Here is a 47,613-nt window from a genome sequence, read left to right as displayed (position 1 = left end):
GTTTTCCAGCGCAGCAGGGAACAGCCACAGTTCTTTATCACGCTGCCACAACGAATGATGACCATCCCACTCAATCCCCACCTTCGCTGCCGCCTGTTGCACTTCGGCGATCAGCTTGCGGCTGGCAGGCGAGAAGGGCAGTTTCCCTACTTTATAGGTCGGTGCAGGTAGCGCCGGGATGCTGGCCGTCTTGCGCAGACGCGCAACAAAGAAGCCTTCGCTGTCGAAAATCTGTGGGAAGACATGCAGGAAGCCTTCCGGCGTCAATGCACGCTCGGCACCGTCAAACAGGTCGCACAACGGCACGATTTCAACCGCATCGGGATAGCGCTGCTGCAACCAGGCGATCACCTGCTGATTTTCAATCTGGTTCAGTGTACAGGTGGAATAAATTAACGTGCCGCCTGGCTGTAAGGCATGAAACGCACTGTCGATCAGGTCACGCTGGGTTGCGGCAATCTCTTCAGTGCTGGCCAGTGTCCAGTTACGCAGGGCGTCGGCATCTTTACGCACCACACCTTCGCCGGAGCAGGGCGCATCCAGCAGGATGGCATCAAACTGCTCAGGTAGGGCGGCACCAAACACACGACCATCAAAGTGCGTCAGCGCCACATTGCTGACGCCACAGCGGCTGATATTGGCATGCAACACTTTTACGCGGCTGGCTGAATATTCATTGGCGAGAATCGCGCCTTCGTTGCGCATCAACGCGGCCATTTGCGTGGTTTTGGAACCGGGTGCAGCGGCCACATCCATCACCTTGCGTGCTTCTGGCGCGGCATCAAACAACGCGGTGACCGGCAGCATTGAGCTGGCTTCCTGAATGTAGAACAAACCGCTCAGGTGCTCGGCCACACTGCCCAGCGGCAATGTCTCATCTTCCCGCTCGATCCAGAATCCTTCGGCGCACCAGGGAACCGGCGTTAAGCGCCAGCCATAATGCGCGGTGCGTGCTAAAAACGCCTCCACACTGATTTTCAACGTATTGACGCGCAGGCTGCGGCGCAGCGGCTGCTGGCTAATCGCCAGGAAACGCTGCAGTTCATTTTCGTCAGCCAGGCTGGTGCGCATCAGCGCAAGGAAATCTTCAGGAAAGCGATCGGACACGGACATTTACCGGGGTATCAAATTTAGCGCGAAGTGTAACACGTGCAAATAAAACGGGCAGCCCGCAGGCTGCCCGATTGCTTAATTGGGATCCGGAATCGCCGTTCCCCAACTGCGCCACTCTTTCGGCGCTTCATCCTGCAACAGGAAGTGTTTATCAGCACCGGCCTGAGGCGCCAGCGGCACCGTCGGCGGTGTGGCAAATTGAATACCGCCACGAATGAACTGCTGGAAGGTACCGGTTTTCACTACCCCACCAATCAGACCGAAGTCGAGGTTATAGCCAGACGCCAGCCAGAACACGGAGTTATTACGCACCAGATGCTGATACTTCTTGCTGATGCGCAGCGCGATCTGTACGCGATCCGCCATGTTACCCAGCGAAGTGCCGGTCACCGTGCCCACTTCTACACCACGGAACAGCACCGGCGTACCCAGCGACAGTGAACCCGCTTCGGTGGCATCGACATAAATGTTGAGTCCGTTGAGGTAACGCGAATCGGTGATGGTACTCTCCTGCAACTCAAAGGTACGTGCCTGAGCCCCTTTGCCGGGATCGACATTGAGGTAAGGCTGCAGCAAGGTCTCCAGATGATTAACACCCGCTGGCGAAATTTCCGGTGAGACCACCGAGAAGCGACTGCCGATACGCGCAAAGTCCTGCACATACTCGGGATAAAGCACCGCTTTCGCCACCACCTGATTATTGTCTTTACTCAATGCCAGTGATTCGACCTGGCCGACATTAATGCCGAGGTAACGAATCGGCATGCCCGCAGCCAGCTTGCTGGCATCAAAGGTATGCAAGGTGATCTGGCTGCCGACTGCACGCGCAGCCGTTTCAGAGGCATAGAGTACGCGTTTCACGCCTTTCGCCGCTTGCGCGCCAGTGAGGTTATCGAAACTGATCGCCCCTTTCAGCGCACGGTTGAGCGGCGAAGCCTGCACCGTTAAACCGCTGCCGTTAAGTTGCACTTTCGCACCACCTTCGGCCCAGAATACGCTCTCGCTGGTCAGCAATTTGCGGTATTGCGGCTCAATGTGGATGGAAATCTCAAAGGCATCGGCGCGCGGCACCACGTACACCACTTCACCCACCTGGAATTTCCGATACAGCACCACTGAACCGGCCTGCACATCTGGCAAGCTGTTGGCGGTCAGTTTCAGTGTGGTTGGCGGCTGGTCACCGATAATCCCTTCCTGCGCACGCTCAGCATCGGCATATAAAGGATAACGGGCGGAAGGATTGCCTTTCGCACCCGGCACCAGACGTATGCCGCCGTCTACCCATTCACGGGCACTGGCACCCAGCACCTGCATTCCATCGAGACCAAACTTCACGTCGAGACGACTATTCACAATGAATTTGCTGTCCGCGTGCACCAGATGGCGATATTCCGGATTGATGGCCACCGCGAAGCTAATGCCATTCTCATCCAGTTGACGCGAAATGACCTGCCCAATCTTCATGCCGTACAGCATCACCGGCTGACCGCCATCAATACCGTAGGTTTCCGGCGCGCTGAGTTTTACCGTCAGAACATCCGGTTTTTGCAGCAGGGTTTCGCTGGCAGGCAGCACGGTAAAGTGATCCTGCGCGGGACCTTCGCCCGGTACCAGTTCGAAGGTGTTACCGGTCAGCAAGCTGCTGAGATTGGTGTCGGTCAGGCTCAGTTTGGGCGCCCGCATTTCAATGCGGGTACCGCTGCGCATCAGGCTCGTCACCGAAGGATCCACGGTGAGTTCGCCGGTGACTTTGCCGCCCGGCAACAGATTGAGCTTGGTCAAGGTACCGACTTCCAGACCCTGGTACATCAGTGGCGTGCTATTCGCTTTGAGGTTATCGCCGCTCGGTAAATCCAGACTGATCTGCACGCCACGCTGGCTGCGTGCCAGATCGGGGTAGAGCTGATAGTTTTCATCGCTGTTGGCCTGCTGACCTTCTTCTGGAGAATCAAAGGCAATCGCTCCATTCACCAGCGCGGCCAGGCTCTCGAGCTTCACTTTGGCACCGCTCAGACTGACGTCAGCGTCTACGCCGGACACGTTCCAGAAGCGGCTCTGCTTTTTCACCAGATTGACGAAACGACGCTCAATCAGTACGTCGACCGTGACGCCATCAGTATTACCGTTGATGCTGTAGTCATACACGCGTCCCACCGGGATTTTGCGGTAGTAGACCAGCGACCCGGTGTTCAGCGAACCCAAATCGGGAGAGTGCAGATGGATCAGCAATTCGCCGGTGTTGACGCGATACTTGGGTTGGGTGTCCAGCGCGGTAAAGTGCTCACGCGGATTGCCGCCGCCGGGCATCATGCCAATATAGTTACCGCCCACCAGCGCATCCAGGCCTGAAACACCTGCCAGCGAGGCTTTCGGCGTCACCAGCCAGAACTGTGTATTGTCCTTCAGCGCATCGCGCATATCGCTCTTGATACTGGCTTTGATCTGGATGCTGTGATAGTCATCGCTCAGCACAATACCTTGCACGGTACCCACTTCCACGCCCTGATAGCGAATCGGCGTACGGCCCGGCACGATGCCATCCGCGGTCTGGAAGTTGATGGTGATAGTGGTACCGCGTTCCTGATAGTTTGTCCATAACAGCCAGCCAGCAATCAGCAGGGCAATAATGGGCAATAGCCAGAACGGCGAAACCTTGCGTTTGTTACGCAGGTTGGCGCTAGTCGGTGTAGTCGGCGTTTCCTGTTGCATGTGCATCCCAGATCAGGCGGCTATCAAGCCACTCTACAGCCATAATGGTCAGGATGACTGCCGCGCCAAAGTAGAAGGCGGCAGGTCCCATGGTAAAAGCCAGCAGTTGATCGCGATTCACCAATGACATGGTGACCGCAATCACGAACAGATCCAGCATTGACCAGCGTCCCACCCAGGTGATGGCACGCAGCAGTCGAATGCGGGTTTTTAAGCCCTGTTCACACTTAAAATGGATGCTGACCAGCAAAGTCAGCATCACTAACACTTTGGTAAACGGCACCAGGATACTGGCAATAAATACCACCGCCGCCACCGGGATGTTGCCGGAAGCCAGACCCAGAATACCGGAGAAGATCGTATCTTCACGGCGTGCGCCATTAACGTAAACTACTGAAATCGGCAGCAGATTAGCGGGGATCAGTAGCACAATCGAAGCGATCAGCGCGGCCCAGGATTTCTGCAAACTGTGGCGACGACGGAAATCGAGCGGGGTGTGACAACGTGTACAACGCCCGCGATCGTCCGGCATGCCGGTTTGATGGCAGTTCAGACACACCTGCCACTGTTCAGGGGGGGACGTCGGCAAAGTCTGCGGATAATAGTGTTCCCACAGCTCTTCCACGTTAAGGTGAATCAGCGTCAACAGGCTCAGCACCGTCAGCGCGATGTAGGCCACCAGACCGTAGCCCACCTCCAGCGCGGCATAATCCTGCACCTTAATAGAGGCGACCGCCACACCGACCAGATAGATATCCAGCATCACCCACTCTTTGAGCTTCTCCAGCATCAGCAACACCGGACGCAGGTTCATCCCGATGGCGTTGCCAATCCATAAATAGCAGATGCCCGCGACTAAGGTTACTGGTGCACCAATGGTACAAAACGCCACCATCGAGGCCGTCAGCACGTTGCCCTGCTGCGCCATCTGGATGACGCCTTCCACCAGGCTGGCGTTGATGCGCATGCCGAGCAAGCGAATATCCACCAAAGGGAGGCTGAAGGCGATGGGCATCAACACGATCATGGTCACGGCCATTACGGTGAGTCGCGTCATTGACCAATCGCGGCCACTTTGAATTTTTGCATGACAGCGCGGGCAATGCGCCGACTGATGCGATTTCACATCCGGTAAGGAAAAAAGGGTATCGCATTGCGGACAACGCTGATAACGTGCGTGGGGCAACGTCTGGCTGATAGCGTGAATTTTCATAGGTGACGCAAGTGGCCCATCGTTCGTTACGTTTACCGGCATGCTGTTCAGAGCATTCTGACTGCAATAGGGAGTGGTACAAGAATAGTCTTAACCACCGACTGCTAAGGGTATAGTAACTAACACAATGATTCACCTGATGGGGCTGGATTATTAGTGCTTATTTTAACAACTGAGTGACAACAAGCTCACGACAGTGACGAGTTATGGTTAAACAATGAACAAAAAAGCCTTTTACGAGGATTTAAATCGCGATGTCCGTGCACTGTTAGCGGGCGAAACCTCTTTCCTGGCAGCACTGGGTAATTGCAGTGCGCTGTTGTTTGAACGCCTGGAAGGCGTGAACTGGGCAGGATTCTACTTGCTCACCGAGCCAAATACGCTGGTGCTGGGTCCGTTCCAGGGCAAAATTGCCTGCGTACGCATTCCGGTGGGCAAAGGGGTTTGTGGCACAGCGATTGCAGAGGATAAAGTACAGCTCGTTGAGGATGTGCATGCGTTCCCTGGTCATATCGCGTGTGATGCGGCCAGCAACGCTGAAATCGTGATTCCTCTGAAAGTGAATGGCACCGTTGTCGGTGTGCTAGACATTGATAGTACGGTTTATTCTCGCTTTGATAGTGAGGATGAAGCGGGGCTGGTGGCCCTTACCGACGGGCTTTGTGAAGTGCTGGCGGGCAGTGACATCGAAAAATTTATTCAACTGTCACGCAGCTAATCGACTGGATCACATAGCATTTGGCGATGTTGTCATTATAATGTCGCCTGTTCATGCCTGCTCTGGTCGGCAAACCCGTAGTAATCAGGAAATTTCATGGAAAATCAACCTAAGTTGAATAGCAGTAAAGAAGTGATCGCCTTTTTGGCGGAACGTTTTCCGCAATGTTTTAGCGCCGAAGGTGAAGCGCGTCCGCTTAAAATCGGTATCTTCCAGGATCTGGTTGAGCGCGTTCAGGGTGAAAACAGCCTGAGCAAGACGCAACTGCGTTCAGCCTTGCGCCTTTATACCTCAAGCTGGCGTTACCTGTACGGCATTAAAGCGGGTGCAATCCGTGTTGATCTCGATGGCAACGCCTGTGGCGTGCTGGACGAACAACACGTTGAACATGCGCGCAAGCAGCTGGAAGAAGCCAAAGCGCGCGTTCAGGCGCAGCGCGATCAGCAAAAAGCGAAGAAACGCGAAGCCGGTGAAGAGACCGCAGAGCGTCGTCCTCGTAAACCTGCTCCTCGCAAAGCGGCTGAAGGCGAAGCACCTCGCAAGCCTCGTCCACAGGCACCGCGTGCCGCATCAGCAGAACGTCCTGCTGCACCGCGCCCACCGCGAGCTAAACCTGTCACTGATACCTCAACTTTGCAACCCGGCCAGAACATCAAAGTTAAAGCAGGCAAAAGTGCAATGGACGCCACCATTCTTGAAATCACCAAGGATGGCGTTCGGGTGCAGCTCGCTTCCGGCATGGCAATGATTGTGCGCGCAGAACACTTGCAGTTCTGAAACGGAGGCTGACCTCGGCATGAACAACATTTTAAAGATCGGTATGATCGCGGGCCTGCTGTTAGCAGGCCCCACCTTTGGCGCAGATAACATTACCCGCGCCGACCAGATTCCACAGTTACATGAAGACCCGCAGCATCCTACCGTCAGTGAACGCGTCACTTCGCGTTTCACCCGTTCTCACTATCGCCAGTTCGATCTGAATCAGGATTTCTCTGCGAAAATTTTTGATCGCTACCTGAATCTGCTCGACTACAACCATAACGTGTTGTTGGCTTCAGACATCGCGCAATACGCCGATAAGAAAACCACGTTGGGTGATGAACTGCGCAGCGGTAAGCTGGATGTGTTCTACGATCTCTACAATCTGGCGCAGAAACGCCGCTTCGAGCGCTATCAATATGCGCTAAGCGTGCTGAATCGCCCGATGAATTTCACCGGCAATGACACCATCGACATTGACCGTGCAAAATCACCCTGGCCGAAAAACAGCGATGAGCTGAACGCGCTGTGGGATGCCAAAGTCAAATATGACGAGCTGAGCCTGAAACTGGCCGGTAAAGATGACAAAGAGATTCGTGAAACGCTGACTAAGCGTTACAACTTTGCCATTCGTCGCCTGGCGCAGAGCAACAGTGAAGATGTGTTCCAGCTGGCGATGACCGCCTTTGCGCACGAAATCGACCCGCACACCAACTATCTTTCACCGCGTAACACCGAACAGTTCAACACCGAGATGAGCCTGTCGCTGGAAGGTATCGGTGCCGTGCTGCAGATGGACGATGATTACACGGTCATCAACTCCATGGTGGCTGGCGGACCGGCCGCGAAAAGCAAATCCATCAGCGTGGGCGACCGCATTGTCGGTGTTGCCCAGCCAGGTAAGCCAATGGAAGATGTGATTGGCTGGCGTCTGGATGATGTGGTGTCCAAAATCAAAGGACCGAAAGGCAGCAAAGTGCGCCTGGAAATCCTGCCTGCTGGCAAGGGCACCAAAACCCGCACCGTGACACTGACGCGTGAAAAGATCCGTCTTGAAGATCGCGCGGTGAAAGGCACCGTACATAACGTCGGTAAAGAGAAAGTCGGCGTACTGGATATTCCAGGCTTCTACGTTGGCCTGACTGACGATGTAAAAGTGCAGCTGCAAAAACTGCAGAAGCAGAACGTCGACAGCATCGTGATTGATTTGCGTACCAACGGCGGCGGTGCGCTCACCGAAGCCGTATCACTGTCGGGTCTGTTTATCCCAAGTGGCCCAGTGGTGCAGGTCCGTGACAACAACGGTCGCGTGCGCCAGGACAGCGATAACGACGGTATCGTTTATTACAAAGGTCCGCTGGTGGTGCTGGTCGATCGTTTCAGTGCTTCCGCATCTGAAATCTTTGCCGCAGCGATGCAGGATTACGGCCGTGCGCTGATTGTGGGTGAACCGACCTTTGGTAAAGGCACCGTGCAGCAGTATCGTTCGCTCAACCGCATCTATGATCAGATGCTGCGTCCTGAATGGCCGGCGCTGGGCTCAGTGCAATATACCATCCAGAAGTTCTATCGCATTAACGGTGGCAGTACTCAGCGTAAAGGCGTCACGCCGGACCTGCTGATGCCAACTGGCGTAGAAGCGGCGGAAACCGGTGAGAAGTTCGAGGACAACGCGCTGCCATGGGATAGCGTGAATGCCGCGACTTACACCAAAACCGGTGATATCACCGCGCTGGTACCGCAGCTGACCAAAGAGCACGCCGATCGTATCGCTAAAGATCGCGAGTTCCAGTACATCATGAAAGATATTGCGCGCTTTGACGCGATGAAAGACAAACGCAATATTGTGTCGCTCAATCTTGCTCAACGTGAGAAAGAGAACCACGAAGATGATGCACTGCGTCTGGAACGCATTAACGCGCGCTACCAGGCGGAAGGCAAAGCCCCGCTGAAGAGCATTGAAGATTTGCCGAAAGACTACAAAGAGCCAGACCCGTATCTGGACGAAACCGTGAAAATTGCCAATGACATGGCACAGCTGGAGAAAACCCAGCCTGCTGAAGGCGCGAAATAAATTTTCGCTGAATAAAAGCACCGCTCCGGCGGTGTTTTTTTTGCACCAAAGATATTGTTCATTGTGGCTAATGGGCAGAATTGCGCACATCATTACCAAATGTAAAGTTATGTCTTTTTAGACACTTAAAGATTAAGGTTGCTTGAAAACCTGCGCAATGGACATAGGATGTATATCCGCGCATGAGCGCGAGCACAACTGAGGAAGATTAACGTTTATGATGCGTATTGCGCTTTTCCTGGTCACCAACCTGGCGGTGATGTTGGTATTCGGACTGATTCTGAGTCTGACAGGAATTCAGTCAAGCAGTGTTCAGGGTCTGATGATTATGGCAGGTCTGTTTGGCTTTGGCGGTGCGTTTGTTTCACTGCTGATGTCTAAATGGATGGCGTTGCGCTCCGTCGGCGGTGAAGTGATTCGACAACCCCGTAACGAGACAGAACGCTGGCTGATGGATACCGTCAGTCGCCAGGCTCAACAGTCCGGCATTGCGATGCCGCAAGTGGCGATCTATCACGCGCCAGATATTAACGCCTTTGCTACCGGTGCGCGTCGTGACGCCTCACTGGTTGCGGTCTCGACCGGCTTGCTGCAGAACATGAGCCGTGATGAAGCGGAAGCGGTGCTGGCGCACGAAATCGCCCACATCGCTAACGGTGACATGATCACCATGACGCTGATTCAGGGTGTGGTGAACACCTTCGTGATCTTCATTTCGCGTATTATCGCGCAGGTAGCATCGGGCTTCCTGTCGGGTAACCGTGACGGTGAAGAGAGCAGCAACGGTAACCCGCTGGTCTATTTTGCGGTCGCGACCGTGCTGGAACTGGTGTTCGGCATTCTCGCCAGCATCATCACCATGTGGTTCTCACGTCACCGTGAATTCCACGCGGATGCAGGTTCAGCCAAACTGGTGGGCCGCGAGAAGATGATTGCCGCTCTGCAGCGTTTGAAAACCAGCTACGAGCCGCAGGAGCCAAGCAGCATGATGGCATTCTGCATTAACGGCAAAAGCAAATCGTTGAGCGAATTGTTTATGTCGCATCCGCCGCTCGATAAGCGTATCGAAGCGCTGCGTAACGGTGACTATCTGAAATAATGGTTTGGCTGTTGCAATAAACAAAGGTGCCCAATTGGGCACCTTTGTTGTTTTATGACTTCACCGTCTGACTCGATTGCGTCATCCGAGACATACTGATGACGGCTGCCACCGTAGCGAAGCTACCCGCCAGAACCAGTGACGCATGTGTTCCGCTGTCGTTAAACAGATTGAACATCAATGCAACCAGTGCTGCACCGCTGCTCTGACCGACCAAACGCGCCGTCCCTAACATACCGCTGGCGCCACCGCTGCGATGGCGCGGGGCAGAGGAGATAATTGTGTGATTATTTGGAGACTGGAACAGACCAAAGCCCGCACCGCAAAGCATCATTCTCCAGATAATATCAATATCGGTGGGTTGTGAAGGCAGCAGTGCCAGTAAGAACAGACCCGCCGCAAACATTGCCAGCCCCAGGCCACCCAATAATCCCGCATGGACTTTCTCAATCAACCGGCCAGCAATGGGTGCCAGCACCATGGTGGCCAGCGGCCAGGGTGTGAGCAGCAACCCGGTTGCCACTTCATCCCGTCCCAGCACGTTTTGCAGGAAGAATGGCAGCGAAACCATAGCCAGCATCTGCGCACAGAACGAGCAAATCGAAGTGCACATCGACAACGAAAAAATGGGGATGCGCAGCAAATCCACCGGCAGTAGCGGCACTGGCATCGCCAACTGGCGACGAACAAACACCACGCCCACCAACACCAGTGCGACGACTTCCGCCAGAATGAGCCAGTGATCCTGCCCCTGTGAGAACCCGCTGAGGGCCGATATGAGCAGGCCAAAGAACAGGGCATTCATGATGGCACTGGGAACATCGAACTTCTGCTGTTTAGCTTTCTGCGTGTTATCTGGCAGAAAACGCAGCGCCAGCCACAGTGCCACAATGCCCAGCGGCACGTTGATCAGGAATAACCATTTCCAGCTGGCGATGGAGAGAATCGCGGCTGCCACCGTTGGGCCCGCAGCGCTCGACACCGCGACGATCAGCGAGTTAATCGCCATACCGCGGCCGAGAAAACGCTGCGGATAGATAATACGAATCAGCGCTGTGTTCACACTCATCAGTGCCGCGCCGCCAAAACCCTGCAGGATACGCGCCACGGTAAGCATATTGAGTGAAGAGGAGAGGGCGCAGAACAGTGAAGTGGCGATAAACAACGCCAGCCCTACCTGATAAACACGGCGATAACCCAGCATATCGCCCAGAAAGGAGAGCGACAGTAACGAGATAACAATGGCGATTTGGTAGGCGTTAACAATCCAGATTGATTCCGCCGGACTGGCATTCAGTTCGCGTGCAATGGTGGGTAACGCAACGTTAGCAATGGCACCATCCAGCACTGCCATCATGATGCCTAACGCAATAGTGATAATCGCGCCGTACCGCTGCGGAACAGGTAATCCATCCTGAGAGACTGTAGGGGACATAAATGAAATAAATGAAGGAAGTGAATATCATCATGCTAATCAATTTTGTGACGGAAAGCACCGCATTCATTGACAAAAAATTACGAAGGAATGTGTCGCAGATTGCCAGTCGTTGCCGCCGTTGGGCTGAAACGCATATACTGGCGCTTCTGTTCCGTTTTTTTTGAAACACCGTCAAAAAAGGATACGCGCAATGGCGAGCAGTGATAACGATAAACAGCCAGACTCCGTCTCTTCGGTAATGAAAGTGTTCGGCATTTTGCAGGCGTTAGGCGAAGATCGTGATCATGGTATCACCGAGCTGTCGCAACGCGTGATGATGTCAAAAAGCACGGTTTACCGCTTTCTGCAAACCATGAAATCATTGGGTTACGTAGCGCAGGAAGGGGAAAGTGAAAAATATTCGCTGACGCTCAAGCTGTTTGAATTGGGTGCCAGGGCACTACAAAACGTCGACCTGATTCGTAGTGCCGATGTCGAAATGCGAGAACTGTCGCGTTTGACCAAAGAAACCATCCACCTGGGTGCGCTGGAAGAAGACAGCATTGTCTATATCCATAAAATTGATTCGCTGTATAACCTGCGCATGTACTCGCGCATCGGGCGTCGTAACCCGCTGCATACCACCGCCATCGGTAAAGTGTTACTGGCATGGCGCGATCGCACTGAAGTTCAGGCAATCCTGAGCGAAGTCGAGTTTCGTCGCAGTACCGCCAACACCATCGTCAGTGCTGAAGCGCTGCTTGAGGTATTAGATCAGGTAAAAGTGCAGGGTTTCGGTGAAGATAATGAAGAGCAGGAAGAGGGCTTACGCTGTATCGCTGTGCCGGTTTTCGACCGCTTCGGCGTGGTGATCGCGGGATTGAGCATCTCGTTCCCGACAATCCGATTCTCTGAAGAAGCAAAAAATGAGTACGTGGCGATGCTGCATCGTGCCGCGCGCAATATTTCCGACCAGTTGGGTTACCACGACTACCCATTCTGAATAGCAAAACGGGCTGTCGCCAGCCCGTTTTAATCACTAATTATCTACCACTTCGCCACTTTTCTTCAGCAGTGGACAATCGGTGACACCCACAATACCGCTGTCGGTATGCAGATATTGCGCGGTGATCATGCCGCGTGCAGTGAGATAGCTACACTGTAAGCCCAGTCCAGCGGCGTTTTTGTTGCTTCCGGTCAGTACGCCATAGCCGGTAAACAGCATCCCTAACCAGACCACTGCCACCGCGATTATCGCCCGAATGAATAGTTTCATTTTATCTCCTTGTGATACACAACGCAGCTATCCTGAAGTCGCTGCGATTTCTATAGTAGCAGCATGACGCGTCCTGCTCATGAAATCGATCAGAGATAACTGAAAGCCATCAAGATGCGGGATAATCTGCTTTCCACCGGCAACCATTATCTTTTCCGCACACAACGAGTAGAATCAGCGGCGGTGTAAGTGTTTTATGTTTGACAATAGAGGCAGTTATGAACGAGTTAGCCGCAAATACCAGTCCGCTGTTCAGTTATGGTGTACTGGCCATCATTATTGTTGTGGCCTTGATAGCCTGGTTCTTCGTTAACCGGGCCAGCATGCGCGCCAGTGAACAGATTCGTTTGCTGGAAGCACTGCTGGAAGAGCAGAAAAAACAGAATGCATTGTTGCGCCGCCTGGCGGATGCTCAACCTGCCACAGCAAAACAGCAGGAGGAAGAAGACGCCGTCGAACAGCGCGACTTCATCCGTATGATTCCAGAACGTTAAACACATGATGGAGCAGTAATGGCCTGGCAAAATCCCTGGTACGACGCAACGCTGGCGCATCACACGCCAGAAGGTTTCCGCAATCCGGAACCGGAATTGCGCCAGCCAGGGGATTTGCAGCGCTGGCGGCGGGAGCGCAAAGCGGACCATTTGCCGCTGCCGCCTCAGGCCGGCTATCCGGCATTCATTGCCCGCTGGTATCAGGAAAGCGATCTGGGCGGTGATGACGATCGCGTCTGGTGGTTAGGTCATGCCGCCGTGTTGATGCGGCTCAATCGCCGCTATATTCTCATCGATCCGGCACTCTCTGCGCGTGCTTCACCGCTGCCGTTTGCTGGACCACAGCGTAAAACGCCCGCTCCGCTCCATATTGCACAGTTGCCACATCTCGACGTGGTACTGATTTCGCACAATCACTACGACCATCTCGATCGACCTACGGTAAAGCGCATCGCACGTCATTTCCCGGATGCGCAATTTGTTGTGCCGCTGGGTATGGGAACCTGGTGCCGCAAACGTGGCGTGCGTCATGTCACCGAACGCGACTGGTGGCAATCCATTGATATCGCAGGAGTGACGCTGACTGCCGTACCCGCGCGGCACTGGAGCATGCGAACTTTCTGGGATCGCAATCGCTCACTGTGGTGTGGCTGGGTGGTGCGAAACCAGAGTGTGAATTTTTGGTTTTCAGGTGACAGTGGCTATAGCGAAAACCTGTTAGAAATTGCTGAACGGCTTGGGCCCTTTAATCTTGCCGCGTTGCCCATTGGCGCTTATGCACCAAAATGGTTCATGCGCGGTCAACATATGGACCCCGATCAGGCGGTGCGTTTATGGCAGGCGATAGGGCGTCCGTTAACGCTGCCGATCCACTGGGGTGTGTTTGAACTGGCGGATGATCCTTTAGATGAACCCCCTGCCGCTTTGGCGCAAGCAATGCAATCCGCGGGAGAATGGGACTCACGCTTTATGCCATGGAGAATAGGCACCAGCCGAAGCTTGCAGAATAGCGATTCAGATGTGTCCTAAGCCCGATTTGTTAAATCAAGCGTCGCAGTGCGTTTTTTTAACATTTAATTGTAGAGTCGTTAGTTAAAAATAAGATAACCGCCAAAACGAGCGTGCATATATTTGGGGCAAGAGCGCTTATATTTTCCTGATTTTGGTGCAAAACAATTAATGACTTGTACTTAATAAATCGGGTTGTACAAGTTTTGCTCAGCGCACGAATGTTGCATTCCATGTTAATTTTTTGGCGAAATATTTTATCAATGCCATATTAATGCAATACTTTTTGCGTAGCCTTGACCGCTTTAATTGTGCTGGTTTAGATTACGTCGCTACGCTTGACTAATGTAAGTACTGGCGCTAACTACTCTGACATATAACATTTTTTTGTGCAGTTATTCCGTCATCTGTCAATATGCTAATGGCAGAAGAGTGCAGAGCAACGGCCAATTATGTGCGTCATGTCGATCACCGTTTAAAAATGGCTTGCCATTAATTTGCGGATATGTGATAACGACTCTTGGGTCAAACGAGGTACAGTTCTGTTTATGTATGGCATCTTCAGTAAAGAAGTTACGAGTAAAGACGTTGACGTTGAATTCCGCTTCCTTGCCGAACCTTAAATTAGTGCCTCATTCAGTAACGTCTCTGGTTTATCTGTAAGACTGCCTTCGGGCAATATAAACAATCAAAGGAATTTGCAAAAATGGCAAAGATTAAAGGTCAGGTTAAGTGGTTCAACGAGTCTAAAGGTTTTGGTTTCATTACTCCTGCTGACGGCAGCAAAGACGTGTTCGTACACTTCTCTGCAATCCAGGGTAACGGCTTCAAAACTCTGGCTGAAGGCCAGGCTGTTGAGTTCGAAATTCAGGACGGCCAGAAAGGTCCAGCTGCAGTAAACGTTACTGCTATCTGATTTCGTTCTCAGACTCGGTGCCATGCGCCGCTGACACGAATTGTAAAGCCCTGGTCTCTGACCGGGGCTTTTCTTTTATCCTTTCTGTTGCCAGACGATCAGGGTAAACTGCGCGCGAATCGTGAACCCGGAGTTGTCTATGTCTTTGATTTGCCCCCTTTGCCAGCAACATTTGCACCAGCAAGCCAACAGCTTCCGCTGCGATGCAGGTCACCAATTTGATCAGGCTAAAGAAGGGTACGTTAATTTGTTGCCGGTGCAGCATAAAGGCTCAAAGGAACCGGGTGACAGTGCGGAAATGCTGCTGGCACGTCGCGCATTTCTTGATGCAGGCCACTATCAGCCATTGCGCGATGCAGTGGCGCAACATCTGGCACAGCGCCTGAATGGCCAGGCGGCACAAATATTGGATATTGGCTGTGGCGAGGGTTACTACACCGCAGCAATGGCAGAAGCCCTTCCGCAGGCGCAGTTGTTTGGCCTGGATGTGGCGAAAGCGGCGATTCGCATGGCGGCTAAACGTTATCGCACGGTGAAATTTTGTGTCGCCTCCAGCCAGCGTTTACCCTTTGCTGATGCATCGCTGGAGGGCATTGTGCGCATCTATGCTCCCTGTAATGAAACCGAACTGAACCGGGTGGTGAAAACGGGCGGCTATCTGCTGACGGTGACGCCAGGTCCACATCATCTGCAGCAGTTCAAGGCGCTGATTTATCGTGAAGTGCAGCTGCACGCGGCAGAAGAAAAGGCTTACGAAGGTTTTAGCCAGGTCGGGCAACACAATCTGCGTTATGAAATGACGTTAAATGGGGCCGAAGCGGTGAGCTTGCTGCAGATGACGCCTTTTGCCTGGCGCGCGCGCGAAGAAGTCTGGCAACAGCTGGTGGCAGCCGATAGCTTTAGCTGCGATGCCGACTTCATGCTGACGCTATGGCAGCGCACTTAACGCGCTTCCACCAGCGTATTGTAGATACGTTCCAGGTCGTCGAGCTTTTGCACTGCAATCAGCAGGCGACGCTGTTCCAGCTGCATGACTAAAATGCCATCCTCAGACAAGTTCATACTTTGAATGCGACGATAGTCGATCCACACGCTGCCGAAGAACAGTCCCTCTGTCTTCATCAACAATTTCGGCGTGCGTAGCCAGAATAGCCAGATCGCCATAAAGCATAACACCATCAGCAGCGTGGTGGTGAGCTGCGGGCCATGGTTGCTGACGTTATTCCACAGCAGAATCAGCAGTAACACGATAAAAATACCGCTGTCGATCTTATGGCGACGACGCAGCGCGACACGCAATTTGGTCGGCCCCTTGCGCCGCGGCAGGATAGCGTCATCGTAAATCGCGAACAGGGCGAAAGCGATGATCAGCAGGGCAATCAGAGCGTCAGTCAGTGACATTACATTTTCTTCCTCAACCGAATTTACCTCAACGTTGGCGCTCAGGTAACTTCGCTGAAAACTGCCGGGAGCCGAAGCCCCCGGCGAGATGATTACAGACCGAGCAGGCCGATCCAGTAACCAAAGATACCCAGGGCAAAGAAGCCCACGATAATCCACAGTGCGTTAACTTTACGGCGCAGCAGCCACATACAGCCGAAGGTCAGCAGCAGCGGGATTAAGCCCGGCATCAGCTGATCGAGGATCGATTGAACGGTAGTCACGGTGGTTTTGCCGGTGTGATCGGTAATGCGCGACACCACAAGCGGCACGTTCACGTGTGTCCACTTGTTGACCAGCGCCCCCATGACAAACAGGCCGAGAATCGACGCCCCCTCCGTGAGTTTTTGCAGGAAGCCGCCACCCATATCGCTGACGATATCCACGCCTTTGCGATACCCATACGCCACACCGTAATAACGCGTCAGCATACGCACGGCGTTAAACAGAATGAAGAACAGCAGGGGACCGAGCAGGCTGCCGCTCATCGCGATACCGGCACCGAGTGCAGCAAACACCGGGCGAACGGTACCCCAGAAGATCGGGTCACCCACCCCCGCCAGCGGTCCCATCAGGCCGACTTTAATGCCGTTAATCGCGGCATCATCAATCGCCGCGCCGTTAGCACGTTGTTCTTCCATCGCCATGGTAACGCCGAGCACCGGTGCTGCCACGTATGGATGGGTATTAAAGAACTCCAGATGACGCTTAATCGCCTGTTTACGATCGTCATTGTTCTCAGGATAGAGGCGACGAATCACCGGCACCATTGAGAAGCAGAAGCCCAGCGCCTGCATACGTTCAAAGTTCCATGAACCCTGAAACAGGTTAGAGCGGATGAACACACCACGGACATCGCTCGGGGTGAGTTTCTTTTGCGTGTTAGTTGTATCAACCATGATTTCACCTGTTCCTAGTCGAGTTCGTTGTCGAGGTCATTGTGTGCAGGACCGGCAGCGGCTGCGCCTGCTGTACGGTTATATTTCGGCGCCAGCTGGATATACAGCACCGCCATGACCACACCAATCACGCCCAGAGCAACCAGGTTGAAGTTGGTGAAGGCCGCCGTCACAAAGCCCAGATAGAAGAACGGCATCAGGTAGCCTGCGCGCATCATGTTGATGACCATCGCGTAACCGACCACCACGATCATGCCACCGGCGATGTTCAGACCGTTGGTGACCACTTCTGGAATGGAGCTCAACAGTTCTTGTACCACACTGGTACCCACTGAAATCGCCACAATCAGGGCTGGAATTGCAATACGCATCGCCTGCAATACCAGTGCAGAGACGTGAATCCAGCTGATGGCGCTCAGATTACCTTTCTCGGCGGCCTTATCGGCAGCGTGCTGGAAGGCAACGGTGATGGTACGGACGATGATGGTCAGAACCTGACCGGCTGCTGCCAGAGGAATCGCCAGTGCGATACCCGCACCAACACTTTGGCCACCTGCGATAACCAGAATGGTCGAAATGATGGAGGCCAGTGCCGCATCGGGTGCAACTGCCGCACCGATGTTCATCCAGCCCAGCGCGATCATTTCCAGGGTACCACCGATGATGATACCGGTTTTCATGTCACCCAGAACCGCACCAATCAAGGTACAGGCCACCAGTGGACGGTGGAACTGGAACTCATCAAGAATCGATCCCATCCCGGCAATACAAGCCACAATAAATATCAGGATGATTTGTAGCGTGGTTATTTCCATTGCTTTTCTCCTCAGCAAGGTCTCAAGTATTCGCCCGCCAGCGCAGGCAAAAGCGAACTACTGATTGACCTTGGCAATCAGGTCCATCATTTTCAGTCTTGGGTCGTTTGAAACTTTACGCACTTCCAACTCAATACCGCGTTCATTCAGTTTACGGAAGGCTTCAATGTCCTTCTGATCGACCGAAACTGCGTTGTTGACCTGGGTTTTACCCTGTTTGTATGCCATGCCGCCGATGTTGACCGACTTGATATCCACGCCTTGTTCAACAATCCGTTCCACATCGGTTGGATTGGTGAACAGCAGCATCACGCGGTCACGGCCATATTTCGGGTTGTTCCACACGCGGATCATCTTGGCAATATCCACCACGTGTGCTGTCACGCCAGGAGGGGCCACCTGCGTTAGCAGCGTTTTACGCACATGGTCATTAGCCACTTCATCACTGACGACGATGATGCGAGTCACGTTGGTCTCTTTGGTCCAGCGGGTTGCCACCTGGCCGTGAATTAAACGGTCATCGATGCGCGCCAGGCCGATCTTCATGTGCTCGCCCGGTGCCAAAGGCTTTTGCGGTTGCGCCGGGGCTTGTGCGGCAACGGGTGCTGCAGCTTCCGGGGTAGGGGTTTCGGTCTTGAGGGCTTTAACACCTTCGCGGCCGGCTTCCACGGCAATATGAATCAATTCCTCAAAGGATGGATTATCATCGCGGCCCATCAGGGTTTCCACCAGCATCGGGATGTTCACCCCGGCGATGACGTCATAATCCGGCTTATCCACCACAATGCGGCTCGCCGCGTTGAATGGACTGCCGCCCCAGGTATCCACCAGGAACAGCACGCCTTTCGACGTGTCGAGTTCTGCCAGTCTCGCCTGATACTTTTCGATTAGCGTTTCTGCATTTTCGCCGGGCACGAAATCAATCCATCCGACATTTTCCTGCTCACCCAACAACATTTCTGCTGTTTTAAGCAGCTGTTCTGCCGCCCAGCCATGTGTACCAATTACAATAGCAATGGTCACTTGCTACCTCCGTTCGCATGAGAGATTCTCTGGCATTGCCGGGAATCATTGAGAATTACCGTTGTTGATTCAGGTGGATCGTTTAGGTCTAAGATGAAGAGTCGCATCAATAAATGTTCCGAAACTGTCCGCTGCACAGCAGTAAGGTCGCGATTTATTTTAGTGTGCGAAAAAATAATTTATGTGATGTTTGTCAGCTATTTCGAGCGTAACGCTGCAAAATTGCATTTATGTTCGTTATTCCTGCGTTTGTGCAGTTGTTTGTAAATGTAATAAAATTTTTTGACGTTGTTGATGTAACTGATACATTAGCGTTCTGTTTAATATTCAGGAGTATCGGGCTTCAGCTCACCTATATGGACCGTCACCGACGTCGCTCAACATGTTCTCAGCGCTTTCTGGCGCACACTACAACGCTCTTCAGCGTGACCTCATTTGCTAACGATCTCTCGTCTCGCTTCACCGCGCAGGCTCAATCTCGTTCGCCCCTCTGTGTTGTAAGGAGTCATTGATGGAATTTCTCTTCGACCCCTCAATTTGGGCGGGTTTGCTAACGCTGATCGTGCTGGAGATCGTTCTCGGCATCGACAACCTGGTGTTCATCGCCATCCTGGCGGACAAGCTGCCACCGAAACAGCGTGATAAAGCGCGTCTGATCGGTCTGTCACTCGCTCTCGTGATGCGATTGGGCCTGCTGTCGCTGATTTCCTGGATCGTGACATTGACGCGACCCCTATTCAGCGTAGGCGATTTCAGTTTTTCCGGGCGAGATTTAATTCTGTTGTTCGGTGGTTTGTTCCTGTTATTCAAGGGAACCATGGAACTGCATGAGCGGTTGGAAAACCGCGGCATGGAACATCAGGGCAACAAAGGTTATGCCAGCTTCTGGGCCGTGGTGATCCAGATTGTGGTGCTGGACGCGGTATTCTCGCTTGATGCGGTGATTACCGCAGTGGGGATGGTTAACCATCTGCCGGTGATGATGACCGCCGTGGTGATTGCCATGGGTGTGATGCTGTTGGCTTCGAAGCCGTTGACCAACTTCGTCAATGCCCATCCGACGGTCGTGGTGCTGTGCTTAAGCTTCCTGCTGATGATTGGTTTGTCATTGGTGGCGGAAGGCTTCGGTTTCCACATTCCAAAAGGCTATCTGTACGCCGCAATTGGCTTCTCGATTGTGATTGAGCTGTTCAACCAAATTGCGCGTCGTAACTTTATTCGCCATCAGGAACATCGGCCGATGCGAGAACGCACCGCTGAAGCGATCTTGCGCCTGATGGGCGGTCGCCAGCGTCATCAGCCGGTAACCACTGAAGAAGCTTCGTTGACGCAGGCGATGCCACAGGAAGCATTTAAAGACGAAGAGCGTTATATGATCAACGGCGTGTTGACGCTGTCACAGCGCTCCATTCGTAGCATCATGACGCCACGCGGCAATATCTCATGGGTGGATGCTGAACGTCCGGTGGATGAAATCCGTATTCAGCTCCTCGACACGCCGCACAGTTTGTTCCCGGTGTGCCGAGGTGAGTTAGATGAGATTATCGGCGTGGTGCGCGCCAAAGAACTGCTGGTGGCGCTGGAGCATGGTATGGACGTGGCGACGTTTGCTGCTACCACTCCGGCGATAGTGGTGCCTGAAACGCTGGATCCGATCAACCTGCTGGGCGTACTGCGCCGCGCTAAAGGCAGCTTTGTCATCGTCACCAACGAATTTGGTGTGGTGCAAGGTTTGATTACCCCACTGGACGTGCTGGAAGCGATTGCCGGTGAGTTCCCGGATGAAGATGAAACGCCCGATATTATCGCGGATGGTGATGGCTGGTTAGTGAAGGGCGGTACCGATCTGCACTCACTGCAGCAGTTGCTCGACCACCATGAGCTGGTGGACCGGGAAGAAGATCATGCCTCGCTGGCGGGTCTGTTGATTGCCCAGAAAGGCCAACTGCCGCAGCCTGGTGAGATCATCGACCTGCCGCCGCTGCATTTCCAAATCATTGAGGCTACGGATTATCGTATCGACCTGGTGCGCGTAACCAAAGATAAGCCGCATGAAGATGAAGAGCATGAGGCGTAAGCGCTAAGTTAATTGTCATCGAAAAGGCCGATATCCACGATATCGGCCTTTTTTATTTCTGTGACCCGTCCTAAATAGCGTTGGCACATTTTACTCACTCACTGAGGAAGATGTGATTAACCAGTATGTGTTTCGCCCTGAATGGCGTTGACACCTTCCACACTTTCTCTGAGGAATAGGTCATGAACGAGTATGTTAAACGCTCCACGCGATTAACCTAATCCAGGTACAGCGTTGTACAGACCGCAAAAATGCCACATGAAGCCGGTAAAGGGGGATGAGGAGTAAAGCGTACGCAGCAGGGATGCGGCGTCCGAGGCTACAGGGATGTATTCACGCCGTCTTTACGGAACATCCCCCTTTACCGGCTGGAACGCACCACCAGGCACAGCCCCCCAACATCAGGCCCTTAAATGCGCCTGATGCTGCTCCAGCCACACAGGGAAATCTTCGATGGGCATTGGACGGGCGTAATAATAGCCCTGTAAATGATCCACGCCGCGCTCACGCAGATAGTGTGCCTGCTCCGCGGTTTCCACACCCTCAGCCACTAACGCAATGTTCAAACGCTGCGCCAGCGAAATCACCATATCTGTCACCGTGGCGTTAATCGCGTCGGTACCGATGGCCGCAGTGAAAATCTTGTCAATTTTTAGCACGTCTGGCTTCAGGTCTTTCAGGTAGGCAAGGGAACTGTGTCCGGTACCGAAATCGTCAATCGCCAGGCGCACGCCGATCTCATGCAACTGCGACACCACAGATTGATCAATCACCGGCAGCGCATCGCGCTCGGTCAACTCGACCACCAGCTTCGGCAGCGGGTTAGCGGGCCACCAGATACTTTGCAGATCCTCGACAATCGCACGATCGCGGAAATGGCTGGCGGCAACGTTAATCGCAATATGGAAAGAAGAACATTGCGGCAGGTTAGGCAACTCATCTACCACTTTGGCTAACACAAAGCGCGTCAGTGGTGCTATCAGGTTCTGGCGCTCGGCTAGCGGGATAAACACATCCGGCGCAACCCAGCCTTGACGCGCATTGTGCCAGCGCAACAGCAACTCCATGCCATCGCACTCACCACTTTTGGCATTGATCAGCGGCTGACAGTAAACCATAAATTCATTCGCGGTAATGCCATAGCTGATTTGCCAGCTGAGGCTCATGCGGTTCGCGGTGGCTAACCAAACGATATAACCCATCAGCAAGCTCAGCAACACTGCGAGCGGCAATTGGGAAGGCAGCGTATGCAACGCCAGACGTGCCGGAGAAGGGCCATACAAGGTAATGCTGTAGGGGTAACGCAGTGAAGCCTGATCAAAAGCCACTTCATCTTCCGATGGCACTGTCTCTTCAATCAACGGATTGCCATATTCCAGACTCTGTCCGCCGACATTAAAAATAGCCCGTTCGACCCAGGGTAACTGCGGCTCCAGCAGATAATTTGTCATCAATTCCACATTGATAACCTGCAGCAGCCCATCGCGATTATCCAGCGATTTGGGTGTCCACAGCACCAAGACCGGTGAGCCTTTCAGCAGATAATTATCGGTGGTCAGCATCATGCGCTGATTATTAATCGCCAACTCCGGATAGGTCTGGCTAAACGAAATATTGCGCGGGCCGTAAATACTGGAGCAGTAAATACTGTCATCCTGCACCAGCAGGATGGTGCGCACGGTCTGCAATGAAGAAATCTTTTCGATTAACGGATAGCGAACTTGTGCGCAAGGCACGCCAACCAGCCCAAGCGTGTTGTTGGCGGAGACATCCAGCGGGGAGAACATGCGGTCAAAGCGCTCAATGGCGCGACTGGCAAAATTCAGGGACTGCTGCTCAATACGCGATTTCTCTTCGATATAACGAAAAGTCAGCGTGAGAATCAGAACCAGCGCCGCGATCACCAACGCGATAAGCAAACGCTTACGGCGAAATTGACCGACAAATTGCTGGGGAATGAGCATCAGTAACCACCTTGCAAAACAAAAATTGAAGCCAAATTAACGTGTAGGTTATCGGCATTGAGGCGGCCAGGTTTAGCGCACCGCAGAGAAAAAAAGCGGCACTAAAAAACAGCGCGGCCACTAAGGGCCGCGCGCAAATTAATGTATCTGGTTTACTCACAGGGAGGTAGCGTGAGATGCAGAAAAAAATCTAATTGATTATTTTTTCAACACATCTGGTCAATCACATTGAACTTTGATCGCCAGACCGCCGCGTGAGGTTTCACGATACTTGGCATTCATGTCTTTACCGGTTTCGTACATGGTTTCGATCACCTTATCCAGTGAAACACGTGGTTCACTGGTACGGCGTAACGCCATGCGCGCGGCATTGATGGCTTTCACTGAGGCGATAGCATTACGTTCGATGCACGGCACCTGCACCTGACCTGCCACCGGATCACAGGTTAATCCCAGGTTATGTTCCATACCGATTTCAGCGGCGACACACACCTGCTCCGGGCTGGCGCCGAGCAACTCCGCCAGGCCAGCGGCAGCCATCGAACAGGCCACACCGACTTCGCCCTGACAGCCCACCTCAGCACCTGAAATCGAGGCATTCATTTTATACAACACGCCAATGGCACCCGAGGCCAGGAAGTAACGGATGAAGATGTCCGGCGTCACGGTCTCAATAAAGTGATCGTAATAGGCCAGCACCGCAGGGACGATACCGCAGGCGCCGTTGGTTGGCGCGGTGACCACACGTCCACCGGCGGCATTTTCTTCATTCACCGCCAGGGCAAACATGTTGACCCAATCAATCACGTTCATCGGGTCATTGGAGTGCTTGGAAGAAGAAACCAGTAAACGACGCAACGAGGCAGCGCGGCGCGGCACGCGCAGTGGACCCGGCAATACGCCTTCCGTATTTAAGCCGCGATCGATACAGGCCTGCATGGTTTGCCAGACGTTGCCGAAATAGGCATATATGTCTTCACGGCTGTGCAGCGCCAGCTCATTCTTCATCACCAAACCGGAAAGGGACAATCCACTTTCATGGCAGTGGCTCAACAACTCTTTGGCAGAGTTGAACGCATACGGCACCGAGACCTCATCCAGTACGGATTGGCCGAAATGCTCTTCATCAACGATAAATCCGCCGCCGATGGAGTAGTAGGTCTTGGTCAGGATCAACAGATCGCCGGCAAAGGCGAAAACCGTCATGCCGTTTTCATGCAACGACAGATTTTCGCTGCGGAACACCATGCCGCCTTCGCGTGGGAAGTCGACTTCACGTGCACCGTTCGCCAGCAGCAGGCGCTCGCGCTGCTCGACGTCTTTAATAAAAGCGGGAATGCTATCGATATCCACGGTGGCGGGCTCAAAGCCGGCCAGCCCCATAATGATGGCGATATCGGTATGGTGACCTTTACCTGTGAGCGACAGCGAGCCATAGACGTCGACGGCAATGCGCGTCACGTCTTGCAATTTGCCCTGTTCGGCCAGCAGATCAACAAACTGCTTGCCCGCTTTCATCGGACCTACGGTATGTGAACTGGATGGGCCAATGCCCACTTTGAACATGTCAAAAACACTAATCACCGGTGACACTCCTCACAAATCTTATTCTGTACGGCTGAGGCCGTTTATGCGGCTAATAGTAATCGCCCGCGTGACTCAGCGAGCAGCTTTTCGCATGAAATAAACTAATTATAAGCCACAGAAATAGTTATCCCATTCTGCGGTTGTGAAGTGGATCGAGTTTATGGCGGAAGTAACATGCAGCGCGGAACTCAGGGAAGGGCGATTTGCTGACTTAATGCGCGAATAATCCCGGCGGTCATGCCCCAGATAAAATAATCCTCATACCACGATAACCACACCTGATGCTGACGATGACCACGGCGCAAGGTGAGTCCACTGTAGCGACTGAGACGCAGGGCTTCTGCCAGCGGCATCGCGAAGGTGCTTTCCACTTCGTCAGGATTAATATTGAGAGGCAGGTCCGCGGGAATAATGCCGACCACCGGCGTGACGGCAAAACCGGTGCTGCTGGTCACGGGCGGTAAGATACCCACGACGCTAACCTGAGCGGGGTGAATGCCGACTTCTTCTTCGGCCTCACGCAGTGCGGTGTGAATGAGCGAATCATCTGTTGCATCCTGCATGCCGCCGGGGAACGCTACCTGGCCCGCGTGTTTCCGCAGGTGTGAAGAGCGACGCGTCAACAGTAATCCCGGTTCAGCACCGTCGATCACCGGTACCAACACGGCCGCTCGCCGGCCGCTGATCACGCTTTTGGATGCGCTCAGAGGAGGCTGCAGCACGAAGCGGTTCAGGAACTGGTCAAGCGTTAGGCTCATTTAAACCTCGCCGCTCAGGCTGGGCAAGATACGATTGACCTTGTGGAAGGTCTCCTGATATTCCAGCTCCACATCGCTGTCCGCCACCAGGCCACCACCTGCCGCACAATAGAGATGCTGATTTTCAGCGATTAACGTGCGGATAGTGATGCTGGTATCCATGCGACCACACAGGCTGATGTAACCGATGCTGCCGCACCAGGCGTTGCGGCGCTGCGGTTCCAGTTCCTCAATAATTTCCATAGCGCGAATTTTTGGTGCACCGGTAATGGAGCCGCCGGGGAAACAGGCGCGCAGGAGATCGGTTGCGCCGAGATGTTGAGGCAGTCGCGCTCGTACTGTGCTCACCAGATGATGCACCGCCGGGAAAGGTTCAACCACAAACAGCTCAGGAACGCTGACGCTACCAGGTTCTGCCACGCGGCCAATGTCATTACGCAGCAAATCGACAATCATCAGGTTCTCGGCGCGATCTTTTTCCGCATGGCCCAGTTTCTCAGCCTGCAAGCGATCGGCTTCTGGATCGGCTAAGCGTGGCAAAGTGCCTTTAATCGGTCGGGTCTCAATCTCCTGCTGCTGCAATGAGAGAAAGCGTTCCGGTGACAGGCTAAGAATGACGCTCTTAGGCAAGCGGATAAATGCACTGAAGGGCGCGCGGTTGGCACGGTTGAGTCGTAAAAAGGCCAGCCACTCGTCGCCGTGATAGCGAGCCTGAAAGCGTTGCGCCAGATTCACCTGATAGCAATCACCGGCCTGAATGTAATGTTGAACCTGTGCAAAACGCGCGGCATATTCATCAAAACTAAGGTTTGACTGCCAGTCGCTGGTTAGCGCAAAAGCTTTAGGCTGCGGAATCGCTTGTGCCTGCAACCACTGCCAGCGTTGCCCGGCATCGGTGAGTGAAATCAGGGTGAGTTTTTGCTGATGATGATCCGCGATCAAAGCCCAATCGTAGATGCCGACTGCCATATCCGGGGTTGTCAGATCCTGCTCAGCGCGCTGCGGTAAGATTTCAAAGCGGCGTCCCAGATCATAACCAAACAAACCCAGCGCGCCGCCCTGGAAAGGCAGATCAGCATCAAACAGTGGAGTCGCTCCCAGCATTTCGCACTGTTGCTGCACCAGGTGCAGTGGATCATCGGCGGAGAGGATCACCTTGCCATCACAGTCGATTTCCGTCATCTCGCCACGCGTGGTAAGCGTGGCAAGGGGATCCGCCGTTAAAATGTCAAAACGATTATCGGCATGGTCGGCATGTCCAGAGGTGAGCAACATCGCCCAGGGACGATGAGCAAGCGCAGAAAAACGGTGCAACAGCGCATCCGGCGTATACTTCAGGTTAAGGGTGTTTACGATCATCGGGCTAATTAATCCAACAAGCAGGCGCGTAGCCTGGCACATTTTTTTGTCGCTGGCACCTGTTTGTTCCTCATGGAATAATGCGTCCCCCCTTTGCACCAGGAGCAAATAATGTTTACAGGTCTTCCGGCTTTATCTCATGAACAGCAGCAGCAAGCTGTGGAACGTATCCAGGAATTGATGGCGGGTGGCATGGCGAGTGGTCAGGCGATTGCGCAGGTGGCACACGAGATCCGCCAGAGCTATCAGGGTGAATCGATTCGGGCGATGTTCGAAGACGACGAAGAAGACGAATAACGCCCGAAAGGGTTACAGTGCGGCGATGATTTTGATTTCCACTTTGTACTTCGGATTCATCAAGTCGGCTTGCACGGTGCAACGCACCGGCGCGTTGTCAGGTGAAACCCACGCATCCCATGCACGGTTCATGGCCGGAAAGTCAGCTTTATCGACCAGGAAGATTGTGGCATCAAGGATCTTACTTTTGTCTGATCCGACTCGGGTCAGAATCGCGTCAATCACCGCCAGCGCGTTGGCGGTTTGCGCTTCGGCATCGTCATCCAGATTTTCTGGCACGCTGGTGTAATAGACGGTCTGGTTATGCACAACGGCTTCTGACATGCGGGGTGCGGGATCAATACGCGTAATGGTCATGGTGTTCTCCTGTAATTTCGCTGCGCTAGCCTGCCATATCCTGTAGGGCGCTGTCATCTGTTGTGGTCGCCTCAGGGGAATCCTGACATAATTACAGTGTTTTTGACCAATCGGTGAGGATGTGTGGCAGACGATTTTGCAGCTGATGGCGCGCTGGCGCAGGCTATTCCAGGTTTCAAACCGCGTGCCGCGCAGCGTGAAATGGCGCAAGCGGTCATGGAAGCGGTGAAGAAGGGCGGTGAGCTGGTGGTCGAAGCCGGCACCGGTACCGGTAAAACCTATGCCTATCTGGCACCCGCATTGCGTGCGAAAAAAAAGGTCATTATCTCGACCGGATCCAAAGCACTACAGGATCAGCTGTATAACCGCGATTTGCCCACCATTGCTCGTGCCCTGAAGTTCAGCGGTAAAACTGCCCTGCTGAAGGGACGTTCCAACTATTTATGCATCGAACGTCTGGAACAGCAGAATCAGACCGGTGGCGATCTCACCGTACAGGCGCTTGGGGATTTGATCAACGTGCGCAGCTGGTCAAATCAAACTTCAGATGGCGATGTCAGCAGCTGTTCCGGCGTGGCCGAAGACAGTCCGATCTGGCCGTTTGTCACCAGCACTAACGATAACTGCCTCGGCAGCGATTGCCCGCTCTACAAAGATTGCTTTGTGGTGAAAGCGCGTAAAAAAGCCATGGATGCCGATGTGGTGGTGGTGAACCATCATCTGTTCCTTGCCGATCTGGTGGTCAAAGAGGGTGGTTTTGGCGAGCTGATCCCGGAAGCGGATGTGATGATCTTCGATGAAGCGCATCAGTTACCCGATATCGCCAGTCAATACTTTGGTCAGCAACTTTCGAGCCGCCAACTGCAGGACCTCGCCAAAGACATCATTATTGCCTATCGCACTGAGGTGCGCGACGTGCAGCAGCTACAGAAATCAGCCGACCGTCTGGCACAGTGCGCGCAGGATTTCCGTTTAACGCTCGGCGAGCCGGGTTTTCGCGGCAATCTGCGTGACCTGCTAAGCGACAACAACATCATGCGCATGTTGACCCTGCTGGATGATGCGCTGGAGCTTTGCTACGACGTCATCAAATTGTCGCTGGGGCGTTCGGCGTTGCTGGACGCGGCATTCGAACGCGCGGCACTGTATCGCACCCGTCTGAAACGCCTGCGCGCCATTGATGAACCCGGCTTTAGCTACTGGTATGAGTGCACCAGCCGCCACTTTACGCTGGCGTTAACCCCGCTATCGGTGGCCGAACGTTTTCGTGAAGTGATGGATAACCGTAAAGCGGCGTGGGTATTCACCTCCGCCACGCTGGCGGTGAATGAGCAGATGAGCCACTTCTCCAGCCGATTGGGCGTCGATAAAGCCACCACCATGATTCTCGACAGTCCTTTCGATTACACTCAGCAGGCGCTGTTATGTGTGCCTCGCAATATGCCGGAACCCAATCAACCCGGCGGTGCCCGTAAGCTGGCACAGATGATGAAACCGCTGATCGATGCCAATAAAGGACGCTGCTTCTTCCTCTGTACTTCGCACAAGATGATGCGCGAACTGGCCGCCGAATTTCGTGCCTCGATGACTTTGCCGGTGTTGTTGCAAGGAGAAACCAGTAAAGGCCAGCTGCTGAAGCAGTTCCTCGAGGCCGGCAACGCCTTGCTGGTGGCGACCAGCAGTTTCTGGGAAGGCGTTGATGTGCGTGGCGATGCGCTGTCACTGGTGATTATCGATAAGCTGCCGTTTACTTCGCCGGAAGATCCGTTGCTGAAAGCGCGCATGGAAGATTGTCGCCTGCGTGGCGGCGATCCCTTTAATGATGTGCAACTGCCGGATGCGGTTATCACCCTGAAGCAGGGGGTTGGCCGTTTGATTCGTGATACTGACGATCGTGGCGTGCTGGTGATTTGCGATCAGCGCCTGGTATCGCGTCCGTATGGCGGGTTGTTCCTCAATAGTCTGCCACCCACGCCGCGTACCCGCGATTTGCAGCGCGCCATCGCTTTCGTCCGCCAGCCAGAGAAGCACTAATTTGTGCCAGGCTGTGTTAAGATGCGCGCCATTTTGACTTTCAGAGGTTGTTATGTCCGCCCGAATTTTAGCTCTGGACACGGCGACAGAAGCCTGTTCTGCCGCGCTGCTCAATCAGCAGCAGATCGATGCCCGCTTTGAAATCGCCCCGCGCGATCACACCCAACGCATCTTACCGCTGGTCCAGGAGCTGTTGCAGGCGCAGCAGCTGGATCTGACTGCGCTTGACGTGCTGGCGTTTGGCCGTGGACCGGGTAGTTTCACTGGCGTGCGCATTGGCATTGGTATTGCGCAAGGGCTGGCGCTGGGCGCGAACTTGCCGATGATCGGCGTCTCTTCTCTCGCGACTATGGCTCAGGGCGCATGGCGCTTAACCGGTGCTGAACGCGTGCTGGCCGCCATCGACGCGCGTATGGGCGAGGTTTACTGGGCCGAATACCAGCGTGATGCTAACGGTGAATGGCAAGGTGCAGAATCGGAAGCCGTATTGAAACCCGAAGATGTGCAGGCGCGCATTGCCCAGCTAAGCGGCGAGTGGGCAACGGTCGGCACCGGCTGGGCGGCTTATCCGCATCTGTTAAGCTCGACGGGCGCAACCTTAGTGACCACAGAAGTGACGCTGCCAGCAGCGGAGGATATGCTGCCGCTGGCATTGAGTGCCTGGCAGCGCGGTGAGTCGGTGGCGGTGGAGAATGCCGAGCCGGTTTACCTGCGTAATGAAGTGGCATGGAAAAAGTTGCCGGGCCGTTAAGCGCCACGCAACTATTCCGTAAGCGCCCAGTCTAACTGAGAAATAACAGGAGAAGTGCTATGCCAATAAGTCGTAAAGGGATGTCTGGCGCTCTGTTAGCCTGCGCGCTGTTGCTCAGCGGCTGCGTTTCGGTGCCAGATTCCATTAAAGGGAGTTCTCAACTTCCACAGCAAGATTTATTACGCGTGATGAATGCGCCGCAGCTGTATGTCGGTCAGGAGTCACGTTTTGGCGGTAAAGTGGTGAAAGTCACCAATCTGACGGGCGTGACGCGCCTGGAGATCGCCACCCAACCGCTGGATGACAGTGCGCGGCCGCGTTTAGGTTCCGCATCGGTTGGGCGTATTTTCGCCGACATTCGCGGTTTTGTTGATCCGGTGGATCTGAACAATCAGTACGTCACGGTACTGGGTAATATCAAAGGTACCGAAAAGGGTGAGATTGGTAAAGCCAGCTACAACTTTGTGGTGGTGGATGTGCGCGGCTATCAGCGCTGGCACCTGACTCAGCAGGTGATGACGCCACCGCAGCCTATCGATCCCTGGATTTGGTATGGGCCAACGCGTCGTCATCCGGGTTACTGGGGGCCTAATCCTTATTGGGGGATGAACATGAATACCGGTCCCGCGCAGGTGGAAACTATCTTGACCGAATAATTCATCTTCATTATTTGACGGCCCGGTCGCGGTGCTCGCGACCGGGCTTTTTTATTGGGCGCGCAACCGATGCGCGAAATTTAGTGATGCGCTTCGCAACCTGAAAATGCCGAAACAGGCAAACTGGTACAATCAGTTAAAATATTGTTAACAACACTGATTGCAGAGGCGGCGATGGCTACGCAACAAGAATATCGGGGTGATTCTTTGAATAAGGTTTGGCTTAAACGCTATCCGGCAGATGTTCCTGCGGAGATTAATGCGGACCGTTATACCTCTTTGGTCGAACTTTTCGAGCACGCAGCATTGCAGTATGCCGATCAAACGGCGTTTATTAATATGGGTCAGCCGATGACCTATCGTCAGCTGGATAAACAAAGTCGTGACTTTGCGGCCTGGCTGCAACAAGGGTTGGGCCTGAAGCAGGGCGACCGCGTGGCGCTGATGATGCCAAACTTGCTGCAATATCCGGTGGCGCTGTTTGGCGTGCTGCGTGCGGGTATGGTGGTGGTCAACGTTAACCCGCTCTACACGCCGCGTGAGCTGAAACATCAGCTGAATGACAGTGGCGCCAGCGCGATTGTCATTGTGTCCAACTTTGCCCACACGCTGGAAAAAGTCGTCGCGGAAACGCCGATCAAGCACGTGATGCTGACGCGCATGGGTGACCAGCTTGCCCCGGTCAAAGCCACGCTGGTCAATTTCGTGGTGAAGTATGTTAAGAAGCTGGTGCCGAAATACCATCTGCCAGGTGCGGTGCCATTCCGCAGCGCACTGCAGCAGGGCGCGCAGATGACTTACCAGCGTCCGACGCTGTCTAACAGTGACCTGGCATTCCTGCAATACACCGGCGGCACCACCGGCGTCGCCAAGGGCGCGATGCTAACTCACGGTAACATGCAGGCAAACCTGGAGCAGACCAAAGCTACTTATGGCAAACTGCTGCGTGCGGGCAAAGAGCAGGTGGTCACGGCACTCCCGCTCTACCATATCTTTGCGTTAACGGTAAACGGCCTGCTGTTTCTCGATCTCGGCGGTACCAACCTGCTGATCACCAATCCGCGTGATATCCCCGGTTTTGTCAAAGAGCTAAGCAAATTCCCGTTCACCGCCATTACCGGCGTCAATACGCTGTTTAACGCGCTGCTCAACGACGAAAACTTTAATAAGCTCGATTTCTCCACGCTGCGTCTTTCTGCTGGCGGCGGCATGGCCGTGCAAAAGGCCGTGGCTGAGCGTTGGGAAAAACTCACCGGGCATTATCTGCTCGAAGGTTATGGTTTGACTGAATGTTCACCACTGGTATCGGTCAATCCGTATGACATCACTTGCCACACCGGCAGCATCGGTCTTCCTGTACCCTCCACGGATGTGCGTATCGTCGATGACGAAGATAACGATGTGGCGCCAGGTGAACCGGGTGAACTCTGTATTCGTGGTCCACAGGTGATGGTCGGTTACTGGCAGCGACCGGATGCCACCGAAGAAGTGTTGAAAAATGGCTGGCTGCACACCGGTGATGTTGTTACCGTTGATGGCGAAGGTTTTATTCGCATCGTCGATCGTAAGAAAGACATGATTCTGGTGTCAGGCTTTAACGTGTATCCTAACGAAATCGAAGATGTGCTGATGCAGCATCCGAAAGTGCGCGAAGCCGCCGCAATCGGTGTTCCCAGCGACCTTTCCGGCGAAGCGGTGAAAGTGTGCATCGTTAAAAAGGATCCGTCACTGACGAAAGAAGAAGTGCTGGATCATTGCCGCCGTCAGCTCACCGGCTACAAAGTGCCGAAGATTATCGAGTTTAGAGATGAGCTGCCGAAGACCAACGTGGGCAAAATTTTGCGCCGCGAATTGCGTGACGAGGCGAAGCGAGAAGGGCAGTAAGCTGCCTTTCTCTCCAGGTTAACGCCGGCTCAGTCCGGCGTTTTTATTGCTTTTAACATGGAGCGCTGCGCGAAGTGTGCCGCAGCGAGAATGAATACGTGAATTACACCCTGATCGACCAAAACAGCCAGCTGGCTGCCGTGTGCGAACAAGCGCGCCAGCATAATGCCGTTGCGCTGGATACTGAATTCGTGCGCACGCGCACTTACTATCCGCAGTTGGGTCTGATCCAGCTGTTCGATGGTGAACAACTGGTTCTGATCGATCCGCTCAACATCAGTGATTGGACGCCGTTCATCGCACTGCTGCAAGACAAACAGGTGACGAAATTCCTGCACGCCGGTGGCGAAGATCTTGAAGTTTTCTTGCATCGTTTTAAATGCCTGCCTGATCCGATGATCGATACCCAAATCCTGGCGGCCTTCGCTGGGCAGCCGCTGTCATGGGGCTTCGCTTCGATGGTTAATCACTTTAACCAAATCGAACTGGATAAGAGCGAATCCCGTACTGACTGGCTGGCGCGCCCGCTCACTGAGCGTCAATGCGACTATGCCGCAGCAGATGTCGCTTATCTTCTGCCGATTGCCCATCAGTTAGTTGAGCAGACGCACGCCGCAGGCAACATGGCTGCAGCGCTGAGCGAATGCGATAATCTTTGCCAGCGTCGTCTTGACGTTTTACAGCCAGAGGATGCATGGCGCGACATCACCAACGCATGGCAGTTGCGACCGCGCCAGTTGGCAGCGCTGCAACGCCTGGCGGCATGGCGTTTGAACATCGCCCGTCAGAAAGACATGGCCGTGAATTTTGTGGTGCGTGAAGAGAATCTTTGGAAAGTGGCGCGCTTTATGCCGGGTAGCCTGGGTGAGCTCGATCATTTGGGCCTGAACGGTCACGAGATTCGCTTCCACGGGAAAGCGATGGTGGCGCTGGTGGCGGAAGCGCAGGCACAGGATGAAGCGACCTTACCACAACCGTTGCCCAATCTGATTGACCATCCGCATTACAAACAGGCATTTAAAGCAATCAAAGCGCTGGTGTTACAGGTAAGCGAAGAGACGGGTTTCAGTCAGGAGCTATTGGCTTCACGTCGCCAAATCAATCAGGTGTTAAGCGTATACTGGGGCTTGAAAAGCGGATGCCGTACACCAGAATTACTGACTGGCTGGCGTGGTGAATTGCTGCAAAAGCGAATCGACGAGATCCTGCAGGCGCTATAAGCGGAATGTTTTCCCCTGCGCACAACGCAGGGGAAAATCAGGAACCCGCTACAATCATTTAGGAACGTCTTCCGTCTCCGTCTCCGGCAGTGTGACGTTGAGTTCCAGGATGGAGATATCGTCCCCTTTCTGATCCAGCTGAACGGTCACCATATCCGGGTCAATTTTCACGTACTTACAGATCACTTCCAAAATATCGCGCTTCAGTTGCGGCAGATAATGGGGCTCACTGTCGCCCCTTCTGCGCTCGGCTACGATAATTTGCAGCCTTTCCTTGGCTATGTTGGCTGTGTTCTTCTTACGGGATAAAAAGAAATCTAATAATGCCATTGGTTATCCCCCGAACAGGCGTTTCAGGAAACCCTTCTTCTCTTCTTCAATAAAGCGGAAGGGGCGTTCTTCGCCAAGCAGGCGATCTACGGTATCAGCGTAAGCTTTACCGGCGTCAGAGTTAGCGTCGAGAATGACCGGCTCACCCTGGTTAGAAGCGCGAAGTACCGACTGATCTTCCGGGATCACACCCACCAGTGGTATACGCAGAATCTCCAGCACGTCTTCCATGCTCAGCATGTCGCCACGCGTCACGCGGCCTGGGTTGTAACGTGTCAGCAGCAGATGCTCTTTCACCGGGTCCTGGCTGTTTTCAGCACGACGCGATTTAGAAGAGATAATGCCAAGGATGCGGTCGGAGTCACGCACGGAAGAGACTTCCGGGTTAGTGGTGATAATCGCTTCATCCGCAAAGTACAGTGCCATCAACGCACCGGTTTCGATCCCCGCAGGGGAATCGCATACGATGAAGTCGAACTCCATCGCGGCCAGGTCGTTTAATACTTTTTCCACGCCTTCGCGGGTCAGCGCATCTTTATCACGTGTTTGTGAAGCAGGCAGGATATAGAGTTGCTCCGTGCGCTTGTCACGAATCAGTGCCTGGTTCAAGGTTGCATCGCCCTGGATGACGTTGACGAAGTCATAAACCACACGGCGTTCACAGCCCATGATCAGGTCGAGGTTACGCAGACCGATATCAAAATCGATCACGACAGTTTTCTTGCCCTTCTGCGCTAAACCGGTTGCGATGGCCGCGCTTGACGTGGTCTTGCCAACGCCCCCTTTACCCGATGTAACTACAATGATGCGTGCCATAAATGTTGATTTCCTTAACGAAAGAAAAGGGGCCTAATAAAGTGTCTGAATGGTGAGCGCGCCCTCTTTAAGGCACAGGCGCGCGGCTTTACCAAAAAATTCCGCCGGAATCTGATCCATGATCCAGTATTCCCCGGCAATAGAGACCAACTCGGCTGCGAGGTTGGTACAAAAAATCTGGCTGTCACGTTCGCCACTGGCACCCGCCAGCGCACGACCACGCATCATGCCGTAAATATGAATATTGCCGTCTGCCACCAGTTCGGCACCGGCGCTGACGCTGTTGGTGACGATAAGGTCGGCATGCCGTGCGTAAATTTGTTGGCCTGAGCGCACTGGCGTATTGATGATGCGAGTTTTGCTGGCGGTTTCAGCGACCGGCGCCAGGATAGGCGGGGCTTCTTCAACCACTGGCGCTTCCACACGCTTGCGATTCTCTTTGCCTTCTGACAACACCGGCAAGCCTGCTCGGGCAATCATCTTTTTCAGGGCTTCATCTTTACAACCACTGACACCGACAATGCGCAAACCGGTGGCGATGACCGCCTGCTGCATCTGCTTCCAGTTGATGTCACCGTTCAGCGCTGACACATTGAGCACCACCGGCGCATTCTGCAAAAACGCAGGTGCCTGGTCGATTTTGTCCTGCAGCGCCTGACGAATCACCTCGGGTTGTGAATGGTGCAGATGAACCACTGACAGGGTAAAACTGCTTCCCTTGAATTCGATTGGCGTTTGCGACATCTGTCCTGACTCAGTCCTGTTTTACGACCCTAAGATGTACGTCGATAAAATCGTCATTAACATCAAACGGTCAATATTCGAAGTTCTGCAAGCATGTTATAGTTACTGCTATATTCAGGCAAGTGACGCCACAGGTTAATTCGAGTAAAAAATATGTTTTGTGTGATCTATAGAAGCCCGCAACGTGAACAAACTTATCTTTATGTTGAAAAAAAAGACGATTTTTCGCGCGTTCCGGAAGAACTGCTGCGTGGCTTTGGTAAACCCCAGCTAGCAATGGTGCTATCACTGGACAAACGCCACAAACTGGCTAATGCAGATATCAATAAAGTTAAGCAAGGTTTGAGCGATCAAGGCTATTATTTACAGATCCCACCACCGGTTGAAAGTCTGCTCAACATTCATCTTGATCAGAGTAAAAAAGTTTAATTCGGATTCATCTGTAAATATTCCCTGTAAAAATCCTCAGTGTTATTTGCATTAATTATTCGCCCGCTTTAAAGCATTATTGCGGGCAATAATTCCAGGTTGTGATCCTGTTTGTTGCGTATGATTAACGACTTTTGACAATTTCCGCCACGTCTGCTGCCATAAAACCGCTAATATAATCCTCCTCAGCTTGCCGCGTTCCGGCACTGAACCTGACCTATCCGCCAGTCAGACTGGCATCAAACACAACTAATGCAGGGGAACAGCATGTATCAGCATCGTAACTGGCAGGGCGCTTTGTTGGATTATCCCGTCAGCAAAGTGGTTTGCGTGGGCAGCAACTATGCGAAGCACATCAAGGAAATGGGCAGTGCCACGCCGACAGAACCGGTGGTGTTTATCAAACCGGAAACGGCGGTGTGCGATCTGCGTCAGCCGCTTTCAATTCCAGCCAACTTCGGCGAAGTGCATCACGAAGTGGAACTGGCGGTGTTGATTGGCTCAACGCTGAAACAGGCAACGGAAGAGCATGTGGTCAAAGCGATTGCCGGATATGGTGTGGCACTGGATCTGACGCTGCGCGATGTACAGGCGGGATTGAAAAAAGCCGGTCAGCCGTGGGAAAAATCCAAAGGGTTCGATAACTCTTGCCCGCTGTCAGGTTTCATTCCAGTTTCTGAATTCAGCGGCGACCCGCAGGATACCGAACTGAAACTGGTGGTGAATGGCGAAGTGCGCCAGCATGGCAGCACAGCGGATATGATTCACAAAATCCTGCCGCTGATTGCTTACATGAGCCAGTACTTTACGCTGCGCGCCGGCGATGTGATCCTGACGGGTACCCCGGAAGGTGTCGGGCCAATGCGATCTGGCGATAAACTCGAAATCTCGCTGGCCGGTCACGGAATTACCACCCGCGTACTGTAAAACTTGCATCACCGCACCTAACCCTTTATAAGGTGCGGTCTTATTGCACAACCCGGACCGCGATCATGACTGAACAACCTTTCTGGCAGACAAAACGCCTTGACCAAATGGACGATGCAGAGTGGGAATCACTGTGCGACGGCTGCGGCCAGTGCTGCCTGAACAAGTTGCAGGATGCGGACACCGACGAAATCTACTTCACCAATGTGGCTTGCAATCAGCTGAACATCAAAACCTGCCAGTGCCGTAACTACGAGCGCCGGTTTGAATTTGAAGAGGACTGTATCAAGCTGACGCGTGAAAACCTCACCACCTTTAACTGGCTGCCGCGCACCTGCGCCTATCGTCTGTTAGGCGAAGGCGGCACATTGCCTGCCTGGCATCCATTGGTGGCCGGTTCGAAAAAAGCGATGCATGCGCAGCGTATCTCGGTGCGTTATATCGCGGTACGGGAAAGCGAAGTGCGCGACTGGGAAGATCACATTATCGATCGGCCCGATCGTAACGGTTGACGTGATAACAGGCAGCGAGAGCTGCCTGTTTCGTTTTGATTAGCGGCTAAACAGATCGCGGCGTTTTGGCTTAAACGGCTGGGCAATCAGCACCAGTGCTCCAACCAGCAGATACGCGGCAAAGATGACGATCATCCATTGCGGCATACTCCAGGTCAGGAATGTCCAGCTGCGTTCGGCACAATCACCGCTGGCGACAAATACCGATGGCAGCCATTTATCCAACGGCAGCCAGGTCGGGAAGCGTGCGGCAAAGTCACAAGTGACAAACGGATTCGGGTGCAGCTGAATATTTGTATGTTCAATAGAAAGCATTAATCCCTTATAAGCGCTGTAAAGCCAAATCAGGATAGCGGCCCAGCGCAGTGGCAGGGAATTCGGGGCGAACGCGCCAACGATACCTGCGCCCATGACGCCAAACAGCGCACAACGTTCGTAGATACACATCACGCAGGGCTTCAGTCCCATGACGTGTTGAAAGAAGAGTGCAGTCAGTTCAAAAGCCAGTGCTGTCAGAGCCAGCAATAACCATGCCCCGCGTCCTCGTGAGCATTGATTCAAATATCGCAACATATTGCTTATCCTGTAACCATTAATGCTTCGCAGTGTAAACCAAAAGCGTAACCGTGCCAGCCAGGTAAGGGGAAAAAATCATGTACAAAAATGACTTAAGCCTGATCCAGGCCATATAAAGCGCATTTACTGATCAAGCGGAGGTGGCTGAAGGTCCATACCACGCAAACGAGTGCGTTGCCGTCTGACCGGTTAAAAACACCGCTGATTTTTGCGCCAGCGCGCGCTTTTAATCGGTTGTCAGTCTATTTCCGCTATAGCCGCTCTGGTATGATGAGTGCCATTACGACAAAGAAAGCAATGAGAAATAAATGCTATGGTGATTAAGGCGCAAAGCCCCGCAGGATTTGCTGAAGAGTATATTATTGAAAGCATCTGGAACAGTCGCTTTCCGCCGGGGTCTATTCTGCCTGCTGAACGTGAGCTTTCTGAACTGATTGGTGTCACGCGCACCACGCTGCGTGAAGTTTTACAGCGTCTGGCACGCGATGGATGGTTAACCATTCAACATGGTAAACCCACGCGCGTGAATGATTTCTGGGAAACCTCCGGTCTAAACATTCTCGAAACGCTTGCCCGCCTCGATCACGATAGCGTACCGCAGTTGATTGATAATCTGCTGTCGGTGCGTACCAACATCGCCTCGATCTTTATTAGTCGTGCATTGCGTCATCATCCGGACAAAGCGCGCGAAGTGCTGGAAACTGCACTGAGCGAAGAGGATAAAGCAGAAGCCTACACCGAACTGGATTATCGCGTGTTCCGTGGTTTGGCCTTTGCCTCCGGTAACCCGATTTATGGTTTGATCCTGAACGGTTTAAAAGGGCTGTACACCCGCGTGGGGCGCCACTACTTCTCTAATCCCGAGGCGCGTCAGCAGGCTCGTAGCTTCTATCGTCAACTGGCGGATTTGTGCAGTGCGAATCCCACGCAGGACCAGATTGTCGATACGGTACGTGAGTATGGTCGTCGCAGTGGCGAGATCTGGCATAGCATGCAAAAAAGCATGCCCGATGATTTAGCCAGCAAGCGCTAAAAGAAAACCGGACTTTAACAGTCCGGTTTTTTTATGTTTACAGTGCGGGTCCACGTGTTGGCGACCGGTCCAGCAGCTCAACGCTGCCATCTTCGTTCTGTTGTTCCAGAATCACATCGAAACCCCACAACCGATGCACATGCTTCAGCACTTCGCGGCGGCTTTTATCCAGCGGCGCACGTTGCTGTGGCACGTAGCGTAAGGTCAGCGAACGGTCACCGCGCAGATCCACATTATAGACCTGAATGTTAGGCTCCAGATTACTCAGGTTGTACTGTGCTGACAGTTGCTGGCGGATGGCGCGATAGCCTGCCTCATCGTGGATCGCGGCAATTTCCAGGAAGTTATTGCGATCGTCATCCATTACCGTAAACAGGCGGAAGTCGCGCATCACTTTGGGTGACAGGAACTGGCTGATGAAACTCTCATCCTTAAATTCACGCATGGCAAAGTGCAGCGTTTTCAGCCAGTCGGAACCCGCGATGTCCGGGAACCAGTAGCGATCCTCTTCCGTCGGTGCTTGGCAGATACGCTTGATATCCTGGAACATGGCGAAGCCCAAAGCATAAGGGTTTATGCCGTTATACCACTGGCTGTTATACGGTGGCTGATACACCACATTGGTGTGGCTGTGCAGGAACTCCATCATAAAGCGTTCCGACACTTTCCCTTCGTCGTAGAGATGGTTGAGGATGGTGTAATGCCAGAACGTCGCCCATCCTTCGTTCATCACCTGCGTCTGTTTCTGCGGGTAGAAATACTGGCTGACCTTGCGCACGATGCGCAGCACCTCGCGTTGCCAGGACTCCAGCAGCGGGGCGTTTTTTTCCATAAAGTAGAGTAAGTTTTCCTGCGGTTCCGAAGGATAGCGCGCCGCTTCCACGTGCACGGACTCCTTCTCTTTACGCGGCAGGGTGCGCCATAAGGTGTTTACCTGGCTTTGCAGATACTCTTCACGGCTTTTTTGCCGCGCTTTCTCTTCCTGCAGCGAGATCTTTTGCGGACGTTTATAGCGATCCACGCCGTAGTTCATCAGAGCATGGCAAGAGTCGAGCAGCCGCTCCACTTCTTCGACGCCATATCGCTCTTCACAATCGGTGATGTAATTACGCGCGAATAACAGGTAATCGACGATGGAGCTGGCATCGGTCCAGCTGCGGAATAAATAGTTATTTTTAAAGAAAGAGTTGTGCCCATAGCACGCGTGCGCCATCACCAGCGCCTGCATGGTCATGGTGTTCTCTTCCATTAGATAGGCAATACAAGGATTGGAGTTGATGACGATTTCGTACGCTAAACCCTGCTGGCCATGTTTATAGCGTTGTTCGGTTTCAATGAATTTTTTGCCGAACGACCAGTGGGCGTAGTTAATCGGCATACCCACGCTGGAGTAGGCATCCATCATTTGTTCGGAGGTGATGACTTCGATTTGATGCGGATAGGTATCAAGCCCGTAGCTTTTCGCTACACGGTCGATTTCCGCCAGATAGACATCAAGCAGTTCGAAGGTCCAGTCGGGTCCATCACTGAGTCGTTTACTGCTCCGGGTTGGCTCGTCAAAGATTGTCGTCATAGCGCACCTCTGTTTTGCAAGCGGCAGGCAACGGATTGTCACCTGTCACGATCGTTTAAGGCTTCATCCTGAGAAAGACGGCCCAATAAAACTGAGCGAACACTTCAATGATAGTCCACTGTCGCTTATCCGAAACCGGAACTCAATCGAATTCTTTTGGCAGAAAATCATTCAAAAATCGACGCTTAAGTCATTACTAATGACAACTGTTGGTTTTGGATTAATTTGCAGAATAAAACTCTGTTTATAAGTGCATTATATGACTGCGGCGCTTTCTCCTGAAAAAAGAGAAAAGCACTGCCTTGCGCATAATAAATTGCTGGTTAATGGTTTTATGGCATAAAAAATCCTGATTTTTGCACTACCTCATGATTTCTGTGTGCAGGAAGGTGAAAAACATGTGAAATATGTCTGTCGAATGTAAGATGAGAAGTGCTGTCTGGTTATGCTAATGCAGGCAGTATTCATAGTTGATTATGCTTTTGCTGCGACGAGGGGCTTATGCGCGTAGTGATTCTTGGAAGTGGTGTCGTGGGAGTGGCGAGTGCCTGGTATCTGGCGCAGGCTGGACATGAGGTAACGGTCATCGATCGCCAACCTGGCGCAGCGCTGGAAACCAGCGCGGGTAATGCGGGCCAGATCTCTCCGGGCTATGCAGCGCCCTGGGCGGCACCGGGCGTGCCGCTTAAAGCGGTAAAATGGATGTTTCAGCGTCACGCGCCATTGGCCGTTCGCCTCGACGGCAGTAAGTTCCAGCTGGAATGGATGTGGAACATGCTGCGTAACTGTGACATGCGCCATTATCAGGAAAACAAAGGACGCATGGTACGTATCGCGGAATACAGTCGTGATTGCCTGAAAGCATTGCGCGCCTCGACCGGTATCGCCTATGAAGGCCGGCAGGGTGGCACCTTGCAGTTGTTCCGCACTCAGCAACAGTTTGAGAGCGCCAGCAAAGATATTGCCGTGCTCAAAGAAGCCGGCGTGCCATACGAACTATTGGAAGCACACCAGCTCCACAGCGTTGAACCGGCGCTGGCCACGACCGCACACAAACTGACCGGTGGGCTGCGTTTACCGAACGATGAAACCGGAGACTGCCAGCTGTTTACGCAGCGCCTGGCCGAGATGGCAGCCGCTGCGGGTGTCACCTTCCGCTATGACACTCAGGTTGATCAACTGCTGCGTGAAGGCAATCGCATTTACGGTGTGAAGTGTGGTGATGAGGTGGTTAAAGCGGATGCCTATGTGGTGGCCTTTGGTTCCTACTCGACCGCGTTGCTTAAAGATATCGTCTCAATTCCGGTTTATCCGCTAAAAGGCTATTCCCTCACCATTCCGATTAAGAATCCCGACGCTGCGCCGGTGTCCACCATCCTCGATGAGACCTATAAAGTGGCGGTCACGCGCTTTGACGATCGCATTCGCGTGGGAGGCATGGCGGAAATTGTTGGTTTTAACACCAAACTGACGCCTGCACGACGTGAAACGCTGGAGATGGTGGTCAGCGATCTCTATCCTGAAGGCGGTTTTGTTGAACAGGCCACGTTCTGGACAGGATTGCGTCCGATGACGCCGGACGGCACGCCGATTGTCGGGCGTACGCCGCTGTCCAATCTCTATCTCAACACCGGTCACGGAACGCTGGGATGGACCATGGCCTGTGGTTCCGGTCAGCTATTGGCTGATTTGATTTCCGGTCAGAAACCGGCGATTGCCGCAGACGATTTGTCAGTACTGCGCTACCTGCCGGGTTTCGAACCCCATTCGTCGCCGTTGCGTAACGCTAACGCGGCGCGTTGAGACCTCAGGGAGAGCACAAGCATGTCACGTCCTACTGGCGCCACCATTAACCAACAGGCGCTGCGCCACAATCTGGCGATTGTACGGCAGGCTGCACCGCAGTCGCGGGTTTGGTCAGTGGTCAAAGCCAATGCATACGGGCACGGTATCGCGCGTGTCTGGCAAAGTCTGGCAGAGACCGATGGTTTCGCGCTGTTGAATATGGAAGAAGCGATTCTGTTGCGTGAGCAGGGTTGGAAAAAACCGATTCTGTTGCTGGAAGGTTTCTTCCATGCTGAAGATCTAACGTTGATCGATCGTTATCGCTTGACCACCAGCGTGCACAGCAACTGGCAGATTCAGGCGCTGGCCAAAGCTTCACTTTCTGCACCGGTTGATATCTATGTGAAGATGAACAGCGGCATGAATCGGCTGGGTTTCCGTCCTGAACAGGTTCAGGCGGCGTGGCAGAAACTGCGTGCGCTCCCTAACGTCGGTGAGATGACGCTGATGGCGCATTTTGCGGACGCGGAAAACCCGGAAGGACTTATCGAACCGATGAAGCGCGTTGAACTGGCCGCCGAAGGTTTGGATTGCCCGCGCTCGCTCTCCAACTCTGCCGCCACGTTGTGGCATCCTGAAGCGCACTTTGACTGGGTGCGTCCGGGGATCATTCTCTATGGCGCATCGCCAAGTGGGAATTGGCAGGATATTGCCAGCAGCGGCTTGCAACCTGTGATGACGCTGAACAGTGAAATCATTGGTGTGCAGCAGCTCAGTGCCGGTGACGGTGTGGGCTATGGCTATCGCTATCATGCATTGGGCGCACAGCGCATTGGTATTGTGGCCTGCGGCTATGCAGATGGCTATCCACGCCATGCGCCAACCGGCACGCCAGTGAGCGTCGACGGTATTCGCACCCAGACGCTGGGCGCGATCTCCATGGATATGATGATGATTGACCTCGAACCTTGTCCGCAGGCCGGGATTGGTTCCAAAGTGGAACTGTGGGGCAATCAGGTGAAAATCGATGAGGTGGCGAAAGCCGCCGGCACGGTGGGCTACGAGCTGATGTGTGCACTCGCGCCCCGCGTACCGGTTGAGATTATTTAAGCGCGGTCACGCTGCCGTGCATCTTCTTACTGCAGCGCCAGGCAATCAGAGCCAGCGCTGCACCTAAAAGCATCATCAAAGCCAGTGCTGATTTTTCTGCAACCGGCAATGCCACAATCATCAGGCTACCACCCGCGCCGCACGCCATCTGAATAAACCCCTGCAATGCCGCGGCAACGCCTGCCTGCTGCTGATACGGTTCTAACGCGTAGCTGGTGGCCGGGCCAACGGTAAAGGCCAGTCCTGCAACCGATACCGCCACCGGAATCATATACAGCGCCCAGTGTGTCTGCCATACGGCAGGCAACAGCGTCATTCCCGCCAGCAGCAGAATGGCACCCAGCAGCATGGTGACGAAGCCCATCGCCAGGCAGAACGGGCGTCCGGCTTTACGGATAGTCTTATTCACAAACGCACTGACCAGCATGATCCAAAAGCCGTTGGCACCAAAGGCAAAGGAGAATTGCAGGGGCGTCAGACCCCCTTCCGTCATCAGCACGTGGGGTGCCAGTGACACATAAGTCAGCACCATGCCGAGCGCACCCGCATTGGCAAAGGCGAAGGCAAGAAAACGCGGTTCACGTGCAATCGCCGCGTACTGCGCCAGCGGCAATCCTTTAACTCGCAGCGTATCGGCAGGACGGGTTTCCGGCAGGCAGAACACCACAATCAAACCAATCACGGCAGCATAGCCACACAGGAACCAGAAGGGCGCACGCCAGCCGTAGGCTTCAGCAAGGATACCGCCCAGCAGTGGCGCCAGTGCCGGCACAATATTCAGTGCACCATTCAGGAAACCATAGGCGCGTGCGGCTTCATCACCGCTTAAACGATCGCGCACGCCACTGAAGGCCACCACAGCACTGCAACAGACCGCGCAGCCCTGAATCAAACGGGCGAGGAAGAACACCGGCCATACGGTGGCGGTCGCAGCCACAGCGCTACCAACGATGTAGAGTGCCAGGCCGATCAGCGCAATCGGCTTACGGCCAAAATTATCCACCAAAGGTCCGGTCACCAGTTGGCCGATGCCCATCACCAGTAAGAACAGCGGAATGGTAATCTGAATCAAACTGACCGGGCTGTTCAGGCCTTCAGCGATTTGCGGCAGAGTGGGAAGGTAAAGATCGATGCCGAGCGGTGCCAGCAGCACCAGGCTTAAAAGCAGCAGGGTAAATTTTTGCATCTGAAACCAGAAACGTCCTGTTAAACAAGCGGGAAGGGTAATGACTTAGCCGGGAAAAAGAAAGGAATAAAAAAGCGATGTCTGCTGGACCAACACAGACATCGCGTCGAGGGTAGGATCAGTAAGCGCCGTCACGGCGTAACACTACGCCTGCGGTTTTGAACAGAATGGCAATATCGGTCCACAACGCCCAGTTCTTCACATACCAGGAATCGAAATAGACGCGGGTGTCGTAGTCTATGTCGTTACGACCACTCACCTGCCACAGACCCGTCATGCCCGGTTTCGCCATCAGGTAATAATCGACATCCCCTGCGTAACGTTCCAGCTCAGCTTCGATAACCGGACGTGGTCCCACCAGACTCATCTCACCACGAATCACATTCCACAACTGCGGCAATTCGTCGAGACTGGTTTTACGCAGGAAGCCGCCAATTTTGGTGATGCGTGGATCGTTCTTCAGTTTGAAATCACGATCCCATTCGGCACGCGCTTCTTCACTGGTCGCCAGCAGGTTTTGCAATACTTCCTGCGAGTTGGTGACCATCGAACGGAACTTCAGGCATTTAAACTTCACACCGTCTTGCCCAACGCGTTCATGTCCATAAATGGCATTGCCGCCATCACGTTTCACCATCGCACACAGCAGACCAAATACCGGGGCAAGGAACAGCAGCAACAGTGATGCCACCACGATATCGAAAGTACGCTTGAGGAAGCGGGATGAGCGTTTCGCCAGATTGTTGCTGACGCGCAGGATCATCACTTCGTGGCTGAAGATGAATGACATATCAGTGCCATACAGCGGCACACCGCGCAGGGTTGGAATCACGGAGATGGAGCGGCACTTCATTTTGGACAGGAACTTCAGCCATTTATCGCGCACCACCTGCTGTTCAAACTCAGTGGCGACGATAAATTGCGTGTTGTCGCGATCCATCGTTTGCCAGTTGATGTCTTTCCAGGTGATCACGGGTACACCATTCACGTTCTCAGGGTGGTGCTCATCTTCCAGTGAGATGAAAGCCTGGACGTTATAGCCGAGGATTTCCTCACTCTGCAGGGCTGCATAAGCTTCCATGGCATTCTTGCCTGAACCAATGATGATGGTCTCTTTCTGCCACTGACCTGCGCGGTTGATGGCACGCTTGACCACCGCACGCATCAGCGGCAGCAGTAGCAGTGCGTAAGTCCAGCTAAACACCCAAACCATGCGCGAAAAATCCCACTTGGAGAAGGCAATCAGTGCCAAATCCAGCAGCGAGAAGACGAACAGGGTTTTAACAATCTCTTTTAACTCGAACCAGAACGGTTTGCGGTAAGTGTAATGACGCATGCGCACCCAAAACCACGCGGTGCAAAGTACAGAAAGCCCTAATTGAGCGATGAAGCGGTACTCAATCTGCTGCGGCGGAATAAAGGTGTCCAGTTCTCCCCAAATACCCTGAACGGTTGCTGCAGATAAAAACAAAGCCAGATTCAGAGCAATTAAATCCGAAAAGCTTAAAGCGACTTTTGCGATGAGATTTTTACGCAATCCGCTCCACGAGCGGGTTGCATCATTCATTACCAATGTACTTGCCATAAAACCTGCTCTCTTTTCTTAAGTAAAAGATGGCCTGACCAGAATCAAGTACGCGCTCAGGAGTTGTCCACCGAAAATAAAAAGAAATGATTTTTCAGTGCGATATAAGTCAATGCTGCCATAAGCGCTGCATGGAAAGGGCCGTTTGAGACGTGATGTACGTCACGAAAAGCTGCAGCAACGTTTAAGAGTATGCAGGAGTTATTTGACAGAGTTAATATGGAAATAGTCTTAAAAGGAAATAAATGCTGCGTGAAATAGTGAGTTAGCTAATTGAAATACAAGGTTAAAACCAAAAAAAACACAGATAGAACGCTTCATTTTAAGACTGCTTTTAGGAATGACCGCCATACGAAGCGGATGGCGGCGGGGGTACATCAGGCGGGTTTTTTTAATACCCAGCGGTCTTGTTGCTTGTCATAGTGTCCGATCTGCAGATCGACGGGCTCGCCATCAATCCACGCCGGCACGCTGGTTTCATGATCCCAGCCATCGAGTTGGTAACTCAGGCCGGGGTTGGTATTGCAGGGAATGCTGATGGTATCGAGCTTTTCAGCATTCAGTTCTGCATCAACGATCTCGTAACGACCAATCTTTACCACGTGTCCCATGCGCTTCTCCCGTTTGTGCTGGGTGGAACAGTGATCATAGTCGCTCACGCGCAGTTTTGGCGTATTCGCGGTTAGGATTACTCCTTGTCTTCCATGACACGTACGCCAATTTTAACGATTTGGTTGTCCTCTTTCTCTGCCACGGTCCAGGTCAATTGGTTCCACTCCACCTGATCGCCCACCACCGGTGTACTGCCCAGCAGGCCCATCACCAGTTGACCGAGGGATTGCTGATCGTTGGTGGTTTCATCGAGTTCCAGCCCATAAATTTGCGCCACATCGCGTAAACGTGCCTCGGCATCCAGAATGAAGTCACCAAAGAAGCGTTGATCGAGCGCGACGGGTGGAGACTGACTGAACATTTTACCCAAAGCGGGCAAATCACGTTCACGTCCAATCACACATAGCACATCGCCCTCTTTAAGGCGCGTGCTACCGTTGGGATGCATCAGCGCGTTATCGCGGAACAGGGCCGCGAT

At 53.4% G+C, this 47,613-nt stretch carries 46 protein-coding genes; 23 read left to right on the top strand and 23 right to left on the bottom strand.

Features of this window, described 5'->3' with window-relative positions; all coding sequences use genetic code 11:
* From rsmF to yebS, 3 genes are all read right to left on the bottom strand, one after another.
* A partial coding sequence (gene rsmF / locus H7A81_RS05720) for a 16S rRNA (cytosine(1407)-C(5))-methyltransferase RsmF (RefSeq protein WP_182056968.1) occupies positions 1-1,113 on the bottom strand: 1,113 nt, incomplete at its 3' end.
* A 75-nt stretch (positions 1,114-1,188) separates the two neighbouring features.
* Entirely contained in the window at positions 1,189-3,822 is a 2,634-nt protein-coding gene (locus H7A81_RS05715; protein ID WP_166932310.1) for a PqiB family protein, read from the bottom strand.
* Entirely contained in the window at positions 3,791-5,035 is a 1,245-nt protein-coding gene (gene yebS, locus H7A81_RS05710; RefSeq protein WP_182056967.1) for a membrane integrity lipid transport subunit YebS, read from the bottom strand. The genes H7A81_RS05715 and yebS overlap by 32 nt, the downstream gene beginning before the upstream one ends.
* A 217-nt stretch (positions 5,036-5,252) precedes the next feature.
* Here yebS and H7A81_RS05705 point away from each other — a divergent pair, with 217 nt between their 5' ends.
* The 4 genes from H7A81_RS05705 (at position 5,253) to htpX (ending at position 9,685) form a co-directional block, all read left to right on the top strand.
* Positions 5,253-5,753: a GAF domain-containing protein gene (locus tag H7A81_RS05705; RefSeq protein ID WP_038646557.1), complete on the top strand. Its 501-nt coding sequence runs from the start codon at positions 5,253-5,255 to the stop codon at positions 5,751-5,753.
* A gap of 96 nt (positions 5,754-5,849) precedes the next feature.
* Positions 5,850-6,530: an RNA chaperone ProQ gene (gene proQ / locus H7A81_RS05700; RefSeq protein WP_034828699.1), complete on the top strand. Its 681-nt coding sequence runs from the start codon at positions 5,850-5,852 to the stop codon at positions 6,528-6,530.
* A gap of 19 nt (positions 6,531-6,549) precedes the next feature.
* Positions 6,550-8,586, top strand: coding sequence for a carboxy terminal-processing peptidase (gene prc / locus H7A81_RS05695; RefSeq protein ID WP_182056966.1), 2,037 nt, complete (start codon positions 6,550-6,552; stop codon positions 8,584-8,586).
* A 217-nt stretch (positions 8,587-8,803) separates the two neighbouring features.
* Positions 8,804-9,685 carry a protease HtpX gene (gene htpX, locus H7A81_RS05690; RefSeq protein ID WP_182056965.1) on the top strand — a complete coding sequence of 294 codons (882 nt, stop codon included), beginning with the start codon at positions 8,804-8,806 and terminating at the stop codon, positions 9,683-9,685.
* A 52-nt stretch (positions 9,686-9,737) separates the two neighbouring features.
* Here the strand turns inward: htpX and H7A81_RS05685 are convergent, their stop codons facing one another.
* Entirely contained in the window at positions 9,738-11,120 is a 1,383-nt protein-coding gene (locus H7A81_RS05685) for an MFS transporter (protein WP_182056964.1), read from the bottom strand.
* A 193-nt stretch (positions 11,121-11,313) separates the two neighbouring features.
* On the opposite strand from H7A81_RS05685, the gene kdgR reads away from it, so the two are divergent.
* Entirely contained in the window at positions 11,314-12,105 is a 792-nt protein-coding gene (gene kdgR / locus H7A81_RS05680) for a DNA-binding transcriptional regulator KdgR (RefSeq protein ID WP_034828705.1), read from the top strand.
* 36 nt (positions 12,106-12,141) lie between these two features.
* Here kdgR and H7A81_RS05675 read toward each other — a convergent pair whose 3' ends face one another.
* The gene (locus tag H7A81_RS05675) at positions 12,142-12,378 is read right to left on the bottom strand and encodes a YobH family protein (RefSeq protein WP_182056963.1); all 237 of its coding nucleotides are present in this window, start codon (positions 12,376-12,378) and stop codon (positions 12,142-12,144) included.
* Between the two features lie 218 nt (positions 12,379-12,596).
* Between H7A81_RS05675 and H7A81_RS05670 the strand changes: the two genes are divergently transcribed.
* From H7A81_RS05670 to rlmA, 5 genes are all read left to right on the top strand, one after another.
* Entirely contained in the window at positions 12,597-12,872 is a 276-nt protein-coding gene (locus tag H7A81_RS05670; RefSeq protein WP_034828707.1) for a YebO family protein, read from the top strand.
* 18 nt (positions 12,873-12,890) lie between these two features.
* Complete coding sequence (locus tag H7A81_RS05665; RefSeq protein WP_182056962.1) at positions 12,891-13,901, top strand: MBL fold metallo-hydrolase; 1,011 nt, start codon at positions 12,891-12,893, stop codon at positions 13,899-13,901.
* Positions 13,902-14,428: 527 nt separating this feature from the next.
* Positions 14,429-14,503 carry a DUF2627 domain-containing protein gene (locus H7A81_RS05660; RefSeq protein ID WP_128599124.1) on the top strand — a complete coding sequence of 25 codons (75 nt, stop codon included), beginning with the start codon at positions 14,429-14,431 and terminating at the stop codon, positions 14,501-14,503.
* Positions 14,504-14,586: 83 nt separating this feature from the next.
* The gene (gene cspE, locus H7A81_RS05655) at positions 14,587-14,796 is read left to right on the top strand and encodes a transcription antiterminator/RNA stability regulator CspE (RefSeq protein ID WP_034828712.1); all 210 of its coding nucleotides are present in this window, start codon (positions 14,587-14,589) and stop codon (positions 14,794-14,796) included.
* A gap of 139 nt (positions 14,797-14,935) precedes the next feature.
* Positions 14,936-15,742: a 23S rRNA (guanine(745)-N(1))-methyltransferase gene (rlmA, locus tag H7A81_RS05650; RefSeq protein WP_166932316.1), complete on the top strand. Its 807-nt coding sequence runs from the start codon at positions 14,936-14,938 to the stop codon at positions 15,740-15,742.
* Here the strand turns inward: rlmA and H7A81_RS05645 are convergent.
* The 4 genes from H7A81_RS05645 to manX form a co-directional block, all read right to left on the bottom strand.
* Positions 15,739-16,197, bottom strand: coding sequence for a DUF986 family protein (locus tag H7A81_RS05645; protein ID WP_182056961.1), 459 nt, complete (start codon positions 16,195-16,197; stop codon positions 15,739-15,741). The genes rlmA and H7A81_RS05645 overlap by 4 nt on opposite strands.
* Positions 16,198-16,289: 92 nt before the next feature.
* Positions 16,290-17,135, bottom strand: a complete 846-nt coding sequence (locus H7A81_RS05640; RefSeq protein ID WP_038646579.1) for a PTS mannose transporter subunit IID — start codon at positions 17,133-17,135, stop codon at positions 16,290-16,292.
* Between the two features lie 14 nt (positions 17,136-17,149).
* Positions 17,150-17,950, bottom strand: a complete 801-nt coding sequence (locus tag H7A81_RS05635; RefSeq protein ID WP_034828717.1) for a PTS mannose/fructose/sorbose transporter subunit IIC — start codon at positions 17,948-17,950, stop codon at positions 17,150-17,152.
* Positions 17,951-18,007: 57 nt separating this feature from the next.
* Positions 18,008-18,973 carry a PTS mannose transporter subunit IIAB gene (manX, locus tag H7A81_RS05630; protein WP_166932318.1) on the bottom strand — a complete coding sequence of 322 codons (966 nt, stop codon included), beginning with the start codon at positions 18,971-18,973 and terminating at the stop codon, positions 18,008-18,010.
* A gap of 511 nt (positions 18,974-19,484) precedes the next feature.
* Here manX and H7A81_RS05625 point away from each other — a divergent pair.
* Positions 19,485-21,050 carry a TerC family protein gene (locus H7A81_RS05625; RefSeq protein ID WP_034828721.1) on the top strand — a complete coding sequence of 522 codons (1,566 nt, stop codon included), beginning with the start codon at positions 19,485-19,487 and terminating at the stop codon, positions 21,048-21,050.
* Positions 21,051-21,451: 401 nt separating this feature from the next.
* Here H7A81_RS05625 and H7A81_RS05620 read toward each other — a convergent pair whose 3' ends face one another.
* The 4 genes from H7A81_RS05620 to pabB all read right to left on the bottom strand — a co-directional run bounded on the left by H7A81_RS05620 (position 21,452) and on the right by pabB (position 26,718).
* The gene (locus H7A81_RS05620) at positions 21,452-23,014 is read right to left on the bottom strand and encodes an EAL domain-containing protein (RefSeq protein ID WP_182056960.1); all 1,563 of its coding nucleotides are present in this window, start codon (positions 23,012-23,014) and stop codon (positions 21,452-21,454) included.
* Between the two features lie 219 nt (positions 23,015-23,233).
* Positions 23,234-24,598, bottom strand: a complete 1,365-nt coding sequence (locus H7A81_RS05615) for an L-serine ammonia-lyase (protein ID WP_058962469.1) — start codon at positions 24,596-24,598, stop codon at positions 23,234-23,236.
* Positions 24,599-24,789: 191 nt separating this feature from the next.
* A complete protein-coding gene (locus H7A81_RS05610; protein WP_182056959.1) occupies positions 24,790-25,359 on the bottom strand; it encodes a CoA pyrophosphatase in 570 nt (189 codons plus the stop codon).
* Positions 25,360-26,718 carry an aminodeoxychorismate synthase component 1 gene (gene pabB / locus H7A81_RS05605; RefSeq protein WP_182056958.1) on the bottom strand — a complete coding sequence of 453 codons (1,359 nt, stop codon included), beginning with the start codon at positions 26,716-26,718 and terminating at the stop codon, positions 25,360-25,362.
* 111 nt (positions 26,719-26,829) lie between these two features.
* On the opposite strand from pabB, the gene H7A81_RS05600 reads away from it, so the two are divergent.
* Positions 26,830-27,015, top strand: coding sequence for a YoaH family protein (locus tag H7A81_RS05600; protein WP_034828730.1), 186 nt, complete (start codon positions 26,830-26,832; stop codon positions 27,013-27,015).
* 12 nt (positions 27,016-27,027) lie between these two features.
* Here the strand turns inward: H7A81_RS05600 and H7A81_RS05595 are convergent, their stop codons facing one another.
* On the bottom strand, positions 27,028-27,372 hold the full coding sequence (locus H7A81_RS05595) for a RidA family protein (protein ID WP_034828732.1): 345 nt from the start codon (positions 27,370-27,372) through the stop codon (positions 27,028-27,030).
* Between the two features lie 123 nt (positions 27,373-27,495).
* Between H7A81_RS05595 and H7A81_RS05590 the strand changes: the two genes are divergently transcribed.
* The 5 genes from H7A81_RS05590 (at position 27,496) to rnd (ending at position 33,917) form a co-directional block, all read left to right on the top strand.
* Positions 27,496-29,406 (top strand): ATP-dependent DNA helicase, encoded by a 1,911-nt coding sequence (locus tag H7A81_RS05590; protein ID WP_182056957.1) that lies wholly within the window; start codon positions 27,496-27,498, stop codon positions 29,404-29,406.
* Between the two features lie 52 nt (positions 29,407-29,458).
* Positions 29,459-30,157 carry a tRNA (adenosine(37)-N6)-threonylcarbamoyltransferase complex dimerization subunit type 1 TsaB gene (gene tsaB / locus H7A81_RS05585; RefSeq protein ID WP_182056956.1) on the top strand — a complete coding sequence of 233 codons (699 nt, stop codon included), beginning with the start codon at positions 29,459-29,461 and terminating at the stop codon, positions 30,155-30,157.
* A 59-nt stretch (positions 30,158-30,216) separates the two neighbouring features.
* Positions 30,217-30,813, top strand: a complete 597-nt coding sequence (locus H7A81_RS05580) for a Slp family lipoprotein (protein ID WP_034828738.1) — start codon at positions 30,217-30,219, stop codon at positions 30,811-30,813.
* Positions 30,814-31,020: 207 nt separating this feature from the next.
* The gene (gene fadD, locus H7A81_RS05575) at positions 31,021-32,697 is read left to right on the top strand and encodes a long-chain-fatty-acid--CoA ligase FadD (RefSeq protein WP_182056969.1); all 1,677 of its coding nucleotides are present in this window, start codon (positions 31,021-31,023) and stop codon (positions 32,695-32,697) included.
* 98 nt (positions 32,698-32,795) lie between these two features.
* Complete coding sequence (gene rnd, locus H7A81_RS05570; RefSeq protein ID WP_182056955.1) at positions 32,796-33,917, top strand: ribonuclease D; 1,122 nt, start codon at positions 32,796-32,798, stop codon at positions 33,915-33,917.
* Between the two features lie 54 nt (positions 33,918-33,971).
* Here rnd and minE read toward each other — a convergent pair whose 3' ends face one another.
* From minE to minC, 3 genes are read right to left on the bottom strand one after another with little or no spacing between them, the layout of a single operon-like run.
* Entirely contained in the window at positions 33,972-34,247 is a 276-nt protein-coding gene (gene minE, locus H7A81_RS05565) for a cell division topological specificity factor MinE (RefSeq protein WP_034828741.1), read from the bottom strand.
* A gap of 3 nt (positions 34,248-34,250) precedes the next feature.
* A complete protein-coding gene (minD, locus tag H7A81_RS05560) occupies positions 34,251-35,063 on the bottom strand; it encodes a septum site-determining protein MinD (RefSeq protein WP_034828743.1) in 813 nt (270 codons plus the stop codon).
* A 33-nt stretch (positions 35,064-35,096) separates the two neighbouring features.
* Entirely contained in the window at positions 35,097-35,807 is a 711-nt protein-coding gene (gene minC / locus H7A81_RS05555; RefSeq protein WP_182056954.1) for a septum site-determining protein MinC, read from the bottom strand.
* A 153-nt stretch (positions 35,808-35,960) separates the two neighbouring features.
* On the opposite strand from minC, the gene H7A81_RS05550 reads away from it, so the two are divergent.
* The 3 genes from H7A81_RS05550 (at position 35,961) to H7A81_RS05540 (ending at position 37,675) form a co-directional block, all read left to right on the top strand.
* Positions 35,961-36,236, top strand: coding sequence for a YcgL domain-containing protein (locus H7A81_RS05550; protein ID WP_182056953.1), 276 nt, complete (start codon positions 35,961-35,963; stop codon positions 36,234-36,236).
* Between the two features lie 267 nt (positions 36,237-36,503).
* A complete protein-coding gene (locus H7A81_RS05545; RefSeq protein ID WP_034828748.1) occupies positions 36,504-37,163 on the top strand; it encodes a fumarylacetoacetate hydrolase family protein in 660 nt (219 codons plus the stop codon).
* Positions 37,164-37,228: 65 nt separating this feature from the next.
* Positions 37,229-37,675 (top strand): YcgN family cysteine cluster protein, encoded by a 447-nt coding sequence (locus H7A81_RS05540; RefSeq protein WP_038646609.1) that lies wholly within the window; start codon positions 37,229-37,231, stop codon positions 37,673-37,675.
* A 39-nt stretch (positions 37,676-37,714) separates the two neighbouring features.
* On the opposite strand, the gene dsbB is transcribed toward H7A81_RS05540, so the two are convergent.
* Positions 37,715-38,248: a disulfide bond formation protein DsbB gene (dsbB, locus tag H7A81_RS05535; RefSeq protein ID WP_182056952.1), complete on the bottom strand. Its 534-nt coding sequence runs from the start codon at positions 38,246-38,248 to the stop codon at positions 37,715-37,717.
* Between the two features lie 316 nt (positions 38,249-38,564).
* Here dsbB and fadR point away from each other — a divergent pair, with 316 nt between their 5' ends.
* Positions 38,565-39,284, top strand: coding sequence for a fatty acid metabolism transcriptional regulator FadR (gene fadR / locus H7A81_RS05530; RefSeq protein WP_034828755.1), 720 nt, complete (start codon positions 38,565-38,567; stop codon positions 39,282-39,284).
* A gap of 37 nt (positions 39,285-39,321) precedes the next feature.
* Here the strand turns inward: fadR and H7A81_RS05525 are convergent, their stop codons facing one another.
* Positions 39,322-40,857 (bottom strand): SpoVR family protein, encoded by a 1,536-nt coding sequence (locus H7A81_RS05525; RefSeq protein WP_182056951.1) that lies wholly within the window; start codon positions 40,855-40,857, stop codon positions 39,322-39,324.
* A gap of 501 nt (positions 40,858-41,358) precedes the next feature.
* Here H7A81_RS05525 and H7A81_RS05520 point away from each other — a divergent pair.
* Complete coding sequence (locus tag H7A81_RS05520) at positions 41,359-42,660, top strand: D-amino acid dehydrogenase (RefSeq protein ID WP_034828758.1); 1,302 nt, start codon at positions 41,359-41,361, stop codon at positions 42,658-42,660.
* A gap of 21 nt (positions 42,661-42,681) precedes the next feature.
* Entirely contained in the window at positions 42,682-43,752 is a 1,071-nt protein-coding gene (gene dadX, locus H7A81_RS05515) for a catabolic alanine racemase DadX (RefSeq protein ID WP_182056950.1), read from the top strand.
* Here dadX and H7A81_RS05510 read toward each other — a convergent pair.
* From H7A81_RS05510 to H7A81_RS05495, 4 genes are all read right to left on the bottom strand, one after another.
* A complete protein-coding gene (locus H7A81_RS05510; protein ID WP_034828762.1) occupies positions 43,745-44,938 on the bottom strand; it encodes a multidrug effflux MFS transporter in 1,194 nt (397 codons plus the stop codon). The genes dadX and H7A81_RS05510 overlap by 8 nt on opposite strands.
* A gap of 118 nt (positions 44,939-45,056) precedes the next feature.
* Positions 45,057-46,523: an undecaprenyl-phosphate galactose phosphotransferase WbaP gene (gene wbaP / locus H7A81_RS05505; RefSeq protein ID WP_058959838.1), complete on the bottom strand. Its 1,467-nt coding sequence runs from the start codon at positions 46,521-46,523 to the stop codon at positions 45,057-45,059.
* A 377-nt stretch (positions 46,524-46,900) separates the two neighbouring features.
* The gene (locus tag H7A81_RS05500; RefSeq protein ID WP_034828766.1) at positions 46,901-47,134 is read right to left on the bottom strand and encodes a DUF1480 family protein; all 234 of its coding nucleotides are present in this window, start codon (positions 47,132-47,134) and stop codon (positions 46,901-46,903) included.
* 77 nt (positions 47,135-47,211) lie between these two features.
* The coding region (locus H7A81_RS05495; protein WP_304622183.1) for a transporter associated domain-containing protein at positions 47,212-47,613 on the bottom strand (402 nt) is incomplete at its 5' end.

This window comes from Pantoea sp. ME81, from assembly GCF_903970985.1.
Lineage (GTDB): Bacteria > Pseudomonadota > Gammaproteobacteria > Enterobacterales > Enterobacteriaceae > Pantoea > Pantoea communis.
This window is presented reverse-complemented; position numbering and strand designations above follow the sequence as displayed.

Excerpts from the sequence above, each read along its gene's own strand:
- H7A81_RS05715 (WP_166932310.1), bottom strand. The coding sequence starts at position 3,822 with ATGCAACAGGAAACGCCGACTACACCGACTAGCGCCAACCTGCGTAAC.
- yebS (WP_182056967.1), bottom strand. The coding sequence starts at position 5,035 with ATGAAAATTCACGCTATCAGCCAGACGTTGCCCCACGCACGTTATCAG.
- H7A81_RS05705 (WP_038646557.1), top strand. The coding sequence starts at position 5,253 with ATGAACAAAAAAGCCTTTTACGAGGATTTAAATCGCGATGTCCGTGCA.
- proQ (WP_034828699.1), top strand. The coding sequence starts at position 5,850 with ATGGAAAATCAACCTAAGTTGAATAGCAGTAAAGAAGTGATCGCCTTT.
- prc (WP_182056966.1), top strand. The coding sequence starts at position 6,550 with ATGAACAACATTTTAAAGATCGGTATGATCGCGGGCCTGCTGTTAGCA.
- htpX (WP_182056965.1), top strand. The coding sequence starts at position 8,804 with ATGATGCGTATTGCGCTTTTCCTGGTCACCAACCTGGCGGTGATGTTG.
- H7A81_RS05685 (WP_182056964.1), bottom strand. The coding sequence starts at position 11,120 with ATGTCCCCTACAGTCTCTCAGGATGGATTACCTGTTCCGCAGCGGTAC.
- kdgR (WP_034828705.1), top strand. The coding sequence starts at position 11,314 with ATGGCGAGCAGTGATAACGATAAACAGCCAGACTCCGTCTCTTCGGTA.
- H7A81_RS05675 (WP_182056963.1), bottom strand. The coding sequence starts at position 12,378 with ATGAAACTATTCATTCGGGCGATAATCGCGGTGGCAGTGGTCTGGTTA.
- H7A81_RS05670 (WP_034828707.1), top strand. The coding sequence starts at position 12,597 with ATGAACGAGTTAGCCGCAAATACCAGTCCGCTGTTCAGTTATGGTGTA.
- H7A81_RS05665 (WP_182056962.1), top strand. The coding sequence starts at position 12,891 with ATGGCCTGGCAAAATCCCTGGTACGACGCAACGCTGGCGCATCACACG.
- cspE (WP_034828712.1), top strand. The coding sequence starts at position 14,587 with ATGGCAAAGATTAAAGGTCAGGTTAAGTGGTTCAACGAGTCTAAAGGT.
- rlmA (WP_166932316.1), top strand. The coding sequence starts at position 14,936 with ATGTCTTTGATTTGCCCCCTTTGCCAGCAACATTTGCACCAGCAAGCC.
- H7A81_RS05645 (WP_182056961.1), bottom strand. The coding sequence starts at position 16,197 with ATGTCACTGACTGACGCTCTGATTGCCCTGCTGATCATCGCTTTCGCC.
- H7A81_RS05640 (WP_038646579.1), bottom strand. The coding sequence starts at position 17,135 with ATGGTTGATACAACTAACACGCAAAAGAAACTCACCCCGAGCGATGTC.
- H7A81_RS05635 (WP_034828717.1), bottom strand. The coding sequence starts at position 17,950 with ATGGAAATAACCACGCTACAAATCATCCTGATATTTATTGTGGCTTGT.
- H7A81_RS05625 (WP_034828721.1), top strand. The coding sequence starts at position 19,485 with ATGGAATTTCTCTTCGACCCCTCAATTTGGGCGGGTTTGCTAACGCTG.
- H7A81_RS05620 (WP_182056960.1), bottom strand. The coding sequence starts at position 23,014 with ATGCTCATTCCCCAGCAATTTGTCGGTCAATTTCGCCGTAAGCGTTTG.
- H7A81_RS05610 (WP_182056959.1), bottom strand. The coding sequence starts at position 25,359 with ATGAGCCTAACGCTTGACCAGTTCCTGAACCGCTTCGTGCTGCAGCCT.
- pabB (WP_182056958.1), bottom strand. The coding sequence starts at position 26,718 with ATGATCGTAAACACCCTTAACCTGAAGTATACGCCGGATGCGCTGTTG.
- H7A81_RS05600 (WP_034828730.1), top strand. The coding sequence starts at position 26,830 with ATGTTTACAGGTCTTCCGGCTTTATCTCATGAACAGCAGCAGCAAGCT.
- H7A81_RS05595 (WP_034828732.1), bottom strand. The coding sequence starts at position 27,372 with ATGACCATTACGCGTATTGATCCCGCACCCCGCATGTCAGAAGCCGTT.
- tsaB (WP_182056956.1), top strand. The coding sequence starts at position 29,459 with ATGTCCGCCCGAATTTTAGCTCTGGACACGGCGACAGAAGCCTGTTCT.
- H7A81_RS05580 (WP_034828738.1), top strand. The coding sequence starts at position 30,217 with ATGCCAATAAGTCGTAAAGGGATGTCTGGCGCTCTGTTAGCCTGCGCG.
- minE (WP_034828741.1), bottom strand. The coding sequence starts at position 34,247 with ATGGCATTATTAGATTTCTTTTTATCCCGTAAGAAGAACACAGCCAAC.
- minD (WP_034828743.1), bottom strand. The coding sequence starts at position 35,063 with ATGGCACGCATCATTGTAGTTACATCGGGTAAAGGGGGCGTTGGCAAG.
- minC (WP_182056954.1), bottom strand. The coding sequence starts at position 35,807 with ATGTCGCAAACGCCAATCGAATTCAAGGGAAGCAGTTTTACCCTGTCA.
- H7A81_RS05550 (WP_182056953.1), top strand. The coding sequence starts at position 35,961 with ATGTTTTGTGTGATCTATAGAAGCCCGCAACGTGAACAAACTTATCTT.
- H7A81_RS05545 (WP_034828748.1), top strand. The coding sequence starts at position 36,504 with ATGTATCAGCATCGTAACTGGCAGGGCGCTTTGTTGGATTATCCCGTC.
- H7A81_RS05540 (WP_038646609.1), top strand. The coding sequence starts at position 37,229 with ATGACTGAACAACCTTTCTGGCAGACAAAACGCCTTGACCAAATGGAC.
- dsbB (WP_182056952.1), bottom strand. The coding sequence starts at position 38,248 with ATGTTGCGATATTTGAATCAATGCTCACGAGGACGCGGGGCATGGTTA.
- fadR (WP_034828755.1), top strand. The coding sequence starts at position 38,565 with ATGGTGATTAAGGCGCAAAGCCCCGCAGGATTTGCTGAAGAGTATATT.
- H7A81_RS05525 (WP_182056951.1), bottom strand. The coding sequence starts at position 40,857 with ATGACGACAATCTTTGACGAGCCAACCCGGAGCAGTAAACGACTCAGT.
- H7A81_RS05520 (WP_034828758.1), top strand. The coding sequence starts at position 41,359 with ATGCGCGTAGTGATTCTTGGAAGTGGTGTCGTGGGAGTGGCGAGTGCC.
- dadX (WP_182056950.1), top strand. The coding sequence starts at position 42,682 with ATGTCACGTCCTACTGGCGCCACCATTAACCAACAGGCGCTGCGCCAC.
- H7A81_RS05510 (WP_034828762.1), bottom strand. The coding sequence starts at position 44,938 with ATGCAAAAATTTACCCTGCTGCTTTTAAGCCTGGTGCTGCTGGCACCG.
- wbaP (WP_058959838.1), bottom strand. The coding sequence starts at position 46,523 with ATGGCAAGTACATTGGTAATGAATGATGCAACCCGCTCGTGGAGCGGA.
- H7A81_RS05500 (WP_034828766.1), bottom strand. The coding sequence starts at position 47,134 with ATGGGACACGTGGTAAAGATTGGTCGTTACGAGATCGTTGATGCAGAA.